Annotated in this window: 49 protein-coding genes and 2 tRNA genes (1 of these 51 running past the window's edge); 29 read left to right on the top strand and 22 right to left on the bottom strand. The window is 62.2% G+C overall.

What is annotated here, in order from left to right; translation table 11 throughout:
- On the bottom strand, positions 1–511 hold the 5' end (the start) of the coding sequence (locus tag PCS43_RS14095; protein ID WP_135000451.1) for a peptide chain release factor 3. The gene continues 1094 nt to the left of window position 1, outside the view; only the first 511 of its 1605 coding nucleotides appear in the window; the start codon lies at positions 509–511; its stop codon lies beyond the left edge, outside the window.
- Positions 512–863: 352 nt separating this feature from the next.
- On the opposite strand from PCS43_RS14095, the gene PCS43_RS14090 reads away from it, so the two are divergent.
- Complete coding sequence (locus PCS43_RS14090; protein WP_209909546.1) at positions 864–2498, top strand: fatty acyl-AMP ligase; 1635 nt, start codon at positions 864–866, stop codon at positions 2496–2498.
- Between the two features lie 3 nt (positions 2499–2501).
- On the opposite strand, the gene pth is transcribed toward PCS43_RS14090, so the two are convergent.
- Together pth and PCS43_RS14080 are read right to left on the bottom strand one after the other, a co-directional pair.
- Positions 2502–3074 (bottom strand): aminoacyl-tRNA hydrolase, encoded by a 573-nt coding sequence (pth, locus tag PCS43_RS14085; RefSeq protein WP_003946229.1) that lies wholly within the window; start codon positions 3072–3074, stop codon positions 2502–2504.
- A 106-nt stretch (positions 3075–3180) separates the two neighbouring features.
- The gene (locus PCS43_RS14080) at positions 3181–3789 is read right to left on the bottom strand and encodes a 50S ribosomal protein L25/general stress protein Ctc (protein WP_003946242.1); all 609 of its coding nucleotides are present in this window, start codon (positions 3787–3789) and stop codon (positions 3181–3183) included.
- Positions 3790–4079: 290 nt separating this feature from the next.
- On the opposite strand from PCS43_RS14080, the gene PCS43_RS14075 reads away from it, so the two are divergent.
- A complete protein-coding gene (locus tag PCS43_RS14075) occupies positions 4080–5285 on the top strand; it encodes a GAF domain-containing protein (RefSeq protein WP_042448934.1) in 1206 nt (401 codons plus the stop codon).
- On the opposite strand, the gene PCS43_RS14070 is transcribed toward PCS43_RS14075, so the two are convergent.
- Both PCS43_RS14070 and PCS43_RS14065 read right to left on the bottom strand, forming a co-directional pair.
- Positions 5282–6742 carry an FAD-dependent oxidoreductase gene (locus PCS43_RS14070; RefSeq protein ID WP_209909543.1) on the bottom strand — a complete coding sequence of 487 codons (1461 nt, stop codon included), beginning with the start codon at positions 6740–6742 and terminating at the stop codon, positions 5282–5284. The two genes, PCS43_RS14075 and PCS43_RS14070, sit on opposite strands and share 4 nt — an antisense overlap.
- A gap of 82 nt (positions 6743–6824) precedes the next feature.
- Positions 6825–8006: an aminotransferase class V-fold PLP-dependent enzyme gene (locus PCS43_RS14065; protein WP_050654520.1), complete on the bottom strand. Its 1182-nt coding sequence runs from the start codon at positions 8004–8006 to the stop codon at positions 6825–6827.
- 14 nt (positions 8007–8020) lie between these two features.
- Between PCS43_RS14065 and PCS43_RS14060 the strand changes: the two genes are divergently transcribed.
- From PCS43_RS14060 to PCS43_RS14035, 6 genes are all read left to right on the top strand, one after another.
- Positions 8021–9295 (top strand): APC family permease, encoded by a 1275-nt coding sequence (locus PCS43_RS14060; protein ID WP_042448927.1) that lies wholly within the window; start codon positions 8021–8023, stop codon positions 9293–9295.
- 78 nt (positions 9296–9373) lie between these two features.
- Complete coding sequence (gene egtA, locus PCS43_RS14055; protein WP_050654522.1) at positions 9374–10597, top strand: ergothioneine biosynthesis glutamate--cysteine ligase EgtA; 1224 nt, start codon at positions 9374–9376, stop codon at positions 10595–10597.
- Positions 10594–11901 carry an ergothioneine biosynthesis protein EgtB gene (gene egtB / locus PCS43_RS14050; protein WP_054782048.1) on the top strand — a complete coding sequence of 436 codons (1308 nt, stop codon included), beginning with the start codon at positions 10594–10596 and terminating at the stop codon, positions 11899–11901. The genes egtA and egtB overlap by 4 nt, the downstream gene beginning before the upstream one ends.
- A 1-nt stretch (position 11902) precedes the next feature.
- Entirely contained in the window at positions 11903–12649 is a 747-nt protein-coding gene (gene egtC, locus PCS43_RS14045) for an ergothioneine biosynthesis protein EgtC (RefSeq protein WP_209909540.1), read from the top strand.
- A complete protein-coding gene (gene egtD / locus PCS43_RS14040) occupies positions 12646–13617 on the top strand; it encodes an L-histidine N(alpha)-methyltransferase (RefSeq protein ID WP_054188783.1) in 972 nt (323 codons plus the stop codon). Before egtC ends, egtD begins: the two co-directional genes overlap by 4 nt.
- 132 nt (positions 13618–13749) lie before the next feature.
- Positions 13750–14955, top strand: a complete 1206-nt coding sequence (locus PCS43_RS14035) for a PQQ-dependent sugar dehydrogenase (RefSeq protein ID WP_047270295.1) — start codon at positions 13750–13752, stop codon at positions 14953–14955.
- A 3-nt stretch (positions 14956–14958) separates the two neighbouring features.
- Here PCS43_RS14035 and PCS43_RS14030 read toward each other — a convergent pair whose 3' ends face one another.
- The 6 genes from PCS43_RS14030 to PCS43_RS14005 all read right to left on the bottom strand — a co-directional run bounded on the left by PCS43_RS14030 (position 14959) and on the right by PCS43_RS14005 (position 21052).
- Positions 14959–15846, bottom strand: a complete 888-nt coding sequence (locus PCS43_RS14030; protein WP_081558201.1) for a cyclase family protein — start codon at positions 15844–15846, stop codon at positions 14959–14961.
- Positions 15846–17426, bottom strand: a complete 1581-nt coding sequence (locus PCS43_RS14025; protein WP_007728891.1) for an SLC13 family permease — start codon at positions 17424–17426, stop codon at positions 15846–15848. The genes PCS43_RS14030 and PCS43_RS14025 overlap by 1 nt, the downstream gene beginning before the upstream one ends.
- A 79-nt stretch (positions 17427–17505) precedes the next feature.
- Positions 17506–18162 (bottom strand): hypothetical protein, encoded by a 657-nt coding sequence (locus PCS43_RS14020; protein WP_030536285.1) that lies wholly within the window; start codon positions 18160–18162, stop codon positions 17506–17508.
- A gap of 239 nt (positions 18163–18401) precedes the next feature.
- Positions 18402–19382 (bottom strand): ribose-phosphate diphosphokinase, encoded by a 981-nt coding sequence (locus PCS43_RS14015; RefSeq protein ID WP_003946284.1) that lies wholly within the window; start codon positions 19380–19382, stop codon positions 18402–18404.
- A 71-nt stretch (positions 19383–19453) separates the two neighbouring features.
- Positions 19454–20905 (bottom strand): bifunctional UDP-N-acetylglucosamine diphosphorylase/glucosamine-1-phosphate N-acetyltransferase GlmU, encoded by a 1452-nt coding sequence (gene glmU, locus PCS43_RS14010; RefSeq protein ID WP_007728886.1) that lies wholly within the window; start codon positions 20903–20905, stop codon positions 19454–19456.
- Between the two features lie 76 nt (positions 20906–20981).
- Positions 20982–21052, bottom strand: a tRNA-Gln gene (locus PCS43_RS14005).
- A gap of 154 nt (positions 21053–21206) precedes the next feature.
- On the opposite strand from PCS43_RS14005, the gene PCS43_RS14000 reads away from it, so the two are divergent.
- The 11 genes from PCS43_RS14000 (at position 21207) to PCS43_RS13950 (ending at position 35773) form a co-directional block, all read left to right on the top strand.
- Positions 21207–21860, top strand: coding sequence for a TetR/AcrR family transcriptional regulator (locus PCS43_RS14000; RefSeq protein ID WP_003946303.1), 654 nt, complete (start codon positions 21207–21209; stop codon positions 21858–21860).
- A gap of 189 nt (positions 21861–22049) precedes the next feature.
- Positions 22050–22691, top strand: a complete 642-nt coding sequence (locus PCS43_RS13995; protein WP_003946317.1) for a ScbR family autoregulator-binding transcription factor — start codon at positions 22050–22052, stop codon at positions 22689–22691.
- A gap of 286 nt (positions 22692–22977) precedes the next feature.
- The gene (locus PCS43_RS13990) at positions 22978–23424 is read left to right on the top strand and encodes a holo-ACP synthase (protein WP_003946314.1); all 447 of its coding nucleotides are present in this window, start codon (positions 22978–22980) and stop codon (positions 23422–23424) included.
- Entirely contained in the window at positions 23417–23659 is a 243-nt protein-coding gene (locus PCS43_RS13985; protein ID WP_003946296.1) for an acyl carrier protein, read from the top strand. The genes PCS43_RS13990 and PCS43_RS13985 overlap by 8 nt, the downstream gene beginning before the upstream one ends.
- Positions 23656–24846 carry an acyl-CoA dehydrogenase family protein gene (locus tag PCS43_RS13980; RefSeq protein ID WP_042448906.1) on the top strand — a complete coding sequence of 397 codons (1191 nt, stop codon included), beginning with the start codon at positions 23656–23658 and terminating at the stop codon, positions 24844–24846. Before PCS43_RS13985 ends, PCS43_RS13980 begins: the two co-directional genes overlap by 4 nt.
- Positions 24843–25799, top strand: coding sequence for an amino acid--[acyl-carrier-protein] ligase (locus PCS43_RS13975; RefSeq protein ID WP_209909536.1), 957 nt, complete (start codon positions 24843–24845; stop codon positions 25797–25799). Before PCS43_RS13980 ends, PCS43_RS13975 begins: the two co-directional genes overlap by 4 nt.
- Positions 25799–26785: a DUF1839 family protein gene (locus PCS43_RS13970; protein ID WP_209909533.1), complete on the top strand. Its 987-nt coding sequence runs from the start codon at positions 25799–25801 to the stop codon at positions 26783–26785. The genes PCS43_RS13975 and PCS43_RS13970 overlap by 1 nt, the downstream gene beginning before the upstream one ends.
- Before the next feature lie 2 nt (positions 26786–26787).
- Positions 26788–29373, top strand: a complete 2586-nt coding sequence (locus PCS43_RS13965; protein ID WP_193595085.1) for a glycosyl hydrolase 2 galactose-binding domain-containing protein — start codon at positions 26788–26790, stop codon at positions 29371–29373.
- Between the two features lie 128 nt (positions 29374–29501).
- The gene (mfd, locus tag PCS43_RS13960) at positions 29502–33128 is read left to right on the top strand and encodes a transcription-repair coupling factor (RefSeq protein WP_030536282.1); all 3627 of its coding nucleotides are present in this window, start codon (positions 29502–29504) and stop codon (positions 33126–33128) included.
- Between the two features lie 7 nt (positions 33129–33135).
- Positions 33136–33972 carry a MazG family protein gene (locus PCS43_RS13955; RefSeq protein WP_030536281.1) on the top strand — a complete coding sequence of 279 codons (837 nt, stop codon included), beginning with the start codon at positions 33136–33138 and terminating at the stop codon, positions 33970–33972.
- A 319-nt stretch (positions 33973–34291) separates the two neighbouring features.
- Positions 34292–35773 carry a sugar transferase gene (locus PCS43_RS13950; RefSeq protein WP_054826093.1) on the top strand — a complete coding sequence of 494 codons (1482 nt, stop codon included), beginning with the start codon at positions 34292–34294 and terminating at the stop codon, positions 35771–35773.
- Between the two features lie 60 nt (positions 35774–35833).
- Here PCS43_RS13950 and PCS43_RS13945 read toward each other — a convergent pair whose 3' ends face one another.
- On the bottom strand, positions 35834–36355 hold the full coding sequence (locus PCS43_RS13945; RefSeq protein ID WP_233272324.1) for a YdcF family protein: 522 nt from the start codon (positions 36353–36355) through the stop codon (positions 35834–35836).
- Positions 36356–36408: 53 nt separating this feature from the next.
- On the opposite strand from PCS43_RS13945, the gene PCS43_RS13940 reads away from it, so the two are divergent.
- The 3 genes from PCS43_RS13940 (at position 36409) to PCS43_RS13930 (ending at position 39043) form a co-directional block, all read left to right on the top strand.
- Positions 36409–37188 (top strand): N-acetyltransferase, encoded by a 780-nt coding sequence (locus tag PCS43_RS13940; protein WP_125051698.1) that lies wholly within the window; start codon positions 36409–36411, stop codon positions 37186–37188.
- A gap of 92 nt (positions 37189–37280) precedes the next feature.
- Positions 37281–38627, top strand: a complete 1347-nt coding sequence (locus tag PCS43_RS13935; RefSeq protein WP_209909530.1) for a hypothetical protein — start codon at positions 37281–37283, stop codon at positions 38625–38627.
- Between the two features lie 74 nt (positions 38628–38701).
- The gene (locus PCS43_RS13930) at positions 38702–39043 is read left to right on the top strand and encodes a hypothetical protein (RefSeq protein ID WP_270923059.1); all 342 of its coding nucleotides are present in this window, start codon (positions 38702–38704) and stop codon (positions 39041–39043) included.
- 15 nt (positions 39044–39058) lie between these two features.
- On the opposite strand, the gene PCS43_RS13925 is transcribed toward PCS43_RS13930, so the two are convergent.
- The 7 genes from PCS43_RS13925 to PCS43_RS13895 form a co-directional block, all read right to left on the bottom strand.
- Positions 39059–40147 carry a cellulase family glycosylhydrolase gene (locus PCS43_RS13925; protein ID WP_054826105.1) on the bottom strand — a complete coding sequence of 363 codons (1089 nt, stop codon included), beginning with the start codon at positions 40145–40147 and terminating at the stop codon, positions 39059–39061.
- Positions 40148–40376: 229 nt separating this feature from the next.
- Positions 40377–41462 (bottom strand): beta-xylosidase, encoded by a 1086-nt coding sequence (locus tag PCS43_RS13920; RefSeq protein WP_054827664.1) that lies wholly within the window; start codon positions 41460–41462, stop codon positions 40377–40379.
- Positions 41455–42543: a glycosyltransferase family 4 protein gene (locus PCS43_RS13915; RefSeq protein ID WP_235867847.1), complete on the bottom strand. Its 1089-nt coding sequence runs from the start codon at positions 42541–42543 to the stop codon at positions 41455–41457. Before PCS43_RS13915 ends, PCS43_RS13920 begins: the two co-directional genes overlap by 8 nt.
- On the bottom strand, positions 42540–44129 hold the full coding sequence (locus tag PCS43_RS13910) for a flippase (protein WP_158170048.1): 1590 nt from the start codon (positions 44127–44129) through the stop codon (positions 42540–42542). The genes PCS43_RS13915 and PCS43_RS13910 overlap by 4 nt, the downstream gene beginning before the upstream one ends.
- Before the next feature lie 7 nt (positions 44130–44136).
- Positions 44137–45159 carry a glycosyltransferase family 4 protein gene (locus PCS43_RS13905; RefSeq protein ID WP_245361474.1) on the bottom strand — a complete coding sequence of 341 codons (1023 nt, stop codon included), beginning with the start codon at positions 45157–45159 and terminating at the stop codon, positions 44137–44139.
- Positions 45087–46493, bottom strand: coding sequence for an O-antigen ligase family protein (locus PCS43_RS13900; RefSeq protein ID WP_245361473.1), 1407 nt, complete (start codon positions 46491–46493; stop codon positions 45087–45089). The genes PCS43_RS13905 and PCS43_RS13900 overlap by 73 nt, the downstream gene beginning before the upstream one ends.
- 11 nt (positions 46494–46504) lie before the next feature.
- On the bottom strand, positions 46505–48271 hold the full coding sequence (locus PCS43_RS13895) for an alpha/beta fold hydrolase (RefSeq protein WP_209909524.1): 1767 nt from the start codon (positions 48269–48271) through the stop codon (positions 46505–46507).
- 116 nt (positions 48272–48387) lie between these two features.
- Between PCS43_RS13895 and PCS43_RS13890 the strand changes: the two genes are divergently transcribed.
- Complete coding sequence (locus tag PCS43_RS13890; RefSeq protein WP_020908547.1) at positions 48388–49524, top strand: glycosyltransferase; 1137 nt, start codon at positions 48388–48390, stop codon at positions 49522–49524.
- Here PCS43_RS13890 and efeB read toward each other — a convergent pair.
- The 3 genes from efeB to efeU are packed head-to-tail and all read right to left on the bottom strand — an operon-like array spanning position 49497 to position 52825.
- Positions 49497–50777, bottom strand: a complete 1281-nt coding sequence (gene efeB / locus PCS43_RS13885) for an iron uptake transporter deferrochelatase/peroxidase subunit (RefSeq protein ID WP_158170047.1) — start codon at positions 50775–50777, stop codon at positions 49497–49499. The genes PCS43_RS13890 and efeB overlap by 28 nt on opposite strands.
- Complete coding sequence (efeO, locus tag PCS43_RS13880) at positions 50778–51908, bottom strand: iron uptake system protein EfeO (RefSeq protein ID WP_193595087.1); 1131 nt, start codon at positions 51906–51908, stop codon at positions 50778–50780.
- A gap of 14 nt (positions 51909–51922) precedes the next feature.
- A complete protein-coding gene (gene efeU / locus PCS43_RS13875; protein ID WP_003946279.1) occupies positions 51923–52825 on the bottom strand; it encodes an iron uptake transporter permease EfeU in 903 nt (300 codons plus the stop codon).
- Positions 52826–52965: 140 nt separating this feature from the next.
- Here efeU and PCS43_RS13870 point away from each other — a divergent pair, with 140 nt between their 5' ends.
- The 6 genes from PCS43_RS13870 to PCS43_RS13845 all read left to right on the top strand — a co-directional run bounded on the left by PCS43_RS13870 (position 52966) and on the right by PCS43_RS13845 (position 57640).
- Positions 52966–53778, top strand: a complete 813-nt coding sequence (locus PCS43_RS13870) for a lytic transglycosylase domain-containing protein (protein ID WP_116058051.1) — start codon at positions 52966–52968, stop codon at positions 53776–53778.
- Between the two features lie 214 nt (positions 53779–53992).
- On the top strand, positions 53993–55279 hold the full coding sequence (eno, locus tag PCS43_RS13865) for a phosphopyruvate hydratase (RefSeq protein WP_003946309.1): 1287 nt from the start codon (positions 53993–53995) through the stop codon (positions 55277–55279).
- 20 nt (positions 55280–55299) lie between these two features.
- Positions 55300–56025: an FtsB family cell division protein gene (locus tag PCS43_RS13860; protein ID WP_075833969.1), complete on the top strand. Its 726-nt coding sequence runs from the start codon at positions 55300–55302 to the stop codon at positions 56023–56025.
- Positions 56022–56567 (top strand): DUF501 domain-containing protein, encoded by a 546-nt coding sequence (locus tag PCS43_RS13855; RefSeq protein ID WP_003946286.1) that lies wholly within the window; start codon positions 56022–56024, stop codon positions 56565–56567. The genes PCS43_RS13860 and PCS43_RS13855 overlap by 4 nt, the downstream gene beginning before the upstream one ends.
- Positions 56564–57529: a Ppx/GppA phosphatase family protein gene (locus PCS43_RS13850; protein WP_209909520.1), complete on the top strand. Its 966-nt coding sequence runs from the start codon at positions 56564–56566 to the stop codon at positions 57527–57529. Before PCS43_RS13855 ends, PCS43_RS13850 begins: the two co-directional genes overlap by 4 nt.
- 34 nt (positions 57530–57563) lie before the next feature.
- Positions 57564–57640 (top strand) — tRNA-Leu (locus PCS43_RS13845).
- Positions 57641–57671 lie beyond the last annotated feature (31 nt).

Raw genomic sequence — 57671 nt, 5'->3', positions numbered from 1 at the left:
GGGTGGGTGTGAGGCCGATCCGTTCGCTGATCTCGTCGAGCAGTTCGAGAGGAGTCTGACCGGGACGGTCCCACTTGTTGATGACGGTGATGACCGGAATGCCGCGGTGACGACACACCTGAAACAGCTTGAGCGTCTGCGGTTCGAGGCCCTTGGCAGCGTCGATGAGCATGACCGCCGCGTCGACGGCGGTCAGGACGCGGTACGTGTCCTCGGAGAAGTCGGAGTGACCGGGGGTGTCGACGAGGTTGATGACGTTGATCTGCTCGTCCGGGGTCTCGGACGAGTGGTAGTTGAACTGCAGTGCGGTGGAACTGACGGAAATGCCGCGGGCCTTCTCCATCTCCATCCAGTCCGAGACCGTCGACTTGCGGCCTGCCTTGCCGTGGACGGCTCCTGCCTCCGAGATCTTCTTCGCGTGCAGTGCCAGCGCTTCGGTCAGCGTCGACTTTCCGGCGTCGGGATGCGAGATGACGGCGAAGGTGCGGCGACGCTCTGCCTCGGCGGACAGGCCCTTGGTCGTCGTCGTGACCGCGACCGACCCGCTCTCGGTTGAATCGGGGCCTTCGGTGTCGGACTGGACAGTCGAGTCGGAAGGGACGGTCGAGTCGGACGGGGTAGTCAACGAAGAACCTCTCGAAGTGGGCGTCGGTGCCGGCGACGTGCCGGTGCGCGGACAGGTGGAGAGTGCGGCAGCACAACAGAGAAAGGATACTCGCAGACCACGATGCAATAGCCACTGCGGCGTAACACTCGGCGAACGATCGCTGATTATCCATGTATGTGTGTGTTCGAACACACAGCCATTTGTGTCCTGCGAAGAGTTGCACTGATCGAAGAGTGACACTGACCGAGGAGTTGCGTTGAGCAAGTTCACCGAAGAGATGTATGCGACCGCCGCAGTCACCGACCGCGGCCTGGTGACGGGAGAGCCGGACAACGCTTTCCGTCAGACCTGGGGCGACATCCACCAGGAGGCTAGGCGCATGGCCGGCGGCCTGGCCGAGGTCGGTATCGATCGCGGCGTCGCGATCGGCATTCTCGCCGGACAGCCCGTCGACATCGCACCTGCCTGCCAGGCGACGTGGATGCGCGGTGCGTCGGTGACGATGCTGCATCAGCCGACCCCCCGAACGGATCTGGGCGTCTGGGCTCAGGACACCGAGACTGTGATCGACATGATCTCCGCGAAAGCCGTCATTCTTGGTGCGCCCTTCGACGCGGCCAAGCCGCTCCTCGAAGAGCGTGGCATCACCGTCGTGACGGTGGACGAGCTTCGCAGCGGAACGTCGATCGATCCCGTGGAGACGGCCGAATCGGATATCGCACTCCAGCAGTTGACGTCCGGTTCCACCGGTTCGCCCAAGGCCGTGCAGATCACGCACGAGAACTTCTACACAAATGCCTACGCCATGATCAACCGCATCAAGTTCTCCATCGAAGACGACGTGATGGTGAGCTGGCTTCCGCTCTTCCACGACATGGGCATGGTCGGTTTTCTCACGGTTCCGATGCAGGTGGGCGCAGAGGTCATCAGCATCACGCCGATGGATTTCCTGCGCACCCCGGTGCTGTGGGCCGAACTGATGGGCAAGTACGGCGGAACCGTCACCGCCGCACCGAACTTCGCGTACTCGCTCTTGGCTCGTCGACTCGCACAGGCGGAAGACGGGGCAGTCGACCTGTCCAGCGTCCGATACATGTGGAACGGCGCCGAGCCGGTGGATCCCGACACGATGGATGCACTCGCCGAGGCAGGTGCGCGTTTCGGTTTGAACCCGACTGCGCTGGCGCCCGTGTACGGAATGGCGGAAACCACGCTCGCCGTGTCGATTCCGGATCCCGATCAAGGTCAGGTCCTCGACTACGTCGATCCAGACTTTCTCGAGTCGATGTCTCGAGCGGTGCCGTCCAATCGCCCCAACGCTCGTGCCCTCGCCACACTCGGCAAGATGGTGCCTGACCTCGAGGGACGCATCGTCGACCGTGACGGTCAGGTGCTTCCGGCCCGCGGTGTCGGAATCATCGAGGTTCGCGGCAAGGCAGTCACCCCCGGGTACGTCACGGTCGACGGACACAAGCCGGCCCAGGACGCCGACGGTTGGCTCGACACCGGTGACGTCGGGTACTTCACCGAGGAAGGACTGGTCGTGGTGTGCGGGCGAGTCAAGGACGTCATCATCATGGGCGGCCGGAACGTGTACCCCACAGACATCGAGCGGGCGGCCGGAACCGTTGCCGGTGTGCGTCCCGGAAATGCCGTCGCGATTCGTCTCGACGCCGGCCAGAAGCGTGAGAGCTTTGCAGTCGCCGTCGAGACCAACGCTTTCGAAGATCCGGAAGAGGTCAAGCGTATCGAACGCGAAGTGGTCCACGCCGTGGTTGCCGACGTCGGTGTCCGACCTCGCACCGTTGCGGTCCTGGGTCCCGGCAGTATCCCGAAGACGTCGTCGGGGAAGCTCCGCCGCGCCAATTCGGCTGCACTGCTGGGTAACTGACCGTCAGTGCAGGCGGTTCTGTGCGGCTTCCAACCCGAGTTCGAGCAGTAGCTCCACTGCATCCGCAGCCTCTTCGCATACGAGATCGAGTTCTTTTCGCTCCGTGGACGAGAACGGCTTGAGAACGTAGTCCGCCGGGTCCATGCGGCCCGGCGGACGACCGATCCCGACGCGCGTGCGCAGGTAGTCCTTGGTGGTCAACGAACTCGAAATGGACCGCAGGCCGTTGTGGCCGCCTTCGCCGCCGCCGAGTTTGAGTCTGATCGTCCCGAAATCGAGATCCAGTTCGTCGTGGACGACGATGATGTTCGCGGCGTCGACCGAGAAGAACCGCGCGAGACCGGCGACAGCGCCACCCGAGAGATTCATGTACGAGCGTGGTTTTCCGAGAATCACGCGTCGGCCGGCGAGGCGACCTTCGACGATTTCGGCACCACTCTTCTTGTGTACGTTGAACTTTCCGCCCATGCGCCCGGCAAGGGTGCCGGCGACCATGAAGCCGACGTTGTGCCGGGTCTTCTCGTACTGGGGGCCGGGATTACCCAGGCCGATGACGAGGGCGGTATCTGTGCTCAACGGACGCTACTTTCTGGCTTGATTTTTCCTGCTACGCACGAACGGCGCGTCACTCCGAATCGGAATGACGCGCCGCGCGCAGTGAGTTCTGTTGGAACCGAGAGGATCAGGCCTCTTCTGCAGCCTCGTCGGCGGCGGGAGCTTCTGCGCCCTCTTCGAGGTCTGCCTCGGTGGGTGCAGCAACGACGTTGACGATCAGGGTGTCGGCGTCAGCCTGCAGGGTCGAGCCCTTGGGCAGTTCGAGCTGGCTGGCCAGGATCTGGGTGCCGATCTCGAGACCCTCGACCGAAACCTCGATCTGCTCGGGGATGTGAAGCGCGTCGGCCTCGATGGAGATCGTGGATGCGTCCTGCGCGACCATCGTGCCTGCAGCAGCATCGCCGACGACGATGACGTTCACGTCGATCGTGACCTTCTCGCCCTTCTTGATGACGAGGAGGTCGGCGTGCTCGATGTAGTTGCGGATGGGGTGCACGACGACCGACTTGGTCAGTGCAACCTGCTCCGTGCCCTCGATGTCGAGGGTGAGGATGGCGTTGGTGCCGTGTGCACGGAGGATGGCGGCGAAGTCGCGAGCCGGCACGTTGAGGTGGCGGGGATCTTCACCGTGGCCGTACAGAACCGTGGGGACCTGGCCGTCACGACGTGCGCGGCGAGCTGCGCCCTTGCCGAATTCGGTGCGGACGACGGCGACGAGGTTGTTTTCTTCAGACATGATGAAACGGCTCCTACAACTCACGGGGTTCGTGCTCGGTTTACTGACGTGTGGTTTTGCCTGCGGCAAGGCGGACAGGCGCGCACACGGCCAGGAGCGAAACGCTCGAGCTGAGCCGTAGCCGCGTCGATCACGGTAAACCTGCAACGTGTGGAACTGCTGCGATTCACCCTCGCCGAGACAACTTTGGATACGTTACCGGAGTTTGCTCCCGGCCGCTAATCGCAGGTGGTGGGGACCTGGCCGTGTGGACGTGGTTCGCGTCACATCGAAAGCGGTAGCCTGACGGAGTGACCACCGTGGGGAACGCTCCCGAAGGCAGTCGGCTCGGTGCCGTCGTGCCGGGTACCGACCTGTCGCAGCATGCTCGCCTACTCAGTCGGGTGCACGACGCAGTTCTCTCCGGGCAGGAACCACCGGCGCAGCCGCGGACCGTCGTGGCGCGGTCGTGGTCGAGGGTGGCCGCCGGCGGGCTCACGCCGGATCACTGCGGTGCGTCTACTGTTGCCGATTTCTCCGAGTTGGAGGCGAGGCGTTCGCGTACCGCGCTGCGAAGCGTTCTGCCCGAACTGCGAACCACGCTCACCGAGGTCGCCGAGGACGCGGGCTTCATCGTGGTCGTTGCCGACGCCGACGGTGTCCTGCTCTGGCGCGAAGGGGCGAAGACCGTCAAACGTGCGGCGGACGCTCTCGGGTTCGCGGAAGGCGCACGCTGGTCGGAGCAGTCGGTGGGGACCAACGCGATAGGTACCGCGCTGATCGAAGACTCTGCGGTGCAACTCTTCTCGGCCGAGCACTATGCGCCCACGCATCACAATTGGTCGTGTACCGGCTCGCCCGTGCACGACCCACGGACGGGCGAGATCCTGGGCGTGGTGGACATCAGTGGATCCGCAGCTTCGGTTCATCCCACCACCGTCGCGCTGGTGCGCACCGCGGTTCGCCTCGCGGAGGCGACGCTGTGGCGCGAGCACGCAGCTTCGCTCGAGCGCCTGCGCTCGCGCGCGGCGCCGTTGTTCGCGGCAGGCACAGGTCCGGCATTGGTGGTCGACGAGTTCGGCTGGGTAGCCGGCGCCAGCGGGATTGCCGCGCCCGACCGTGTGGCAGCACCCAGTGCGGGAAAGCCCGTCATCGTGCCAGGTCTGGGGATGTGTCTGCCTGAGCCGCTCGGAGACGGCTGGCTGTTGCGCACCGGCGTCGGCGGGCCGTTGATCGAGCTGGAGCTGGCCCTCGGCGCATCGCCGCAGGTGACGGTGCGTGGTGACGCCAACTGGACGCGCGCGCTTTCGCCGCGTCACGCCCAGATCTTGCGGGCACTGGCAGCCGTCGGTTCGGCAGGTGTGGATGCCGCAGGCCTGAGCGAAGTGCTCTTCGGTGATCGCGAGCATGTCGTGGCAGTGCGCGCCGAGGTGTCCAGACTGAGGAAACACCTCGGCGCAGTCCTGCAGACTCAGCCGTACCGCTTTGCCGAGGGCGTGCGAGTTGTGGTGATCTAGCGCGCCGCGCTGATTCCGGCACGACGTCCGAAGAAGCTGCCGTCGCCGAGACTTGTCCCGCTGGCGTAACCGCCCGCACAGACACCGGACGTGCAGCGACCCGCTGCGAAAAGTCCGGGGATCGGCGCACCCGAGACGTGCAGAACCTCGGAATCGACGGTGGTCTTCAATCCTCCCAGCGTGAATCCGCCTGTGCGGCCACGGAGATCGATTGCCGCGAACGGGCCGACGATCGGCTTCACCCACTCGGACTTCTTGCCGAGCACCGGATCCGAACCTTCAGCCGCGTGCCGGTTGTAGAGGTCGACGGTGGATTGCAGCGATCCGGCGGGCAATCCCATCTCGCCTTCGAGTTCCTCGACGGTCTCCGCCACCCAGCTCGGCTGCGCCCGCAACTGTGCACTGGACGATTCGGCATTCATGCCTTCCTCGTACGCAGCTTCGTCGATCACGAGGAATGCCTGGTTGTCCTGCTGGAACAGCGTTGCCTGGCCGATGCGGCCGGGGTAGGTGTCCTCGGGGATGTATCGCTGACCGCGGCCGTTGACAAGAATGCCGCGCACCATCAACTGTGGGTCGCAGAAGAACGCGACCGCGGTGGCGTCCATGTGTGCGGTGTCGGCGCCGAGTGCCTGACCGATCTGGATTGCGCGGCCGTCGTGCGCCTCGATGGAGGCCGCCGGGTGGCCGAAGATACGCGGTGCGTTCGAGCGCACCATCTCGTTGTTGTACGCGAAGCTGCCCATCGCCAGCACGACGCCCTTGCGTGCGCGAATCGCGACGTCCTTGCCGTAACGCTTGGCGACGACGCCGACAACCCGATCGCCGTCTACCACCAGAGTTTGGACGCGCAGATCGTATTCTGCTCGGACACCGAGCTTCTCGGCCGTCTCGACGAGTGGCTTCATCAGCATGTAGCCGCCGCCCTTCTCGCCGGTGTTCTTCTCGGACATCTGCGGAACGTGTCCGCGGGGCGCGGGATCGACGAGGGTGTTGAACGGCGCGGCGTTCTCGCCTCCCGAGTACATGAGGCCGTCGTCGTACGGCGGTTCCCAGCCGGGCTGACCCCAGAACGATTCCTTGAACGGGACCCCGGCGTCGACGAGCCAGTTGTAGTGATCGACGCTGCCCTCGCAGTACGCGTCGATCTTCGTATCGTCGGTTCCGGGGCCGAGCGCTGCCTTCATGAACGTCTTCATGTTCTCGACCGAGTCCTCGAACCCGCACGCCTTCTGCAACGGCGTTCCACCGCCCAGGTAGATGAATCCACCAGCCAGTGACGCGGCTCCGCCCCAACCGCCCGTCCGCTCCAGGACGAGCACCTCGGCGCCGGCACGAGCTGCTTCGATCGCAGCGGTGACGCCGGCGATGCCGTATCCCGCGACGACGACGTCGGCCTCGTAGTCCCAGGTGGTGATGTCGGCAGCGGAGATCGGTCTGACGGTGGGGTCGGCCATGCGAATAGTCCTCTCGGAAGGCGAAACTGCTGATCACCCCACAGTTGCAGTTTCGACTTCCGCAGATCAGGCATGGTCCCGGTCAACGGGAGGTTTGCAAACTCCTCACCGCGCCCAGAAATGTGTCCAGGTCGGCTTCGTCGACGAAGTAGTGCGGCGATGCGCGAACCACGGCATCGAGCCCGCGGGCATCCATGTCGAGGAGGGTGGACCCGCGACCACTGACGGTGACGGTGATGTTCTGTGCTGCAAGCTGATCCCGAACCAGGTGCTCGGAAATACCGTCGACGGTGAAGGAAACGATGCCGCTCAGATGGGTTCCTCGATCGCGGACTTCGACTCCGGAAATCGCTGCCAGACCTTCCCTCAGCGTGACTGCTCGGGATTCGATCTGCTCCCACGCCGTGTCGGTGCCGATCGAGAGCAGATAGTCGGCGGCGACGCCGAGACCCAGGCGCGCCGCGACACTCGTTTCCCAGAGCTCGAATCGTGTTGCGTCCGGTGCGGGTACGAAGCTGTTCTCGCCGGTCCATTCCGCTCCGTGCAGGTCCATCGCAGCGGGTTCGAGTGCGTCGACGAGTCCGGGGCGGACGTACAGGAATCCGGTTCCGCGTGGCCCGCGGAGCCACTTGCGGCCGGTTGCGCTGAGGGCGTCGACGCCGAGTTCGGTGACGTCGATGGGCAATTGGCCGACGGACTGGCATGCGTCGAGCAGAACGAGCGAGCCGTGGGCCCTCGCGAGTTCGACGACCTCGCGGACGGGGTTGATCAGGCCGCCGTTGGTGGGGACGTGGACGACGGAGACGACGCGAACACGATCGTCGAGCATGTTCTCGAGTGCGTCGAGGTCGATGCGTCCGTACTGATCGCTCGGGATGATCTCGACGTGGGCACCGGTCGAACGCGCCCGCCCCAGTGCAGCGATGGCGTTGCTCGCGTATTCGACTCCGCTGATGAGAATTCGATCACCGGGTCCGAGCGGAACGGCAGCGAGGAAGTCGTTCCACGCGCGGGTCGCGCTGTCCGTCAAAGCGATATCGGTTGCCTGAGCACCGATGACCCGGGCCAGCGAATGGGGAACAGCAGCGAGGGCGCCGCTCTGACGAGCAGCTGCGACGTATCCGCCGACGTCGGCTTCACGTCGCAGGTGCTCGATCATCGTGGCCGGCACCGGCTCGGGCGGGAGCGAGGATCCCGCGCTGTCGAGGAACACCTTGTCAAGGCATCCGGGAGTGTCGCGGCGGATCGTGTCGAGATCGAACATGGCACCTTCCGTTCATGTCGGTGTGGTTCAAACTACCTGTGAACGAAGCTGTCCCGATGGAGCGAAGACTGGGCACGGCCGATGCCGTGGTGATCGGCCTCGGCGCGATGATCGGCGCCGGAGTCTTCGTGGTGTTCGCGCCCGCTGCCGCAGTAGCCGGTACCGGGTTGCTTGTGGGCCTGGCGATTGCAGCGTTCATCGCATTCTGCAACGCGACGTCGTCGGCGCAGCTTGCGGCCAGATACCCCACTTCAGGTGGGACCTACGTCTACGGACGTGAGCAGCTCGGACCCTGGTGGGGGTTTGCCGCCGGCTGGTCGTTCGTGATCGGGAAGACCGCGAGCTGCGCGGCAATGGCTCTGACTTTCGCGACGTATGTTGCGCCTACGGCCTGGCGTGTCCCCGTCGCGGTATTGGTGGTGGCAGCGCTGGTTGCAGTCAACTACCGCGGAGTCACGCGGACGGCGCACATGGCCAGGGTGATCGTCGCCGTGTCGACGACGGCGCTGTGTGTAGCGCTGGTGGTTGCCGTCGTCGGTCCTGGTGCGGTGCGCGAGTTCCCGGATCTCGCATTCGGGTCGTGGTACGGAATTCTGCAATCGGCGGGACTGCTGTTCTTTGCCTTCGCCGGGTACGCCAGGATCGCGACGCTGGGGGAGGAAGTGCGTGATCCGCGTCGAACGATTCCGCGGGCGATCCTGATCGCACTCACCGTCGCCGTCATCCTCTATGCGCTGGTAGCGGTGGTGCTGTTGGTGACGCTGGGACCTGATCGGCTGGCGAATTCGGCGCGACCACTGGCAGATGCGGTGGGCGCAGTCGGGTGGAGTTGGGCCGTTCCCGTAGTGGTGATCGGTGCCGCGGCGGCGTCGGCGGGGGCGCTGCTGGCTCTGATCGCCGGCGTGAGTCGTACGGCGATGGCGATGGCCCGCGAGCGCGATCTGCCAGTGGCCCTCGCTGCAGTCCATCCACGGTTCGGGGTCCCTCACCATGCGGAACTTGTGGTCGGTGCCGTTGTGATCGCCTTGGTCTCGACAACCGATCTTCGTGGGGTGATCGGCTTTTCGTCGTTCGGAGTGCTGCTCTACTACTTCGTCGCGAACGTGAGTGCGTACAGCCAACGCGGTGTGGACCGGATGTATCCGAAGTGGCTGCAAGCGGTCGGCGCGGCTGGTTGTGTCGTTCTGGTGGTCACACTTCCGTGGATCGCGGTTGTTTCCGGCGCAGGTGTGGTTCTGGCCGGTTGTGGGTACCGGTGGATACGACTGAAGAAATTCAACGACACGTAACACCACAAAGGGTGCATCTCGGACGTTGGCGTTCTATCGTCGGTAGCGACCGCGAAGACCGCCCGAAGGGGAAGTCGAATGGTGACAGCAGCGTTGACAGCAGCACAGACCACGCAGGTGGATTCACGTCCTGCGGCCGAGGCCTACGTCGGTGGTGTGTGCTTCAAACAGGGGCCACCCCGTTTGGTCGGAGCTGAGCTCGAATGGCTGACCAGCCAGGTTCCCGGTGGGGAGCGGCCGTCAGCAGCGACTCTGGCAAAGGCACTCGGGCGATACGCGCCCACCAGTATCGACCCGGATTCACCAGCGGTTCCGCTTCCTCGTGGCAGCCTCGTCACCGTAGAACCTGGCGGACAGATCGAACTCTCGTCAGCGCCGCGGACGTCCGCCCGAGAACTGTGTGACTGTCTCGACGAAGACCGTCGTACTCTCGAAACACTCCTCGCGTCGTACTCCATCGAAATCAGTTCTGCCGCGGCCGACGTCGCCCGCCCACCTTCCCGGATTCTCCGGTTGCCACGTTATTGCGCAATGGAATCCCGCTTCGCCGGGATAGGACCGTATGGCACCTTGATGATGTGCAATACAGCAGCAGTGCAGGTCAGTGTCGATGCCGGCGGCAGCCCGGAGTCCATTGCCCAGCGTTGGCGGCTCCTCGGGGACATGGGGCCGGCGCTCATCGCTGCGTTTGCGTGTTCTCCACGCTTGCAAGGGGTTCCGAGAGGGGATTGGGCGTCCCAACGCATGCGGACGTGGCTCGAACTCGATTCCTGGCGAACGGTCGCAGTCCCGGAAGTGCAGGACTACGCCGGCTGGGCGCTCGATGTTCCGCTGATGTGTGTGCGAAACGAGGGCGACGATTGGACGGCTCCGCGGGGTGCCACTTTCGGGGACTGGATAGACGGCGCTTTGGATGCCGAGATCGGACGCCGACCCGTCTGGGCGGACTTGGACTATCACCTGTCCACGCTGTTCCCGCCGGTTCGCGCTGTCGGCCATCTGGAGGTTCGCTACATCGATGCGCAGCCGGGGGATCTGTGGCGAGTACCGGTAGCAGCGATCGACGCGTTGCTGTCCGGGCCTGCCGTGATGCGTGAGGCGAGTGATGCCGCAGCGTCGACGGCCGGGAGATGGCGGGATGCGGCAGAGTACGGTTTGGACGACGTCGAACTGCGTTCGGCGGCAACCTCTCTGATGTCGCTTGCCGCGTCGTACGCGCCGGAGCCGCAGTTTGTCCGTCTTCTCGACGCGGCTGCCGAACGGTGTTGTCGCGCAATCGTGCCCGGTGAGAGCGACACATGACGGGGGAGATCACCAAGGAAGCGGTCGAGGCCGTACTTCTGCGAGCGCGTGAACGGTCGACGCTGCTCACCGACTGCGTCGACGATACCGAATTGGTCGCTCAGCATTCCCCGTTGATGAGTCCACTCGTGTGGGACCTGGCGCATATCGGCAATCAAGAGGAACTCTGGCTGGTGCGAGATGTCGGTGGCCGCGATCCGGTGCGTAGCGACATAGACGAGCTGTACGACGCGTTCAAGCATTCGAGATCGTCGAGACCCACACTTCCCCTGCTCAACCCGGCCGAGGCGCGCGAATACGTACGTACGGTTCGCGGGAAGGTCTGGGATGTGCTCGAAGCCAGCACCTTCGGGCGCACAGAACTCGACATGGACGGTTTTGCCTTCGGGATGATCGCGCAGCACGAGCAGCAACACGCCGAAACCATGCTCGCAACACACCAATTGCGTTCGGGACCCACGGCACTCGTTGCGACTCCCGCTCCGCAAGCGGCCCGCATGCCGGAACTCGACGAGGTCACCATCGCGGCCGGCCCCTTCGTCATGGGGACCGACGACGAACCGTGGGCACTCGACAACGAGCGCACTGCGCATCAGGTCTATCTCACCGACTTCGCGATCGACAGATTCCCGGTCACCAATGGGCAGTTCGTCGAATTCATCGAGGACGGCGGCTATTCCCGACCGGAACTGTGGTCCCGTGACGGTTGGCGGCATCGCGTCGACGCGAAACTCCGTGCACCGCTGTTCTGGGAACGCGACAGTTCGGGTTGGTGGCACGAGACTTTCGGCGTCGAGGCTCCGGTCCCACCGGACAAGCCCGTCGTGCATGTGAGCTTCTACGAAGCCGAGGCCTACGCGAGTTGGGCAGGCAAACGGCTTCCCACCGAGGCGGAATGGGAAAAGGCCGCGCGGTGGGATCCGGAATCCGGAAGATCGCGACGATTCCCGTGGGGGGACGTGTCCGCAGACGAGAATCATGCCAATCTCGGTCAGCGCCATCTCGGTCCCGCCGGCGTCGGCTCGTACCCGGCGGGTGCGTCGGCAGCGGGTGTCGAGCAGTTGATCGGTGACGTGTGGGAGTGGACGTCTTCGGGTTTCCATCCGTATCCGGGTTTCCGGGCCTTCCCGTATCGGGAGTATTCGGAGGTGTTCTTCGGCGGCGACTACAAAGTGTTGCGAGGGGGATCGTTCGGGACCGACAGCGTTGCCTGCCGGGGGACGTTCCGCAACTGGGACCACCCGATCAGGCGCCAAATCTTCTCGGGTTTTCGCTGCGCCAGAACGATTTCGGGTAGATCCTGACATGTGTCGGCACCTCGGGTATCTCGGGCCGCCGCGTTCGGTTCGTGAACTCCTCCACGACGGCGAGAACTCACTGATGCGACAGTCGTGGGCACCTCGCGAGATGCGTGGCGGCGGGACCATCAATGCCGACGGATTCGGCGCGGTGTGGTGGAACGGTGGAAGGCAGGGACGGTACCGCAGTATCTCGCCGATCTGGTCGGACCCGACAGTCGACGAGACGTTGTCCCACATCATTTCCGGATCCGTTCTCGCCGCCGTACGTTCCGCGACGGAGGGGATGGCCGTCGAGATCGGTGCCTGCGCACCGTTCGTCGACGGAACCTACGCTTTCAGCCACAACGGAGCGGTATCCGGTTGGCCTGGCTCACTCGCCGACTTGGCAGCAGAAGTTCCGGCCGTCGAATTGCTGAAGATGCCCGCGCCGACGGATGCTGCCTTGTTGTGGACAGTGCTTCGGCATCGGTTGAAGTCGAGGCCCGCGGAAGCCGCCGTGACGAGCCTGGTTCACGATGTGGCTGCGGCGGCACCGGATTCACGATTGAACCTCCTGTTCGGCGACGGGCAGGAACTGTGGGCCACGGCGTGGGGCCACACGTTGTACACGCGGGTCGACGAGTCGCGGGCACTGATCGTTTCCGAACCGTCCGATCGTTCGCCGGACTGGGAGCAGGTGCCGGACCGGCACATCGTCTGCGCGCGTCCCGGCCATTTGATCATCACCCCGATACCGATGGGAGAACAATGAAAACCCCTACGCTCGAGGTTTATCTGACACCGGCCGAATCGGTCGACGCATTGCGAGCCGAGGCCAGGGAGGGCTTGACCGCTACGCCGAAGTGGCTCTCGCCCAAATGGTTCTACGACGCGCGTGGAAGTGAACTGTTCGAGGAGATCACGGCCTTACCCGAGTATTACCCCACCCGTACCGAACGCGGCCTGCTAGCTCGGTACGCCGACGAGATCGCGGCGTTGACCGAACCCGAGATCCTGATCGAACTGGGTTCAGGTTCCTCTGAGAAGACGCGGTTACTCCTCGACGCGATGACGGCTCGCGGAACTCTGCGAACGTATGTACCACAGGATGTTTCGGTGACTGCCCTCGAAGGTGCGGCGCAGCAAGTCGGTGCCGAGTTTCCCGGAATCGACGTGGTAGGGGTGGTCAGTGACTTCACCGGTTCGCTGCATCATCTACCCGGGGGTGGACGGCGCGCGGTCGCTTTTCTCGGTGGAACTCTCGGCAATCTCATTCCGGCAGAACGCGCCGAGTTCCTCTCGGGCATTGCAGCGGTGCTCGATCCCGGTGAGAACCTGATCCTGGGCGTGGGATTGGTGATCGATCCCGCAGTCCTCGTGCCCGCCTACGACGACGCTGCCGGTGTGACTGCTCAGTTCAATCTCAATGTTCTCTCGGTCCTGAACAAGCAACTGGGAGCGAACTTTCCCTTGGAGGACTTCCGTCACGTCGCGCTCTGGGATGCCGAGAACGAGTGGATCGAGATGCGCCTGGAAGCACTTCGTGAAGTCTCGGTGCACATCGACGACCTGGATCTGGAGATCACCTTCGCAGCGGGCGAGCAGCTGCGCACCGAGATCTCGGCGAAGTTCACCGAGGAGGGGATTGCCGCGGAACTCGCGTCCGCGGGCTTCGGGGTACGGAAGGTGTGGACGGATCAGGATCAGCGCTTCGCGTTGTTGTGCGCGCAGCGGGCGTGAGCGTTCACTAATCGACTCGAAACGCGGGTTTCCGCGTCTGGGAACGACTTCTGTGCGCTCGGTTCCGGCAGCGCAGACCGATTTGTCTGTTTATAGTGAGGCGCAGAACGGTTTCCGACCCGAGGAGAACGCGTGCGTCATCCGAAGCTCGCCGCATTGACCGTGGCCCTGACTGCAGTACTGGTGATGCCGGTAACGCAGAGCGTGGCTCAACCATTCCCCTTCGACCCCGGCAGTTTCGGCAACGGAAGCACCGGATCGTTGGGGAGCGACGACCCGGACATACCCATCGAGGACACCCTCCCGCAGTTGTCGGTCACCACACTGGTCGACGGACTCGACCACCCCTGGGACGTGGTGGCGGCCCCGGACGGTGCAATCCTGACCGGACAACGATCCGGCGGATTCTTCGTTCGCCGAGGCGACAACACGACAGGTCCAGTCGCTGCTGACCTTTCGGATCTCTACGCGCAGTCCGAAACCGGCCTCATGGGTATCGCGCTTGCCCGCGACTTCGCTCAGTCGCGCACCCTCTACACCTGCCAGGGATTCAGCGCTGGGGGAGTCACGGACGTTCGAGTGATCGCGTGGACCGTCGACGCCGGATGGACCGCACTCACGCGAACCGGAACTGTATTGCCAGGAATCCCGGTCTCGTCCGGGCGTCACGGGGGTTGCCGAATTCTTGCGGCGCAGGACGGAACGCTGTTCGTCGGGACGGGTGACACCGCGACGCCGAGCGTCCCCCAGGATCCGAATTCGCTGGGCGGCAAGGTCTTGCACATCAACGCCGACGGAACTCCGGCGGCGGGGAATCCGAATGCTTCCAGCCCGGTCTACACGCTCGGGCACCGCAACGTCCAAGGCTTGGCCGTGCAACCCGGAACCGGCCGGGTGTACTCGGTTGAACAGGGCACAAGCGTCGACGACGAAGTCAACCTGCTTACCCCCGGCGGAAATTACGGCTACCGCCCGGATCGGCTTCCCGGAACGTACGACGAATCCGTGCCGATGACCGATCCCGTGCGAGTGCCGGGAGCGATTGCGGCGGTGTGGCGTTCGGGTAGCTCGACGTTGGCTACCGCCAGCGCTGCCTTCACCGGTGGAGCTGCATGGGGTGCCTGGGACGGTGCGCTCGTAATGGGTGGCCTCAAGAGCAAGGAACTGATCTTCCTCCGCCTGAGTGCCGACGGACGCTCGGTCGACGCGCAGACCTTCGGGTTGGAGAACCAGTTCGGTCGCTTGCGGTCGGTGACCCCGACGCCCGACGGCTCGCTCCTGGTGACCACCGACAACGGCGCCGGCGACAAGGTGCTGCGGGTGACGCCTACGCCCTGATCTTCAGTACCAGGCGATGACCCGGCACGGACCACCCGAACCACCCGCATGCGTCGGCGCTCCCACCATCACCGTGGCGCCGACGGCCGGAAGTGCGGACAGATTTGCGAGGGCTTCGACTGCGTACTTTCCTGAGCCCAAAGCGCTTCGGTGAGCCCCGTGGGTGGTGCTTCGGCCCGCGTCGATGCTGAGGGTGTCCGAGCCCACGGCGACGATGTTGCGCTCGCGGACGAGAAAGTCGATCGCCTCGGGGTTGAATCCCGGTGTGTGTTGCACGCCGAGTGCATCTCGATTCGTGAAGGCGCCACCGGCACCGGCCCGGGTATCCCAACCCGAGTTCATCGCAACCAGGCTGCGGGGAGCGATGGTCCCGTGGAGGGACTCCCAATCGAGGATGTCCTGGCGGGTGAGCAGTGTGTCGGGGTCGACGGAGGCTCGGGCACTGATGTCGACGACCGCAATCGGCACGACGAGGTCGGCGACGGGAATCTTCTCGACGGTGATTCCGTCCGCACTGGCGTGTGCGGGAGCGTCGATGTGAGTACCAGTGTGTTCTTCGAGGCGGAGTTCGTTGAGGTAGAAGTTTCCACCTGACCCGGCGGAGCCGAGCGAGCCCAGAGATCCGGCGGCGTCGGCGATCTTCGCCAGGTTCCTCATCTCGAACGAGCGCGCGCCCGGCCACACCGGGAACTCCGGCGTCAGTACGTGGGTCAGATCGACGATGGTCCGACCCGATGGCGTTGCCGACGCAGTGGGCTGTACAGCGCCGGCCATGACGGTCGCGCCGAGGGCACCGGTGCCCAGCGCCGCGAACATCGATCGACGGCTGATCTTCCTGCCTTCGCGTCCTATCGATTCGTAGACCTCCGACAAGACCTTCGGTGAGCACATCAGAAACTCCAGATCACTGGGATCAACACCGTTGCAACTATCAGGAACCACAACAACATCGGGAGTCCGAGCTTCCAGTAGTCGCCGAACTTGTAACCACCAGGGCCCATCACCATCATGTTCGCGGGAGTGGCTACAGGCGTCAGGAAGGAGGCCGCGGCAGCGACGGTGACCGTCATCAGAAGGGGCAGCACCGAGATGTCGAGTTCGATGGCGACCGAGATCGCGATCGGCGTGATGATCAACGCGGTTGCAGTGTTGCTGATCAGCTGGCCCAGAGTCGCCGTCACGACGAAGAGTCCAGCGACGACGACATACGGGCTTGCCCCACCGACGACGTCGACAAACGCATGCGCGAGCTTTTCGGCCGCGCCGGTCTGCTGGATTGCGGTCGACAGCGGGATCATTCCGCCGACGAGAATCAACGTGGTCCACGAGATGGACCGATGCGCCTGCTCGACGCTGATGACTCGTAGCAGCACCATCGCACATGCCGCGAGGAGTCCGGCTATCGCGGACGGCACCAATCCGAACGTCAGCATCACTACCATCGCCGCAACGACGACGAGAGCGATGACCGCGCGGGTTCCCAACGGGGCTGCCTGCTTACGGATCTGGGCAGGCGCGTCGACCACGAGGACGTTCGGATCGACGGCGGTGTGGGTGTCGAGATCGTCCCAGCTTCCTTGCAGGAGAAGCGTGTCACCGGCCGCCAACTTGACGCCCTTGGGGCCGCAGTCCTCACCGGCGCGCTGGACTGCGAGTATCACCAGATCTCCACTGTCGGTCACCATGCCCGGAAAAGCCCTGTCGCCGATCATTTCCGAGCGCGGCGGGATGATCACTTCGACCACGCCGTCGTGCTTGGTGATCAAGGGCTCTGCGGACGGCGCATCCTTTCCCATGAGCTGATACTGCTTCGCGAGGGTCTTGGCATGCCGGCTCAGGTCAGGCGACATCGACGTCCCCGCACGATGGGGGAGGACGTGAGGACCGAGAAGTACGGCGATCGCAATCGTTCCCAATACGAGCGGCGCACCGACCAAGGTGAAACTGAAGAACCCGAAAGCACCGGCCCCGGATTCCTCGGCGGCTTCGGAAACGATGATGTTGACCGGTGTTCCGGTCAAGGTGAGCATCGATCCGGCATGGGCGGCAAATGCCAACGGCAGAAGCAGTTGTGACGTCGATTTACCGAGACGTACCGCCAAGACGACCACCATCGGTACCAACGCGGCTACGGCCCCGTTGACGCTGATCAATGCGGTCAACGCGGCAACCAGCAACATGATCGCACTCACGAGACGGACTCGGGATTCGCCGACTTTCGCCAGCAGTTTCTCGCCCGCCCACGTGGTGACACCGGTGGCGTCGAGGGCTTCGCTGACGACAAAAAGCGCGGCGATGAACACCACCGTGGGATCGCCGAATCCGGCGAGCGCCTGCTCCATCGTGATCACACCGGTGGCGTACAGCGCCAGGGCAGTGCCGATCGCGATGATGCCGACCGGGATTCGGCCGATCACGAACAGCGCCACGACCAGTGCAAGCACGACGAAAGTGATGGTGATGTCATTCACGATTCGTAAAGGTACCTGCTCAAACAGAACGGCCCCGTCTCGCAAGTGAGACGGGGCCGTGGGACGGACGCGAGGGGAATTAGTTGGAGGCGGCGATGCGGGCCTTCTCGAGAGCGGCCAGCGTGCGAAGAACCGTGGCCTTCTGCTTGTTCAGATCGCTCAGTCGTGCGCGAGCCGGCAACCCTTGTGCGAGTTCGGCGACCTTGATCTGCTCGTCGATCGAACCGAGCTGATCGAGAAGCCCTAGGACGCGCGTCTGGAGCGTGTCGATGTCCACGGTGTCGGTCTTGACCGGAGCGGCAACGCGCGTCGCTGTGCCCGTGCTGGCGGGGCGGGAAGCGCGTGCGGGTGACGTGTCGGCGACAACCGTTGCGGCGCGGGGCCGAATTGCCTTGCGAACAGCGGCCGCATCAGGAAGGACGTCCATACGGATCTCGTTCAGGACTCGGCGTGCCTCGCGTGCGTTGACGCGGTACTCGCGCTCTTCGTCGTCGTCGGACTGCAGCGTGCCGCCGAGCGGGCGCAGACCGTACATGCCGAGGAAGCGCTTGGCGTCGTCGATGATGCCTTCGTTTTCACGGCATTTTCCGCAGCGGGGTTCGTTGCGGAACATGTCCACGGAGTTGTCGTCTCCGCACCAGACACAAGATCCTGGGCGCCACCGCCGGATCGTCGGAACTGATGAATTCAGGGAATGAGATTCGGGCCGGGATTCCAGGGTTTGCGCGTCGATCACGACGAGCCACACTAGGCGAAGATTGCGGCGCGGTGAACACCGCCCCAACATCGACCTGGGTTTCTCGACGGGAGCGTGATCAAGATCATGTCAATCGTCGCATTCGGTGGTATTCGTGTGTCCCACAGGTGGTTTCATGATGACCGGGTGGTCTGTTTCTGAGAGGTTCACGAAGACGACGACGGGCGCGTACCGGTGACCGTGAAGTCACAGGTACGCGCCCGTAGTGCGGCGTGAGACTAGGCGCTGCCGTTGAACAGCGAAGTCACAGAACCGTTCTCGAAAACTTCCTTGATGGTGCGAGCGAGCAGCGGTGCGATGGACAGCACCGTCAGCGTCGGGAACTTCTTCGACTCGTCGATCGGAAGTGTGTTGGTGACAACAACTTCCTTCGCGCCACACGTCGACAGACGCTCGGCCGCAGGGTCGGAGAGGACGCCGTGGGTTGCAGCGATGACGACGTCACCTGCACCGGCCTCCTTGAGCACCTTGACCGCGCCGGCGATGGTTCCGCCGGTGTCGATCATGTCGTCGATCAGGATGCAGGTGCGACCTTCGACCTCACCGACGACGCGGTTGGACTTGACCTGGTTGGGTACCAACGGGTCGCGCGTCTTGTGAATGAATGCCAGCGGTGCTCCGCCGAGCGAGTCGGCCCACTTCTCGGCGACACGAACGCGGCCCGAGTCGGGGGACACCACCGTGATGTTCTCGAGGTTGTAGCCCGCGCGAATGTGGTTGGCCAACTGGCTGTGTGCGTGCATGTGATCGACGGGGCCGTCGAAAAAGCCCTGGATCTGATCGGTATGCAGGTCGACCGTGATTATGCGATCGGCGCCGGCGGTCTTGAGCAGGTCGGCAATCAGGCGAGCGGAGATCGGCTCGCGTCCGCGATGCTTCTTGTCCTGGCGGGCGTACGGGTAGAACGGAAGAACGGCGGTGATGCGCTTTGCCGATCCACGCTTGAGAGCGTCGATCATGATGAGCTGCTCCATCACCCACGTGTTCAGCGGTGCCGGATGACTCTGCAGGACGAACGCATCGGAGCCGCGAACCGACTCTTCGAATCGAACGAAGATCTCACCGTTCGCGAAGTCGCGCGCGGTCTGCGGGGTGACGCGGATGTCGAGTTCCTTCGCCACCTGCTCCGCCAACTCGGGATGTGCGCGACCCGAGAACAACATCAGGTTCTTCTGGTTGTCGATCCAATTCGCAGTCACTGGTTCATGCCGTCCTTTTGTACTTGCCGGTCGATCTGGTGGTGATCTGTGCTGTCTGTTGTGCAGGGCTGTCAGGTTGTTGCAGGGCCGTCAGGTTGTGCAGCTGCTGCAGCGGCATCGGCCGCGGGTGTGCCGGGACGATTCTTCTGGACCCAGCCCTCGATGTTGCGCTGCACCCCACCCGAGACGGCGAGCGCCCCGGGCGGTACGTCGTTCTTCAAGACTGTGCCCGCACCCGTGTATGCGCCGTCTCCCACGACGAGAGGGGCGACGAACATGGTGTCGGAGCCTGTTCGGACATGCGACCCCACCACAGTACGGCTCTTGTTCACCCCGTCGTAATTGACGAAGACGCTCGAAGCTCCGATATTGCTGTGATGGCCGATGGTGGCGTCGCCGACGTAGGTAAGATGCGGAATCTTCGAATGCTCGCCGATATCCGCGTTCTTGGTTTCCACGTAGGCGCCGATCTTGCTGTGTGCCCCGAGGCGGGTACCAGGCCGGAGATAGGCGAAGGGGCCCACAGTCGCGTCCGCGCCGACAACGGAGTCGGTCCCGTGCGAGCGGACGACTACTGCGCGCTCACCGACGGTCACGTTGTCCAAGGTGGTATCCGGGCCGATCACGGCGTCTTCGCCCACCGAGGTCGTGCCGGTCAACTGAACTCCGGGCAGGAGCGTCACGTCCTGTGCGATGTGCACGTCGCAATCTATCCATGTGCTCGCAGGATCGACGACGGTGACGCCGGCACGCATCCACTTCTCGAGGATCCGACGGTTCATCTCGCGGGCGAGAGTCGAGAGCTGCACGCGATCGTTGGCGCCCGCGACGAGAACCGAATCCGCGATGTGCTGAGCACGAACACGCTTGCCCGCGCGACGGGCGATCATGATCACATCGGTGAGATAGAACTCGTGTTGTGCGTTGTTGGAGTCGAGGGACGCCAGCGCGTCGCGCAGAGTTTCGAAGTCGAAGGCGTAGACCCCTGAATTGACCTCGGTGATCGAGCGCTGCGAATCGGTGGCTTCCTTCTCCTCGACTATGGCGTTCACCTCGCCGTCCGTCGTACGAAGGATTCGCCCGTAGCCGGTGGGGTCGACGGCCGTCGACGTCAACACCGTCACCGCGGCCGCGGGAGCAGCCGTGTGCTGGGCGAGGAGGTCTGCGATGGTCTTTCCGTCGAGCAGAGGCACGTCGGCGGCTGTGACGAGTACGGTCCCGGAGAAGTCGGCCGGCAACCCCTCGAGCCCACAACTGACAGCGTGCCCGGTGCCCTTCTGCTCGTCCTGAACAGCGACGGTGACGGAACGGTCCAGTTCCCCGGCGACTGCGTTCACGGCTTCGGTGACACGCTCACGATCGTGACCGACGACGGTCACCAGGTGCGTGGGATTCAGTGAGGTTGCCGCGTGAAGCGAATGTGCCAGCATGCTGCGTCCGGCGAGAGTGTGGAGGACCTTGGGAGTCTTCGACTTCATTCGTGTACCGGCACCCGCTGCGAGAACGATCACGGCGGTCTGCACTGGTTTGAGCTCCCTCTGTCGATCAAACTGTCGATCAAGACATACATTCCGCTCGGGAAAGCATGTTGTTCACCAGCTCCGCCGCCAGGACTCGAACCTGAACTATCTGAACCAAAATCAGAGGTGCTGCCATTACACCACGGCGGATTGCCACGCATTGCCGAGCCTTGCGGCCGAACGCGCGAAAGAATAATCGCATGCCGACCCGCCGTAGGTCGAACCGCTCCTCCGATCGGGCCCCTGAAGTCCCGATAGGCTGAGCGTCCACAGCAGTAATTTGTGTGTCGGCGAGAGGAAGACAATGGCGACGGTGTCCGGTTCGGGTGGCGGGGATCCAGTTCCCGAACGAGTGACACGGATCCGGATGACCGGTACCCAACGTCGGCAACAGCTGATCGAGATCGGGCGGGCATTGTTCGCCGAACGGGGATACGAAGCGACCTCGATCGAGGAGATCGCCCAGCGCGCGAACGTGTCCAAGCCTGTCGTGTACGAGCACTTCGGCGGCAAGGAGGGGCTGTACGCCGTCGTAGTGGACCGGGAGATGTCGCGACTCCTCGAGATGATCACGTCTTCGCTCTCACAAAATCGCTCGAGAGTTCGAGTCGAGCGGGTTGCGTTGGCTTTGCTCACCTACGTGGAAGAGCACACCGACGGATTTCGGATACTCGTGCGCGATTCGTCCGTTGTCGCGCCCAGTGGGACATATTCGAGCCTCCTCAACGACGCGATCAGTCAGGTGGGCTACCTGTTGGCGGGGGACTTCTCCAGACGCGGTTTCGACCCCGGACTAGCAACGATGTACGCACAGGCGCTTGTCGGCATGGTGTCCACTACGGCTACTTGGTGGCTCGACGAACGGACTCCGTCGAAGGAAGTTGTCGCCGCTCACCTCGTGAATTTGTGTTGGAATGGGCTGACGAATCTGGAAGCCGATCCACAATTGGAGGGTTAACCAGGCGCGCCTGCCGCGCAGAGATGGATCGCGGTCTAAGCTGTGTTCGCTGTATCACGATCGTTTGATGGGCAAATGTCTCATTTGTTTGCAGGGTGGGTTGAATGCCGAACCGTGCCATCCATTTTGACGCTGTGAACGGGTAAGACCAAGAATTCGTTCGATGTGTGGTGATTGGAGGCCGGATCGATGGTGAGGCAAGAGCGGGCAGAAGCCACCCGTGATTCGGTGCTGCGCGGAGCAGCGGGTGTGTTCTTGCGCCTGGGCTATGCCAATGCCAGCTTGAGCGAGATCATCGCCGAGTCGCAGGTGACGAAAGGCGCCCTGTACTTCCATTTCGGGTCCAAGGAAGAACTCGCGCGGGCGGTGATAGACGAGGGTTCGGCACGTTTCGACGCAAAATGTGAGCTCTGGTTGGACCGTCGAACTCCCGCACTCGAGTCACTGATCGGTATTTCGTCGGTCATCGTCGACATCGGTGCGCATGACGCCATGGTTAGAGCGACGTTCCGCTTGTTGGTCGAGATCGGGGACTACCGGGGCTCCGGGCCGGCGACTCTGGACGTGTGGCTCGACATTTACCGTGAACTTGCCAGCCGTGCCGCCGACGAGGGTGATCTGCGTTCGGACGCGGATTCTGCTGACATTGCTCGTTTCCTGTTGGAAGTTGCGTCGGGAGTTCGGCTGATGGCAGCCGCGACCGGGACCGTTCGTGAGCTTTCGGACTCCATGAAGGCATCGTGGAATCTGATACTTCCGATCGTGGTCCCGGAATCGAAAGTGGAGTACTTCAGGCAATTCGCGGCCCGTCGCCTTGCCAGTGATCACTGAAATCACTGGCTCTCCGCACTGCTCCTTTGGTCAATTTGCTGCAAATGTCCTGGTAGGGACATTGTTCTCTTTGTTCTGCATTCGAAACAAACTGAGAGTATGTTTATAGTGTTGATGGGAATCTGGAAGTCCGATCTTGCCGTCAATCTTCGGATTGCGGTATGTTCTATCGGTAGCTGAAGAATTGCTGAGAATGAAGGTTTGTCAGGGCAGGGTGACGGCGTCGGCGCACCGGGCAGCATAGGGGGCTGCCCGGCGTGTACGACCCCAGATGGGGAGTCGACAGATGGGTGACACTGCGCCGACGCCGATGCTCGACATCGGCCCGCGGATCGGCTGTGACGTAGTGAACGTCGTGGATGTCACTCGAAGTATAGAACTCTTCGGGCGGAGGTATCTCGATCGGACCTTCACCCCGCACGAATTGCAGACGTGCGCCGGGCCGGCGCGGGATCAACGATTGGCTGCACGTTTCGCCGCCAAAGAGGCTGTGGTGAAGGTACTGCGGCCTGGTGACGTTCCCGTTCCTTGGAGTTCCATCGAAATCACTCGGGCCGAGTGGGGTGGCTGTGGGGTGACACTGTCCGGTAATGCCGCGGAACTCGCGCGGGCCCAGGATCTGCACGATTTTCAAGTATCTATCTCGCACGAAGCGGACGTGGCCATCGCAATGGTGATCGCAACACGCTCGGGCGCTCGCATCGAAAAGAAGGACGACATCGCTGATGATTGATCAGGCAATTCGGAAAGTGCTCGTCGAGCACGGTCGGCTGGCAGTCGACGTGAGCACGATCGACGGAGAGGCCGATCTTTACGAGTTGGGTTTGACGTCGCACGCGAGCGTGAATGTCATGTTGGCGCTGGAGGATTCGTTCGACATCGAGTTCCCTGACGAGTTGTTGCGGAAGAGTACTTTCGCAAGCGTCAAGGCGATCGAGGGTGCGTTGACGGAGTTGGGTGCTGCATGAACGCTCCGCAATCGCAGTGCTCCACCGGAACGGCCCTCGAGCGGGCCGCACGGTTGGCCGACGAAGTTGCAGCGGTGTGGGCCGACGAAGTCGATGCAGAAGCAAGGTTTCCGCGTGAAGCTGTCGACGCCATGCGAAGCGAACGGCTGCTGTCCGTAGCTGTGCCGAGGGAACTAGGCGGCGAAGGGCTCTCGCTGCAGGAAGTGTCGCAGATCGCCCGTGTGATCGGAACACGCTGTGCAGCAAGCGGAATGATTTTCGCGATGCATCAGACGCAGATATACTCGTTGGTCAAGCACGGCAACACCGAAGCACTACGCGAGTTTGTCGAAGAAACGGTCGACAAGCAATTGCTGTTGGCATCGGCAACCACTGAGCTGGGAATCGGTGGTGACGTCAGCCGGAGTTACTGCGCGGTGGAAGACTTGGGCGGTCACCTGCTGTTGATCAAGAACGCGCCTGTCATTTCGTACGGTGAACACTCCGACGCGATAGTCGTGACGGCTCGGCGAACACCGGAGAGTCAGCCGAACGATCAGGTTCTCGTGGTGTGTCGTACCCCAGACCTGACGCTCGAACGCACCACCGAGTGGAACACACTGGGGCTGAGGGGAACTTGCAGTCTCGGTTACATCCTTCGGGCCACCTCGACGCCGGAGATGGTCGCCGACGTACCGTATTCCGATATCTCCACCCACACGATGCTTCCGGTCTCGCACGTCGTCTGGAGTTCGGTGTGGTTGGGAATTGCCGACGCTGCAGTCGAGAAGGCGCGCAAGTACGTGCGTGCCGCCGCCCGCAAGCAGCCCGGGGTCACTTCCCCCGGAGCGCTGCGGCTCGCCGAAGTTGCCGCTTCGGCACAACAATTCGCCGATCTCGTCGGCGCCTCTGCACGCAGGTACGACCGCGCAGTCCACGCGGAGGAAGGCGTTGCCGATTTCGAGGCGACGGGAGCGGTGGGATTTTCGCTCGCAATGAACAACCTGAAAGTCACAGCGTCGACAGCGGTGGTGGAAATCGTGGGGCAGACAATGTTGATCTGTGGAATCTCGGGATATCGCGAGGACACCGAATTTTCGCTCGGTCGGCACCTTCGTGACGCGCACGGCGCAGCGGTGATGGTGAACAACGATCGAATCATGGCAGGTTCAGCGCACATGGCTATCGGATACCGGGGAACGCTATGACGAACGAGACTGTGACGACCGAGACTGTGACAGGCGAGACCGATCTGGATCGGGCCCGGGCTGCATTTCAACGTGAACTGCTCGTCGAACGACTTCTCGTCGAGACGGAGGTGCCGGGACTCTACGGGCGTTCCGGCGTGTTCGAGGACATCGTCGACGGTATCGACCGAGTGGTGATTGCAGCGGGGCCAGGCGACGCCGCGACTCGGCTGCGGTTCCCGCCGGTGTTCCCGCGGAGCAGTTTCGAGCGCACCGACTACATCGCTTCGTTTCCCAACCTCACCGGCGCCATCAACACCTTCGCCGGTTCCAATCGCGATCACGCGCGACTGCTGGCCGATCGCGCCGAGGGACAATCGTGGGACCGCCACCTCGAGCCGACCGAGACCATGCTCGTGTCCGCAGCGTGCCATCCTGCCTATGCGCGGTACACCGGAGTTCTGCCCGAAGGCGGCGTGCTGCTGGACATCTACGGTTTTTGCTTCCGGCACGAACCGGCCATCGATCCGGCTCGCATGCAAGCGTTTCGGATGCACGAGTTCGTGACGATCGGTGACGCCGCGGCAGCGCGAGCGCATCGCGAGCACTGGATCGAGCGGGGGCTCGAGGTGCTCGGCCGGCTCGAACTCGACGCTACCCCGGTGATCGCCAATGATCCTTTCTTCGGGCGCGCCGGAAAGATGCTTGCAGCCAACCAGCGTGAAGAGAATCTCAAGACGGAACTGACAGTTCGGCTCTACGGAGATCTCGACGAGGGCACGGCGATCGTGTCCTCGAACAACCATCTCGACCATTTCGGTGTCAACTTCGACATCCGAACGGCGGAGGGGGAGGTGGCACACAGCTCGTGCGTCGGCTTCGGGATGGAGCGAATCGCGTTGTCCTTGTTGCGGACTCATGGTCTTGACGTGGCTGCATGGCCAACCTCCGTTCGTGAACGAATGGGCATCTGATGTCACGGCTCATCGACATTTCACCTGATCGCTACCGGCCCCATTCGTTGCACCAGGACGACCGCGTGTGGGCGCAGACCAACTGCTACACGGATCTGTGGATCGAAGTGTTGCATTCGCTGGGGTTGGACCCCGTCCCGGCATTGGCATGTGCCTTCTCGTCGCGGTTCGACGGGACTCAGTGGACGTTCCTCAAGCTCAAGGCCGAGGACATCTACGCGCTGTACGGAATCGAAGTCGCCGAGATGAACGTCTGGCGGGCACCGCTGATCCATGTCGAGGACAACCTCGCGGTTGGGATGCTGTCGACGGTTGAAGTGGACGGATACTGGCTTCCCGACACTCTTGGAACGAGCTATCACGAGGGGCACACCAAGACCACGATCGTGCCCAATCGGATCGATCGCGTTGCCGGCGAGCTCGAGTACTTTCACAACAGCGGGTACTACTTGCTGCGAGGCGACGATTTCTCCGGCGTCTTCGATCTCGATCGTTCCTCACTTCCTTCGTTCGTGCCCTATGTCGAACAGATCAGGTTGAATCCGGTTCACGCGACCAACGCCGGAAACATCGCCGAAGTGGCTCGGCGGAATGTAGCGGTTCGAGCGGTGGGTAATCCCGTGCGAGAGCTGGGACGCAAGGTGATCGAAGACCTCGAATGGGTGCAGGGGGCGGGTATGGATGCCTTTCACCTCTGGTCCTTCGGGCTACTTCGTCAGTGCGGGGCCAGCGCGGAGCTGGCTGCCGACGCCAGCGAGTTCTTGGACACTGCAGGTTTCTCCGGGACAGGCGAAGCTGCGCCAGATTTCCGCAAAGTGGCATCCGGTGCCAAGAGCGTGCAGTTTCAGATGGCGCGTGCCTCCAGGGGTCGCGCGGTGGACCCGCGTGAGCAACTCGACGAGATGGCCGTGTCGTGGAAGAGGGCGATGGAAATCGTTGCCGACACAGTCGGCGTCGACTCGCATCGACACCTGAGGATGGTCTGACAGTGCCTCGTTCGTCAGCAGACCTGCTGGCCGGCGCGATATGGCGATGCGCTGCAACCGAACCCGGATCCATATCTGACCCGGATGCCCTCGAAGCCGTGACCGAGTGGGTCGCAGCGTCCGTGCCTGGAACAGTCGTCGGTGCGTTACGTGTGGCGCAAACGGACGCCGGACGCACAAAGTCCGTTTCGTCGTCGTCTGTTTCAGAATCATCCGTTTCATCGTCGGACTGGTGGTTCGTGACTACCGTGGCCACGACTGGTGAGGGGTCGTGGCTGCTCCAGTTCGACGGTATGACGGCGTTTGCGGATGTCTGGATCGGCGGTGTCCGTGTCGCGTCCACTGAATCCATGTTCGCACCTGGGGAAGTGAGCATTCCGGCCGGAGTCGGCGCTGGTAAACGTGTCCAGGTGGCTGTTCATTTTCATTCTCTCTCCGCGATTTTGAGATCGAGGCGTCCTCGAGGACGTTGGCGCTCGTCGATGGTCCGTGAGCAGGGCCTTCGGTGGATCCGAACCACGATGCTCGGTATGGCTCCCGTGTTCAGTGGTGTGCCGGTACCGGTGGGTCCGTGGCGGGGTATCCGCTTGTTGGACAAGGGGATTGCCGCCGTAGTCTCTGCTGTCAAGCATGCGAGTGTTGACGGCACAACCGGTCGCGTTGCCGTCAGTGCTCGGCTCACCGGATTGCCGGCCTCGCTGGAGTACGTGACCGTGCGTGTCGGCGAACACTCGCGGCAATTGGCTGTATCCGCCGGACCGGATGGATTTCTCGAGGTGTCCGGCGTCGTCGAAGTGCCGGAAGCGAAGTTGTGGTGGCCGCACACTCATGGCACCCCGCGCACTTATCCGGTGACGATGGAAGCGGTCGGAGTCTCCGAGCATCTCGGTTCAGTTGGCTTCCGGACGGTGGAGGTCGACAGATCCGATGGTGGGTTCCGTTTGTATGTCAACGGCATCCGGGTGTACTGCCGTGGTTCGGTGTGGGTGCCGACCGACCCGATCTCGCTTCAAGGCGACGCCGGCACCACTCGCGTCTTGGAACGCCTGGCAGAGGCCGGCCTGAACATGATTCGAATCCCGGGGACGATGGTCTACGAGAGCGACCACTTCTGGGAGGAATGCGCGCGACTGGGCATTCTCGTGTGGCAGGACATGATGTTGGCGACGCTCGATCCGCCCGACACCGACGAATTCTTCGAACTCGTTGCCTCCGAGGTCACCGAGTTCTTGCACAGAGTGCGCGGAAATCCCGCTTTGGCAGTCTTCTGCGGCGGCAGCGAGACCGAACAGCAGCCGACCATGCTGGGCTTGGTCGATCAACACATCCCGCTCATTCATTCGAGACTGCCGGAGTTGATCTCGACGGTGGCACCCGAACTCGAGTACGTGACGTCGTCCCCCTCGGCGCCTCGCGGGGGCGAGCAATTGGCAACGCATGTCGGAAGCGGGGTCGCTCACTACTTCGGGGTGGGTGCCTATCGTCGTCCACTGGCCGACGTACTCAGCGCGCGAGTACGTTTTGCGACCGAATCATTGGCATTTTCGATTCCACCGTCGAATGCCGTGATCGAGAACGAATTCGGTTCACTCGCCGTCGCGGGGCACCACCCGGCATGGAAAGCCGCGGTGCCTAGGGACAACGGATCGTCGTGGGATTTCGAGGATGTTCGGGACCACTACGTCCACGCGCTTTTCGGCGAAGACGCTCGTGAAGTCCGGTGGTCCGACCCGGAACGCTATCTCGACCTGGGGCGAGCAGCTGTATGTGAGGCGTTCGCATCGACGCTCGGATACTGGCGTCGCCCGGACTCTCGGTGCGACGGCGCCTTGACACTCGCACTGCGAGACATGGAGCCCGGACCGGGATGGGGGGTCCTCGATTGGAGCGGCAGCCCCAAAGCTCCGTGGTTCGTGCTCCGTAGGAGCGCCAAACCGATCGCGCTCCTCGTCACGGACGACGGTATGGACGGATTGAGGCTCGACGCGATCAACGAGACCGCCGAACCTGTCGTCGGCGAGATCAGGTTTCGAGCGCACAGTCGGTCAGGTGTCGTCCCGGTCGACGTCGCGCTACCGGTCAAGGTGGAAGCGCATTCAAGTCTGACCTGGTCCGTGGACAGCCTTGTCGGCCGTTTCACCGACCTCACTCACGTGTTTCGGTTCGGGGCGCGGACATACGACGCCGTCACCGTCACACTCGAAGACGAAGACGGCGAGATGGTGGACGAAGTGGTCCACCTCCTGGGTGGCTCGGCGCGGCCTCGCGAGCGATCGGTCGGACTTGTTGCCACAGCGCGCAACGTCGGTGACGAAGAGTGGGTAGTCGACGTCTCGACGGATGCTTCCGCCCAATACGTTGCCCTCGAACTGCAGGGCTTCGAGCCCGAAGACTCCTGGTTCCACCTCGCGCCGAACGGTCGCAGGACTGTACGCCTACGGAGAACCGGTCAGGCGACGAAGGTGATCGGTCGCGTTCGGGCGCTCAACTCGCACGTGAGTGTGGCCGTGGCGCCGCCGATCACTCCGGTCACACAATCCTCGCCGTCCAAGCGGACGTCGAAGAAGACGAGTGCTACGGGAAACTGAACGGATCGGACTGCGCTGCGAGATCGCACACCGATAGAATCGAACCGGCGCACAACTCTGCCTCGGTGGGGATATTGCGCTCGGGCTGTGCGTCCGCAACCCGTCATCACTGTTCAGGAGCGCGTTCGTTGACTTCCTTGTCCTCTGCCCAGACTGCGCTCGCTGGACTCGCCGAGGTCGCCCTCGCAGATGCCGCGTTCACTCCGGTGATCGAATCCATCGGCTCGGCCGCCTTGGACATCGTGGCTCCGAAGCCGGCTCGACCGTTCATCGCCGCTGCACTCGCCGCTCGCACGCCGGTGCTGCTGGTGACGGCCACCGGTCGTGAAGCCGACGATCTCACTTCGGAACTCACCGAGATGCTCGGTGGAGGCGTGGCGCAGTTCCCGTCGTGGGAAACATTGCCGCACGAGCGACTGTCGCCGAGCGCGGATACCGTTGGGCGACGGGTGGAGGTACTGCGCAGACTCGCCAGACCAGACGACGCCTCGTACGGATCGCCACTTCGGGTGATCGTCACCACGGTGCGCTCTCTCGTTCAGCCGATGGCGCCAGGCCTGGGCGAGATAGAACCGATCACGTTGCGCGTCGGCACCGAGATCGATTTCGATTCCGTTCTGGTTCGTCTGGTGGAGATGGCGTACAGCCGCGTCGACATGGTGGGAAAGCGTGGTGAGTTCGCGGTCCGTGGTGGCATTCTCGACCTGTTCTCGCCGACGGCGGATCATCCGGTCCGTATCGAATTCTGGGGTGACGAGGTATCGGAGCTTCGCTACTTCTCAGTTGCCGATCAGCGTTCGCTAGCGGACGTCGACGTCGATTCCGTGATCGCGCCGCCGTGTCGTGAACTGATTTTGACAGCTGATGTTCGTGATCGAGCTGCCGCACTCGCTGCTGAGAACCAGGCTGACGCGTCGTTGGTCGAGATGCTGGACAAGATCTCGGCAGGTATCCCCGTCGAGGGGATGGAAGCTCTGCTCCCGGTTCTCAAACCCGGTGAACTGCAGCTACTTTCCGATGTACTTCCTGAAGGGGCGCACATTCTTCTGTGTGATCCGGAAAAGGTGCGCACCCGCGCCACCGACCTGGTGCGCACCGGCCAGGAATTCTTGGAAGCATCGTGGACGGCGGCGTCGATCGGCGGCGCTGCACCGCTCGACACGTCGATCCTCAACGGCGGAGGAGTCGATCTCGGTGCCTCCGCGTACCGGTCGCTTCGTCATGTTCGCGAATCTGCCGAAGCTGCCGGCCGACCCTGGTGGACAGTCAGCCCGCTGGCGTCGGGAAACGGTGAAGAACTCGAACTCCCGGTGCATGCGGCACCGCAGGTGCGCGGTTCCGACGACCTGTTGGCCGAGCTGTTCGTCAGCCTTCGGGCGCACGTGAGCACGGGCGGTCGCGCGGCGATCGTGGTGGCAGGTGCCGGAACCGCAAGCCGCGTCGTGGAGCGACTCGGTGAAGCCGAAGTGCCCGCCAAGATGCTCGATGCCGGCGCTACCCCCGCCCGTGGACAGGTCGCGGTGCTCCGCGGATCACTGCATGACGGACTGGTACTCGCCGGCGACGACTCGACGCCTGGGATGGTGATCGTCACCGAGTCCGATCTGACCGGCAACCGCGTTGCTGCGGTCGGCGACGGAAAGCGCTTGCCGGCCAAGCGCCGCAATCAGGTTGATCCCCTCGCGCTGTCGGCAGGGGACATGGTCGTGCATGATCAGCACGGTATCGGCCGGTTCGTCGAAATGGTCGAACGCACCATCGGTGGGGCGCGTCGTGAATACCTGGTCATCGAATACGCGCCGAGCAAGCGCGGTCACCCGGGCGATCGTCTGTTCGTCCCGATGGAATCGCTCGATCAACTCTCCCGATACGTCGGTGGGGAGTTGCCGGCGCTGAGCAAGCTCGGTGGATCCGACTGGGCAAACACCAAGCGTAAGGCCCGCAAGGCAGTTCGTGAGATCGCGGGCGAGCTGGTTCAGCTCTACGCAGCGCGTCAGGCTGCTCCCGGGCATGCGTTCGGCCCGGACACACCGTGGCAGAAGGAACTCGAAGACGCATTCGCGTTCACCGAGACGATCGACCAGTTGACCGTTATCAGTGAGGTCAAGGCCGACATGGAGAAGCCGGTTCCGATGGACCGGGTGGTCATCGGTGACGTCGGGTACGGCAAGACGGAGATCGCCGTCCGCGCCGCGTTCAAGGCAGTGCAGGACGGCAAGCAAGTGGCGGTGCTGGTGCCGACGACTCTGCTTGCACAGCAACATCTTCAGACCTTCACCGAACGAATGTCGTCGTTCCCGGTGAAGGTGCGAGGGCTGTCCCGGTTCACCGACGCCAAGGACTCGAAGGAAATCATCGCCGGCATGGCGGAAGGTGAGATCGACATCGTCGTCGGTACTCACAGGTTGCTGCAGACCGGTATTCGCTGGAAGGACCTCGGGCTTGTGATCGTCGACGAGGAACAGCGATTCGGAGTCGAGCACAAGGAACACATCAAGGCGCTACGCACCCACGTCGACGTCCTGACGATGTCGGCTACCCCGATTCCTCGTACTCTCGAGATGAGCATGGCCGGGATCCGTGAAATGTCCACGATCCTCACACCGCCGGAAGAACGTCATCCTATCCTCACGTACGTCGGCGCGTATGCGGACAAGCAGGTTGCCGCGGCCATCCGGCGTGAACTTCTGCGCGACGGTCAGGTCTTCTACGTTCACAACCGTGTCAGCTCGATCGACAAGGCAGCCAAGAAGATCCGCGAACTCGTCCCGGAGGCTCGCGTCGTCGTCGCGCACGGTCAGATGAACGAGGACACTCTCGAAAAGACTGTGCAAGGATTCTGGGAACGCGACTTCGACGTGTTGGTCTGTACCACGATCATCGAAACCGGTCTGGACATCTCGAACGCGAACACACTGATCGTCGAACGCGCGGATTCGCTGGGCCTCTCGCAGTTGCATCAGCTTCGCGGACGCGTCGGGCGTAGTCGTGAACGTGGATACGCCTATTTCCTGTACCCGGCCGAAAAGCCTTTGACGGAAACGGCATACGACCGACTGGCAACGATTTCGCAGAATTCGGACCTCGGCGCGGGTATGGCCGTCGCGATGAAGGACCTCGAAATCCGTGGAGCCGGAAATGTTCTGGGCGCAGAGCAGTCCGGCCACGTCGCGGGGGTCGGGTTCGATCTGTACGTCAGGCTGGTCGGTGAGGCGGTCGAAGCCTTCCGGGCTGCAGCCGACGGCAAACCGATCACAATGGACGAGGGCACGAAGGAAGTCCGGATCGACCTACCGGTGGACGCGCACATCCCGCCCGACTACGTCACCAGTGACAGGCTCAGGTTGGAGGGGTACCGCAAGCTCGCTGCGGCAACTGATTCCGACGGCATCGCTGCCGTAGTCGAAGAACTGGTCGATCGCTACGGCCCACTGCCCGAAGAGGTTCGACGGCTGATCTCGGTGGCCAAGCTTCGACTGCTCTGCCGCGAGTATCAACTGGAGGAAGTCGCCGTCACCGGAACTCAGCTCAAGATCTCGCCTATGTCACTGCCCGATTCCAAACAGATCAGGCTCAAGAGGATCTATCCGAGCGCGCAGTACCGGGCAACGACCGGGCTCGTGCAACTCCCGCTGCCTCGCACCGGCGGAGTCGGCTCGGATCGCCTGCGGGACGTCGAATTGCTCCAGTACATCGCGGACTTCATCCTGGCGATTGACGGGCGCGCCGCCGGTGCCGTCCTGGTCGAGGCGTGAGCACACGGTGAACGAATCGCCCGTCGTCGTACTGCTCGATCCTTTGCGGCCGCATGTCTTTCCGCTGGAGGCGCTCCCGTTCCTGTCCGGCGCGATCGATATCGACCCGGACGTCCCCGACTCGGTACGCGGCGCACTGCCGGCCACGACACCCGGCGCCGCGGTGACTGTGATGATGGACACCGCCGAGCCGAAGATCGCGGCGTTGTCTGCCGCTGGGGTAAAGATGATTCGCGCCGAACCCATTCACGGCGATCGACTGGTGGAAGCGGCGTCGATCATGGACCGGTTGTGGAATCGCGGCGGTTGGGAGTCGACCCAGACGCACGAGAGCCTCTCCGTTTACCTCGTCGAGGAGACCTACGAGGTACTCGACGCGATTCGAAGCGACGACGAGAGCGATCTTCGGGAGGAACTCGGAGACCTGTTGCTTCAGGTGTTGTTCCACTCGCGGATCGCTCAAGCACACGGTGTTTTCGAATTGGACGACGTGGCCGGTGCATTGATCGCGAAACTCGTGCACCGCAGCCCGCACCTGGTCAGTTCCGGGGCGGTCGACATCGCTGAGCAAGAGCGGGCGTGGGACGCTTTGAAGGCTGCCGAGAAGGCTCGCGCGTCATCCATGGACGGCATCGCTCGGTCGCAGCCGCCGTTGCTCCTCGCCGAAAAAGTACTGAGCAGGGCCGCCAAAGCTGGTGTGATCGAAAGCGCCGATGAAGCTGATCTGGAAGCTCTGATCGAGCAGTGCCGACGCGCCGACACTGCACTCCTGGGCGCCCTGGACATGCTGATCGCCGACATTCGGATTCGTGAGGGAAGACGTCTCGAAGACGTGGAGGATTAGCCCACTTTGACGTAATTGCCCGGTAATCACCTGGCAATCGGAAAATAGCTTGGGCTTGGTGAGTGCAGTTGAAACAAACCTAAGGTATGTTTACGTACGAAATGAGCAACACTGGGTCGTTTTCTTGCATGAATTGGCCTTTGATCGGCGGTTATGTAGGGGGGTCCGATGACGGTTCATTTCTGCACTGCGAGCAGCGAGGTACGGCAACCGGCGGGGTGTTGCCGTACCTGGACGCTCGCGGTGGCTACCGATCAGCGATCCCCCAAGCCGTTCGATCCGCTGACGCCGTTCGTATGACAAGAAAGACTGATGGCAAATGAGCGTTCATGCTGAGGTGGAGAGCCGGTCGGCGGTATCGCAGGATTCCGCTCATGTCGGAACAGACTGGCGCCGGGCATACCGGAAGCGGATCGCAGTGAGCGATTCGATCACGGTCCTGTTCGTGATCGCACTCGCTCAGATCGGCAGTATGTGGCCGCATCCCATCGAGTGGCTGACACCACTTAAAGTGATCGCGTCTGCAGCGTTGGGCGGACTGTGGATGATCGCCCTCGCACGGGGGCGTAGCCGTCATCAGGCGATGCTGGGCGAGGGCAGTGACGAGTACGAGAAGGTACTGCTCGCTACCGGCCAGGTCTTCGGAGTAGGCGCATTGGCCGGGATCATTCTGGGCGTGGGAATTGCGCGAAGCTACCTCATGATCGCACTGCCCGTCGGACTCGCTGCGCTGCTTCTCGGACGCTACCTCTGGCGACGCGACATTCGAAAGAAGCGTGCGATCGGGGATTGCCGTAACTCGGTGCTGTTGGTTGGTGGACATGCGTCCGTCGTTGCTACTACGCGTGCCTTCGTGCGGGAATCCTCGGCAGGCTACGACGTTGTGGGAGCGTGCATTCCGCGTCGGGCGACCGCGTTGGACGATCACATCGTTGTCGACGGAGCAGCAGTCCCGGTAATGGGCAACGAGTTCGAGGTAGTCGAGGCGATGCGCGCAAGTGGCGCAGACACCGTCATCGTAACCGGGACCGAAGACCTCGGACAGGTGGGCATTCGCAAACTGATGTGGGACCTCGAAGCCGAGGGCGTCGACATGGTGGTTTCACCGGTCGTGGCCGATGTGTCGAAGGCTCGCTTGATGTTTCGCCCTGCGGCGGGACTCCCGTTGATTCACGTTGCGCGGCCGCGCTACCAGGGCGCGAACCGGCTTGCGCCCGCTGTTTTCGACGCGGTGTTCTCGATGCTGATGATCCTCCTCGTGGCGCCGGTCATGCTCGCCGCTGCCGCTGCAGTCAAGTTCACGTCCAAAGGCCCGGTGTTCTACAAGGCGGAACGCATCGGCCTCAACGGGAAACCGTTCCCCATGTTCAAGTTTCGTACCATGGTGGAAGGCGCCGATCAGCAGGTTGTCGATCTGATGGGGGACAACGAAGGCGCCGGGGGTGTGTTGTTCAAGATGCGTGAGGATCCACGAATCACGTCCGTCGGCAAGATCCTTCGTCGATTGAGTATCGACGAGCTACCGCAGTTCTTCAACGTCATTCGCGGAGAGATGAGCGTTGTCGGCCCGCGGCCGCCATTGCGTCGCGAGGTCGAGATGTACGACGACGAGGTTGCCCGGCGCCTGCTGGTCAAGCCTGGCATCACCGGTCTCTGGCAGGTAAGTGGTCGCAGTGATCTCTCGTGGGAAGAATCTGTTCGACTGGACTCTTCCTACGTGGAGAATTGGTCTATCCTGCAAAATCTTTCGATCATTACTCGTACCGTCTCAGCGGTCGCGAAAAGCGACGGAGCGTACTGACTACGCGGTTGGTGCCGGCGCGGATATCCGCGCCGGGCACCCTCCTGTCAGCTGTCGAGCTCAACAATGCGAGAACAGATTCTTGACGTAGCCGGCAGTTTGGTAAACGTAGTTGAATGCCCACGTCCCGATCGAGAGTTCCGGACGGCTTGCGACCATGACCAGTTCTCCTTGATAACACTGCGAAATGATGTGCCGCGCCCGCGAGATATGAGGAACGAACGTCACGACGATGACAGTCTTCCATCCGTTGGCATTAGCCATTCTCTCGATTTCGAACCCCTCGCCCTCGGTGGTGGACGGTGACGGGACGAAACAGTCGACAGGGAAGTCGAACGTACCCTCGCAGATCGACCGCATCTTCTTGTCGTTGTCGCCGTAAGGATTCGAGAAGATCAGGCGTGGTGCGTAACCGTCTTTCATCAGTTGGATTCCGACCTCCTCGCGTCCGTCGTGTGCTCCGCCGAGGACAACGATAGCGTCAGCACTTCGTGGTGCATCGATCTTGGGTGAGACGAAGACGGGCCAACCCGTTGCCGCACCAAGGGCGAGGAGTGATAGAGGTATGCCCGCAATCTTCAAGGCCGATTTGATCTGTTTGATGGCCCCACAATACCTGGACTCAGGAGACGACGATGACCGGATGGCAACCACTTCGGACGGTGGCGGGGTTGACCGCCTTACGGGATGCCTATGGGCAGAACATGTCTGGACTCGTACCTGAGACCGGTGTGTATCTCGCCGACGACGGTTGGTGGATCGCTCTCACGGGTGCACCCGATCCCAGCTACAACCTTGCATTGGTCCATGGGGGTGATGTGCGGAAAAACACGGTCGCCGTTGTGGAACGAGTGCTCGCAGAGCGACTGCGCACCGTTGTCATGCTCGCCGGGGCGGGTCTGGATGCCGCGACCGTCCTCGCGGATGCAGGGTGGGTGTGCGTAGGTTCGAGTTCGCTGCGCGCGCTACCGAATTCTCCGTCAGCGCCGGATGCCGCGGTGCGGATCCTGGAAGATGGCGACCTGCGTTCAGCACGACAACTTGCGGAGGATGTTTTCGGTATCGATCGCGAATCTGCGACTCTGGTGTATCAGGAGGCGGCCCCCGACCGACCAAGTGAGCGTTCAGTCGTCGGCCTGTTCGAACTCGACACGCTGCAGACCGCAGCGATGCTGTCGTTCGGTAAGCCCATCAGCACTGTGTGGGCGGCCGGAACCAGGGCGCAAGGACAGCGGCGCGGACATGGGTTACGGGTCCTTCGGCAAGTGTCGGCAGCCGCATTCGAGGCTGTCGGCGACGGCGCCGTGTGTGGTCTCGCCAGCGCTGCCGGCAATGCTCTGTACGACGCGAGCGGAGCCGAAATCGTCGAGTACTGGCAGATGTGGTCGCGACCGCGATGGCTACTTGGTAGCTGACATCAGCCGTCAGGTATGTTTGTGTGCGTTCGGCAAACTTTTGGTTTCTTTCAGCTACGCTTCAACGCGCGATCCAATCGGGGGTACTCAAGATGGCAGATTCGAGTACCAGGGATGCGGTGATACGTCGCGAACTCGGCGTTCCGCCCACTTTCGACCTGGTGAGGCATGCACGAAACCTTGCAAGAGTGTTCTTCCCCGCTCTTGTCATCGCATTGCTCGTCGGTGGGATTGTCTACGCTGTGCGGGGAAGCGCGACACCGGTGTATCAATCCGACATCGTCGCGGAGGTTCAGTCTGCCTCTCAGATCGTCGTGACGGACGCGAACCTCGGCCAGTTGGTTGCCCCCTATGTCGCACTGGCCACCGATAGCGATGTGGTTGCCGCCATCCACGACCAGTTGAATAACGGGTGGACGACAGCGGATGTCTCGAGCCACATCTCGGTGACGCCGGGTACTTCTCCGGCATTGGTATTCGTCAAGGCGACTGCCTTCAGTCAGGCTGACGCGGACGCGCTGGCACGAATAGTCGTCGCCACCTTGAGCGACGCGCAGGCGCGACGCAATGCAGACACGCTGGATCGTCGTACCCGAGTTCTCACCGACGACATCGCTCGATTGAACGGGGACTTGGACGCAGCGCGGCGAGAAAGCTTGGACGAATACGAGACGCCCGCCGACGATCCGACTATCAAGGCGGATCTCGACGCGAGGCTGGAGCAGTTGCGCCAGTTGAGATCGACCGTATCCGGTTCCGACCGACTGCAGTTGCTTTCCGCCCCCGCGGGAACGGGTCTGCCGGTTGCGCCGAAGCCACTCGTCGAGTCGGCGGTTGCGTTCTTGGTGGTCCTCATTCTCGCTGCCGAAATCCTCTCTGCCTGCCGGGGTCGATTCAGTTCGCGAGTGACCGACGCGTGGGCACGTCGAACGGCCCGGAAATACGGAGCCTCACTACTCCTGCAGCACTCCGAAGCCGCTGAGTTTCCGCCGAACCTCGCGCTGACGATATGCCAGCGTGCAAGTCTCGGTGATCATGTCCTGGTGCTTTCGGGTGACGGCGTTCCCTCCACATCATGGGATGTTCCTGCGCACGTGCGATCCGGGGTCTCCCGATATTCGCTGAAGTCGGACTGGTGGCGCCGATTTGACTCCAATGGAACCGGGTTTGCCCTGGTTGTTGTCTCCGCACAGCACGCCAACCAACGGGAGATCGTCGAATGCCTCAGGGCTTTGGCCGAAGTCGATGTTGCGCGAACACTGGTACTCGTGGGTCCGTCTGCTCCCGAGCCTCTCCTCGACGTACTTACCCTCGCGGTGCTGCGTCGCAGACGCAGGCCCGCAAGTTCAGTGAAACTGGCGGCCGAGCCGACCAACTCGGCCACGAACTCACAGGCCCCGTCCGACAGCGCCTGGGTGAGTCCGGTGCGCCGCGGCTGAACGAGCCTTCCGTTGCCGTGCCGTACGGAATGGATACTTCCGCCCTGGATTCGAGAAGGGATCGCGCCAGCCTGGTGGATGCGAAAACGGTCAGTATTGCGAAGAAGAACCTGCCGAAGGCTACGCCCAAGCCGAGCGCAGGGGTCGAGATCGAAGAGCCGCAGATCGTGCAGGCTGTTGATGTCGAGGGCGCCGGAGTCGAGGCGTCCGCAGTGGAGATTTCCGGAGCGGAGTCGACCAGCAATGATGCAACTGGTGTCAAGGCGTCCGGGGAAGCCGACGGCATCGACTCCGAAGCCTCGACCGAACGAATTATGTTGACCTCCAAAGATATAGCGGAAATTCGAAAGAGGAGGCAAAGAACTCGCGTGAGCCTTATACGTTCGGATTCAGCAGACGGACAGTCGGAATCCTGAAGGACCGGGCTTTCACTAGATCTTGGGTGTGCTGCACCCTCCAACTGCCTGTTTCACCGCTGCGAGTGCGGGTTTCGGAGTGTAATTGATCGTGACCAGACCGAAGTTCTGTTCGATATCCGAAGTGTTGGTTCCGCGATCACGCATGCTGTAGATGAAAATGCGCTCGATGTAACCGAGCACCTTTGCTTGCGCGAATCCATCCGAGATGATGTTGGCCTGTAATTGCGGGCTGACGGCGGTCGGGCCTGTACCTGTCGGAGCTCCGAATTCGGTTGCCCAGACTTTCTTTCCGCTGTCCCCGTTCTGCACCATCGATTCTCGCATCAGTCGGATCCTGTAGAAAGTGTTCCAATTCTGGGTGGACGAATCCGAAGGTAGCGCAGGCCAACTGTACGGATGGATCGAAAAGACATCGAATGAAGACTTTGCTCCTGCCGCGTACATACCCTTGAGATATGTGACCGGTGAGATGTCGGATCCGTTGTCGACGGCCGGTGCCAAACCGCCGTTGAGAATCTTTGCACCCGGTTGTACCGCACGGATACTTTCAGATGCGGCTTTCAGGAGTGCAGTGTATGTGTTCACATTCGGCTTGGGGCGGAAGAATTGTGTCAGGTTCGGTTCGTTCCAAATCTCCCAAGTGCTGATTCTGTTCGAGTACCGTTGTGCTGCTTGTTGTGCAAACTTGGCAAACGCGGCCGGATCGGATGGATACCCGTGGGTATCGTTGACCCCGGCGACGCGAGCCCAAGCCGGCGTGTACGTAACGATTCCCAAGACGCTCAATCCTTGGAGACGTGCTCGATCGACGACGCGGTCCGTTGCGCTCCAATTCTGTTGGCCCTTGGTTGATTCAACGGCGGACCAATCGACGTCGAACCTGAGCCAGGTCGCGCCGGCATTCTTCATTGCGGTCAGTTCTGCATCGAGATCATTCTGAGAGAGACCGTTGAGTGGGGCGCCCGCGGCGATCCCTAAACCAACGGAACTGCACGTCGAGTTCGGGGTTGGGGTTGTTGTTGGAACTGGACTCGGTGCACACGCGCTCAATGACCCGACAGTCAACAGGGCGCAGGCGAGGGACAATCGAAGTCGACTCACGCCGACCACCTTCTTTCCACAGTGACTCGAAACCGGTGCGGGACAGACAAGTTGGAAGCCGAACTAGATGACCAATCCGACAAATCAAAGAATTGCATGAATTGGGTCACTTGGCACCAGTCTCGAAGTCGGTTCTGCAGTACTTCCGTCCGGTTGGGTGCTACTGCGAAATGCGCCGGTTGGTATTGTCCGATTTTCTCGGTGACTGTGGTCGAAAATGATCAATAGTTCAGAGGCATCCTCCAGTTTCGTTTGCATCTTGCAACACGGCCATTGCGGGCTTCGGTTCGAAGTCGAGATCCAGAAGGCCAAAGTTTTGTTCGCGATCACCGGGATCGGAGCCGCGGTCCTGGAGACTGTAAACGAAGACCTTCTGAACGAACCCGAGGCTACGCGCTTCGTTGAATCCGTCACGCAGTATCTCGGCTTGCATCGACTCGGTCACAGCGTCGAGACCAGTTCCTGTTGGTGCCCCGAATTCGGTCGCCCAAATAGATTTGGTCGAGTCGCCGTTTGCAACCATTGTGTCGTGCATCAGCCGCATTCGATAGAAAGAGTTCCAGTTTCGAGTCAACGGGTCCGAGGGCAGTGCCGGGTAGGTGTACGGATGCATTCCGACAACGTCGAAGTGTTGTCCAGCTCCATATTCGTAGATGTTCGCGAGGAACGTCGTGGGGCTTATGTCAGCGCCGTTGTCAGTTGCGGGGGACAAGCCACCGGAGACAATTGTTGCGCCCGGTTGCACTGCCTCGATTGCTACGCTCGATGCGGCGAGCAGCTTCGAGTAATACTCAGGATCCGGCGTCGGATTGAAGAATGTTTGGAGATTGGGCTCGTTCCAGATCTCCCATGACGAAATGGAATTCGAGTAGCGGGCAGCGGCAAGCGCCGCGAACCTACCGAACGCGTCCGGGTCGGCCGGACGGGTATGCGTGTCAGGACTCGTCGCTGCCGGATCTCTTGCCCAGGCAGGCGTGTAGGTGATGAGACCGAGAATCTCGAGCCCGGAAGATTTCGCGATGTCCACGAGGCGATCGGTTCCGGACCAATCGAAGGTGCCCTCGGTACTTTCGATGGCGGACCAGTCGATGTCGAATCTGACCCAGTGCGAACCCGATGATCGAATAGCTTCCACCGTTCGATCCATTTCGGCGTCACTCATTGCGGTATAGCCGGAACCAAGTGCGATGCCAGTATTGTCTGACGAAGGTTGAACTGCGCAAGGTTCGCCGGTTGCGGTAATCGAAGAATGGACTACCAATCCGACAATCAACAAGACCACTGCGACTGCGGCGACTCGACGTGCCTTAGCCATCGATGAGCTCCTTCAGCAGAGCCGGAAGATTCTTCTGGATGTCATATCGGTCCTCTACCTTCCGCCGGCCGATGCGTGACAATTCGGATCGTGCACTCCCGTCCTCCAACAGTCTCGTTATCTCGGCTGCGAGTTCTACTGAATCAGATGGCTCGACGAGCGATCCGGCGCCGTCCCCCAGCAGCTCGCTGGTGCCGCCGAGATCGGTTCCGACGACTGGCACTCCGATGCTCATTGCTTCGAGTGCCACGAGTGGGCCGGCTTCGGGAGAGGTGCTCGCAGAAATCGCGATGTCCCATCCTTTGATAGTTGCCAGTGAATCGACATATCCGAGAAATGTGACGCGACCCGCCAGATCCGGCTGCTGTGCGCGTTCACGAAGTACTTGTGCGTACATTTCATCGCCCGGGAACGGAAGTCCGGCGATTTCGAGTTGGACGTCTACTGTGCGGGCGATGGCATCCATCAACACCAAGTGGCCTTTCCACGGCGTCAGTGACCCGATGATTCCGACAACTCGGCGTGCCGGTGATCGAACTTCCGTTACCTCAGGGGGAACTACAACACCAAGTCGTGACACCGAGGTGGGAATTCCCAGCGAAAGAACAGGAAGCGATGTCGGTCCGGAGACGGCGACTGCTCGTCGGATCCCGGGTTTTGCAATCCGTACGACGATTCGTTGTTTTGTGCTCGAGAGAGTGTCGTGGACAAGCCACGTTGCACGTTGCGGTACGCGGCCGAGCCTGATCACCGGCAATGCGAACAGTGAGTTGACTATCACGGTCGAGCTGGCCGACTGAGCCCGAGACGCAATGATGCGCCCGGCAATTCGCCAATTCTTTGCAACTTCGAGAATCGCCAGGACGCGTGCCAGACCCCCTTCGCCTCTGAGCGACAGGGTTGGTAGCGTGACCGTTTCGAAGTCGACTGACGCGCGTGCGCGATCCCTCAGCGGCCCTTCCGGACAAGCCAACATTACCGTGAAACCCTGCTCGTGTGCCAAACGCATCAGCTGGAGCATGACCAGTTCGGCGCCGGAGATCTCTCCAGTGTGGCTGACGAAAATGATCGTTCGTGTCATTTTACTTCCCTGTCGGGTTTTACCATTGCGAGTGGCGACTTCCCGCCCGCGAGCGATACAAGTGCATAGATTCCGACTGTCCCAAGTGGAGCGAGAACCGAAACGACTGGCCATGGCACGCCCAACCTTTCGACGCAGATCGTTCCTGCTACTGTGACCACCGCGCAGAGGGCGACGGCCGCTCCGAGCGGGAGCATCGGAAACATTCTGTGAACCGGCAGACTTTGCCGCACTACAACCCAAATTGCAACGAAAAGAAGCAGTTCGGTCGATACGGTCGCAACTGCCGCTCCGTTGAATGACATTCGAGGAATCAACACGATGTTGACCACGATATTGAAGAGTAAGCCGCCCAATGCAATCCACGGATATATTCGATGCCGGCCGCTCGCAACCAGGATCATCAACCCCAACTGGGTGAGCATCGAGAAGCATGCGCCAAGCACCAACAGTCGCGTCGAGGTCCCTGCAATTGCGAACCGCTCTCCGTACAGAAAGGCGAGCACTCCGGTGGCAGCAGGCCAGAACGCGGCGATCGATGCGCTCCCGAGAACTGTCAGGACGATGAATGTTTCGCGGCTTCGTTCGCGGAACACTGCCACGCTGTCGGGCCAATAGGACACGAGAAGTGTTGTTACCGGGGTGACTACGGTGATTGCGACGATTTGCAGAAGGTCCGCGAATTTGTACCCGATGGTGTACAAGCCGACCGAATCGAAAGTATCGAGCTTGCCCAAGAGCAGCACATCCACTTTGGACAGAAGCGTGACCAAAGCGAAGCCGATGCTCAAAGGGATTGCTTCGATCAGCATTTCCCGCCACCTACGAAACTGCGCTCGTGACGACGGCCTAGGCCCGGCGACGCCCTTTCGGACACCGCGCACTTTCACGACGGCCGCGACCACTTCGTTGATAACCGCAGGGATGACGAGAACGAGGAGGATCGGCTGCCACAAAACCGCGACGATGGTCGCGACAAGCTGGGCGAGTTGCCCGACGCCCTCGGCGATCGCGACATACGTCATGCGCAGGCGGCTCTGGTACATGACGGAAAGTGCATGGCTGGGAGTGGCAACGACAACGACCAAACCAGCGACCGCCGTTGCTTCGACCACTTCTGCGGGGTAGCGGAGAATCCAGACATAACCCACCGCGACGATGTATCCGAAAAGACCAAGGGCGACCCGTAGGGATATGAACGCGGTGGTGACCAGCGAAACTTCCCACGGATTGCACTCGACCAACTTCGCGAGCACCACTCGGCCGACGCCGAGATCGGTGACGACGGACAACAATCCGAGCAATCCGAAGATGAGGGAGAACTGACCGAATTCGTCAGGGCTGATCGAACGCGCGATCAGAACCGAGCCGGTCCACCCCATCGCTGCCACTGCGATCCGGCTTCCGAGCATGATCGCAGTGCTTCGGCGTGCATCGTTCGCAGTCAAATCCGGAGCGGCCGGCCCGTGGATTTTCGTCTCTCGCTCGCGACGTTCCTTCTCGAACTTGTCGATAGCGGCCTGGCGCAATTCGGCGAACTCTCGCGGCGATACGGGCTCGGTGCCCGTCGAATTGCGATTCGTCATGAGCAACTCACACGCTCAGCCCTGCAGTGCGGTACGCGTCAACCGTGTATTCGGCTGTTCGGGTCCACGTCGATCGGGCCGCGACACGTGGCGCAGATATACGGAGTGCGGTGTTGACATCGTCGTCCAGGACGACTGAGCGAAGAGCGGCCAACCAGGAAGCCTTGTCGTGCTTGCGGACAAGCACGGCGGCGTTGTCGGCGAATTCGGTCAGTGCTCCGACCGCACTCGCAACCACTGCCGCGCCGCACGCCATGGCTTCGAGTGGCGGCAGACCGAACCCCTCGTAGTGGGAGGAGTAAGCGACAGCAGTTGCGGCGGAATAGAGTGCCGGAAGGTCTTCTGTCGCGACGTAACCCAATCCTCGGGCGGGACGGGGCGCGTCGGGGCCAGTCGAGCCGGAGCCCGCCAGCAGAAAAGGAATCGACAGCTCCGTGCACGCTTCGGCGACCAGAGCGACATCTTTTCGAGGTTCGATCGTTCCGACCTGCAGCACGAATCGCTCCGGTAGTTTCAATCGCCGCCGAACTTCGGTCACTGCAGCTTCGGTGGGGATCGTGGCCCAGGATGCGGGTGCCAGCGGCGTGACAACGGCATGCCGACCGCTCAGTGCGAGTATTCGTTCGGCGGTGAAGTCCGATACTGCAATGACGACGTCGGCCTTGCGTAGCGCCGCGGACAGGAGTCGGCGTTCGCCAGCTGCTCGATATCGACTGAAGGCCCACGGAACGTCGAATACCGACATGTCGTGAAACGTCGAGATCTTCAGGCCGCCTTGCCCGATCGGGAGGTCGACGTCGAGGCTGTGGAACAAGTCGCTGCCCGCGACCGGCACCATCGCCCACGCGGCTCTGCGTGCTCCGGAGGCAACAGGGCGCGTCACGGCGCGCACTCCGGTTGGAATCTCATCGACAGCGTCGATTTGCACTGTTGCGCTGAGGTTCGTCGATTCGCTGATCAGTGGGGAGAGTTCTCGGAGTAGTTCGCGTGCATAGGTTTGGACGCCGCCCCCACCAGGTCGGAGTGCCATGGCTCCGAGAGTGATTCGTGATCGGATATCGCTTCTTTCTCCGAGTGGTGTTGAGTCAGTGCGCATCCCACGGTTCCAATCAGTAGCCAAAAGTAGAGGTCGAGGGGAAATATCTCGAAATATGTCGAGACGACAGAAGCGACCGCGGCCGCGACGATCGAGGCGCTGACACCGAGAGCCAAAGCGCCGTCCGAGCCGGGAAGCACACGCGATGCCCTCAGCGCGGACGCTCCGGAAGATATGAGGACCAGGACAAAAATCCACAAGCCGATCGGTCCGAGCTCGACTGCGACTTTCATGTAGTAGTTGTCGGGCTGATAGGGGATCAGCCCAAGTGTTGTCGCGGCCTTGATCGTCATCGTGTTGAGCATCGGTTGCGCTGCTTCCGCCGCCTTTGCTGCCGCGGATCCTGTTGCGCCCAGACCTTGCCCGAGTGGATGCACGAACAGCGAGCTGATTGTCGACGACCATCCGCTACCGCGTTCTTCGAGACTGTACGACGAGAACAGTGGTTTGACGATTGATGGTGGTGCCAACAGAAGTACAAAGGGAACGGCAGCGGCAGCCGCGCCGAACAACATCAAGATAGACCGATACTTGTATACGGCAATCCAGAGAAGCCCGACAGCCAACCCGATGTAGCTGGCCCGCACAATCGAGACTCCCATGCCTACGACCATGATCGGAGTTGCGGCTAGAAAGATAATGTTGCGCAGCCGTTTCGGATCCGCGAGCGCGACCGAAATACCGACGATCAAACTCAGCATCACGAAGAGACCGAACGCAAACGGACCGGTGAAAGTGCTGAAGCTTCGCAAGATCGAGCCGGTGATTCGAATCTGTTCGGTGTAGCTGTAGCCGAGATCCACCAGGTATGCAGGCCCTACTGCTTGCTGAAGGAGTCCGATGACTGCTGTCAGTATCCCCATACCCATCAGGACGGACACGAGATGATCTCGGTCGTCCCGCGAGAACGGTGCGCGCCAGAGAATGACGGGTATCAAGATGTAGAAGTAGGTGATCTTTATCGATGTCACCCCGGCGATACCGGACAGAAGCAGTGCTGACGCGGAACCGAAAGCTACCCAGGCCGCGGCAGCCGGCCACCAAGGCATCGAGGGGCGCACTACCCGAAGGCGATTGGGGCTGACGAAGGTGCATCCCAACGTGAGCAGGAGCAACCCCTCCTTCCAACCGGCCATCGATGTCCCGCCGGGAATGATCGCCAACAGACCGTGGAGCGGAGCGAACAGTGCAACAAGCAGCAAGCCGCGTTGTGGTCGCTGGTAGATCGCAACGACGATGGGTACTGCGAAGATTGCAGCAACAAACATGAATGATGTGTTCACGCGATGAACCGGTTCGCATTCGCCGTGTCGGCCCGAGGGACCGTCGTAATTCCGAATGCTTTCGCAATCGAAGAAATCGCCTTTGTTTGCACGATATTTCGGAGGTCACGATGGTAGGACGGGTGATCGCCGACCTGTGGCATGATCGCGTCGAACGTTTGTCCTCGGTGAGTCATCCGGGCAACGCCTTCGGGTCCGCGTTGCTGATTGAACCATGCGGCGTCCGCGGGGGAGAGGATGACGGTGGTATCCACCCCACGCTTGCAGAGTGCCTCCAGCATTACCTCAGGAACCTGCGTGATTCCCCTGATTCCCAGAAGCTTCCACGCTGGATAGGGGAGACGGGACTGCAGTACGCCTTTCACCCGTCCGCGGAGGGGAAGTTTCGTGGTTTCGGCACCTGGATCGATTCGAGGAGCCTCCGGCAAGACAGCATCCATCAGGGACTTCTTGCGCCTCACCGACCACAAGATCATGTTTACGAGTATTGTCGATCTCGCACCCATCTGGAGCGCCATGGACGCTGAGGTCCATGCCCCCGAACACAATCCGGTCATCACGAGGTTTCTCGGATCTGCGCCGAGTGCGGCAACGGCAGTGCGTGCGTCCTCGTCTGCCGCGTGTGAATAGACCGACGTCGGATTGTCGGCGTCGATCGGACCCGAGTCGCCGACCCCTCGTCGGTCGAATCGGAGACTCGTGACCGAGAGAGCCGCGGCCTCACGAGCGATGGTCACCCACGAGCGGCCAGGCCCGACTCGATGCTCGATTGCAGTAGTGAAGAACAGTAGTCCGCGCTCGGGAGGCGCATCGGTGGTCGATATGTTGCCTGCCTCGGATTCGGGAGAAGTTGCGGGATGCGTGCGGATCGCGAAGAGCTCCTGAGCGCCGAATCGTTCCAACGTCTCGAACACCTCCTCGCCGACTTCGGTGACCGCGACGCGAGCTGTGGTGGTGATCGCGGGAGTGAACGCGGAGGAACTCGTGGGCGCGTGGCGATCCAACCACTGTGCGATTTCGCTGATGTGTGTGTAGGGGATGTCGACGTAGAAACTGGGAGGCGACGTGAACGCGTCGTGGTTCTCCAAGATCATCATCTCGGGATCAAGAGTTGCTGCGAGCCCGGCGACAGCTCTGCTGTCCAGTACCGAAGACTTCACGGCCAGAAGGGTGCGTGGACGTCCGAGAAATGGTCCGGTGATGCGGAGACGTGACAGTTGGTCGGCGCATTCGGGAGCCAGCACGCCACCCATGATCGACACACGTGAGTCGGCGGGATCGTCCTCTCCGACGCTGATCGCGTAGAACGCACGTTGTTCCCTGAGGTAGTTGCGGCCGGTCAGAATTGGGTCCCACAGGACTATCGAGTTGACGTGTCCGCACTCCTGCAATGCCGACGCTGCCAGGAGGGCACCAACTCTCAGTCCGACGATGCTGACGGATTCCGCGCCCGCTTGTCGGACATAGTCCACAGCGCTGACGATGCTCTTCAGCCAGAGGGTGAGAGCGTCAGGATCGTCTTCGGCACCGGCCGAGTCGCCGACTCCCGCGTACTCGAAACGAAAAGCGGCCATACCCTGTGCCGCGAGTTTTTCGCCGAGAAGTCGCATGCCGCGATAGGTGTCGATGTGCTCCTTGCCCAGCGGGGGACACATGACCACGGCTTCTCGGACAGTTCCTGAAGAGGGCACGTGAACGAATCCGAGCAACGGCCTGTCTGCCGACCCGAACCACGTGGCCAGTTGAGTCTCGATGGTGATCACTCCGGTCAAGATCGGTTGCCTGTATGTTGCTAGTAAACATACCAGTAGTCTGTTTGATGCCGATCCAGCAATCTCTAGGTTTGTGAAGCGCCAAAAAAGCGCATAGGAGTCCGAAAATGTCAGGTGTACTCGTCCATGAATGGATAGAGCGTTCGGGCGGCGCAGAGAAGGTGCTGGACGAGTTCGTCAACTGTTATCCGGACGCTGACCTCTATTGTCTGTGGAACGATGCTCCCGGGCGTTACTCGACAACCGATGTCAACGAAAGTGTGCTCGCTGCAACGCCATTGCGTCGTAGCAAAGCGCTCTCATTGCCTGTCATGCCGTTCACCTGGCGAGGGTTGGAGAACCGCGGCTATGACTTCGCGCTGATCAGCTCCCACGTGTTTGCCCATCACGCAACATTCAGGGAGCAGTCTGCGCGATTCCGGAAATTCGTCTACGTGCACACCCCCGCCAGGTACGTGTGGAATCCCGAACTGGACGAGCGTGGAAACTCGCCACTCGCGAGGCTGGGATCACCCATTCTGCGCAAGATCGACCGCAAAAGAGCGTCGGAGGGAGCCTCGTTCGCAGCGAACAGTGTGTTCGTCAGTCGACGGGTTGAGCGAGCCTGGGGCGTGCAATCACGGGTCATCCACCCTCCGGTGGACGTCGACCGGATCTCCGCCGTCGAGGATTGGCGGTCCCGATTGAGCGAAAACGAAATTCAGCTACTATCCAGTTTGCCCTCGCCATTCGTTCTCGGTGCCTCGAGGTTCATTCCGTACAAGCGTTTGGACTGGGTGATCCGGGCAGCCGAGCGGGCCGGAACGGCTGCTGTCATCGCAGGGTCGGGCCCGGAAGAGGATCGGCTCCGCGCGATGGCTGACTCTGCGTCGGTTCCCGTTCGAATTGTTCGGCGCCCCTCGGATGCGTTGCTTTTTGCGCTGTATCAGCAGGCACTCGCATACGTCTTTCCGGCGATCGAAGACTTCGGAATCATGCCGGTGGAGGCAATGGCTGCGGGTGCGCGCGTGATTACGAACAGCATCGGGGGAGCTTCGGAAACCGTGACACCTGGTGTCGACGGACTCCATTTCCACGACGACAGTTGGGAATCGGTGGCCGAGTGCATCCGAGATGTCGCCGCAGTGGACGTGAATGGTGCACGCTCGTACGAGAAGTACTCCGTGCGCAGATTTCGTTCCGAGATCGCAACCTGGACCGGTGTCCCGGTGTTCGGCTACGCGAACAGCGCGGAGCCCCAGTAGCTCCCGTCGGCGAGACCGCCGGGGCAAGCGAAGACCGCAGAACCGACGTGCTGGATGTATTCGTTCAGCGCATCGTGTCGTGAAAGGTTTTGCTGCATCGGAACAAACTGCTCGACCGGATTCCGGCAGTACGCAACGAAAAACAGTCCCGCGTCCAGGTGGCCGAAGCCATCGGAGCCGTCCGTGAAGTTGTATCCGCGGCGCAAGATCTGAATCCCACCGAGTTCCTCGGCAGAGGCCAGGCGCACGTGTGAATCCTCCGGGATGACGAAGTCGTGTCCCATTTTGGAATCGAGATCGAGCTCGTCGAACTCGTCCTTGCCACCGAGCGGCGCTCCGCTCCGTTTGGAGCGGCCGATGACAGCTTCCTGTTCCTTGAGTACTGCGCGATCCCACTGCTCGATCAGCATGCGGATTCGTCTGGCGACGAGGAATGATCCGCCTGCCATCCAGGCCTGATCGTCAGTGGGATCAACCCAGACGTGCTGGGCGAGTGCGTCCGGATCTTCCGCCTTGATGTTGGCTGTTCCGTCCTTGAACCCGAACAGATTTCGTGGCGTCGCCTGCGTCGTCGAGGTCGAGGATGTTCGTCCGAACCCGAGTTGCGACCATTTGACCGACGCGGTCCCGAACGCGACTCGCGCGAGGTTGCGGATCGCATGGACGGCAACCTGGGGGTCGTTGGCGCACGCTTGGATGGCGATGTCGCCCCCGCTCCGATTCGGGTCGAGGTTGTCCGCCCGGAAGTGGGGGAGATCGAGCAGGGCAGCAGGTTTCTTGTCTGCGAGCCCGAAACGGTCGTCGAAAAGTGACGGTCCGAATCCGATGGTCAGGGTGAGTTGCGACGGCGCGAGATCGAGTGCCTCACCCGTATCGCTCGGTGGTGCATACGGACCGTCGCCGGTCGCTCCGTCTTCGGTTGCTTCCTGACCCGCCGTCATTCGTTCGGCCATCGCCGTCCACGTCTGCAGCAGCGTGATCAGTTCGTCGCGCGACTTCGTCGTCACATCGAAAGCGACGAAGTGCATACGATCCTGGGCCGGCGTCGTGATGCCTGCCTGATGCTCGCCGCGAAAGGCGACCACGTCTGCGTGATCGGCGCCGGAACTCTCGTCGGCGGTCACCCGCCCGATGACGGCACCGGCACCGGCCAGAACGGCGCCGGCCCCCACGGCGCCGAACAGTCGGCGTCGTGAGACTGCGTGCGGTGCTGCGTTTTCCGCAGCGGGTGTGCCTTCTGGTGAATCAGTCATCTACTGTCCCGCGACTACTTCCTGGACCTGGCTGACCTCGGCGGACAGTGCATCGATTTTACGCGAGAGTTCCTGACGCTGCGCCTCGGTGACGGTGTCGTAGTACACGAATCCGTCGCCGACCCGGAACTGCGCCAGCGCAGCGTCGAGGTCGGCGAATCGGTCAGCGATGCGCTGGGCGAGCTCGGGATTACGTTCCTGCAGGATCGGGTTCAGTGCCGCGATCGCCGCTTGCGAGCCGTCGACGTTGGCCTGGAAATCCCACAGGTCGGTGTGCGAGAAGATGTCTTCCTCACCGGTGATCTTGGAAGTCGAGATCTCGTCGAGCAGTCCTTGGGCGTCGCCGGCGATCTTGGTTGGATCGATCGTGTAATCCTCGGCATTCACCTGGTCGGCAAGATACTGAATGTCTTCGAGCAGTTGATCGGCGACCGCGTTGGTATCCGGCTGAAGCCCGGTCACCCACAAATCCTTCTCGAGGCGGTGGAATCCCGTCCAGACCTGACCGGGCTCCAGATCCGCTTCGCGCAGGTCCAGCTTGGGATCGAGTTCGCCGAAGCTCTCGGCTTCGGGTTCGATGCGCTCGTAGTAGGTACGTGCGATCGGGAAGAGTGCCTTCGCCTGGTCGACGTTGCCGGACTGGACGGCGGCGACGAACTGAGCTGCGGTGTCCTGCAGCGCGACGATCTGGCTGCGGATGTAGCGACGGTAACCGTCGGCAGCTTCGGCGAGCTGGCCGCTCTCGTCGGTGGCCGCCTGCGAATCGCCCGTGACGACGAAGTCCTGACGGATGCCGGTTCCGACCATGCCCGGCTTGCACGCGAGTTGATAGGTCGCAGCCTCGGGGAGGGAGACGATCAGCTGCCGGGTAAGGCCGGGGCCGATGTTCTCGACTTCGCCCATCGCTCGATCGCCCTCGGCGAAGACGTAGAACTCGGTGACCTTCGAGCCGTTGTTCGTCACCTGGAACGTCGCACTGCCAGTGGTTCCAGTGGTGGCACTGACGTCACACGAATCGTCGGTGGCCGTGACGACGATGTCGCCGTCGCTCGCGGTCGTCTTCTCGGTGCATGCGGCGAGGGAGAAGGGAAGTACCGCGGCCGTGGCCAGTACGAGGGTGGATTTACGCATGTCGGCAATGCCTCTCAGGATTTTTCGGGAACGTGTGTGTCGTGCGCAGGCGGGGTTGTCGGTTCCGATGGGCTCGACGGAAGGGGACGCAGGAAGAGCGCGAGGACGACTACGAGGTAGACGACCCATGCGACGGCTTGCAGGACGGTCGGGTCCGGGCGGAAGTTGAAGATTCCGGCGAGGACGGTGCCGTACCAGGTCGACGGGTCGTAGCCGGGTGTCAGGTTGAACGCGAGATTCGAACCGCCCGGCAGGACGTTTCCGGTCTGCAGAGCGCGAACACCGTACGAGAGGATTCCGGCGGCTACGACGATGAGGAAGATCGCCGTGTACCGGAAGAAGGTCGTCAGGTTGAGACGGAGGGCGCCGAAGTACATGGCGACGGTCAAGACGGCGGCCAGGAGAATTCCGAGGAGCAGTCCGACCAACGGCCAGGAGCTGCCTGCGGTGTTCTCGGCGTAACCGACCATGAGCAATGCAGTCTCGACGCCTTCACGACCGACCGCGAAGAACGACAGCGACAAGATGGCGACGGGTCCGGCGATCAACGCCTTCTCCATCCCCGCTTTCAGATCTCCGGAAATGTTTTTGGCGGCCGTGCGCATCCACAGGACCATGATCGTGACGATGACGACGGCGATCAGGGAGGCAACGCCCGCGATGATCTCTGCGGTCAGGCCGTCGACCGTCGACGTTCCGTAGTGGATCGCGAAGAAGATGATCGCCACCATCGCGACGGCGATCGCGACGCCGAGCCACACCCATTTCAGTGCGTCCTTGCGCTGCGCCTTCACGAGGTAGGCGGCGAGAATCATCACCACGATGCCCGCTTCGAGGCCTTCGCGCAGACCGATCAGGCCACTGCCGAATAACTGGGTGGCAACTGATGGTGTGCTCGCGGCAGCGAGTACCGACACGGGCACGGGCGACTCCTGACTGAGTGAGTGCAACAGCTTCTGACGAACGCATGAGGCTAGGCCAGCCTTAACTCAGAAGAAGATACTCCATCATCGACGGCGAACCATGCTCTCACCTGTACTTTTGCTGTTCTTTACCAATGGATTCGGGAGTAGTTCACTCGCATGTGGATGATGGAGGGGTGTACCGAACTCCCGCAGCCCGCAGAAGTCCCCGGCGTCTCTCGCGAGCCGTAGCAGCAGTAGCTGCCGGAACAGCTTTGCTGGGCGCAGGCGTCGTGGCTTGCGGATCGAACGAACCGAAAGTAGCCATTCCGGAGGGCATACCCCCAGGTACCGGCTCTCCGACGCCGCCGATCGACATCAATGCTCCCGGCCGCAGTGCTGATCAACTCGCCGACTGGGCAGCGGGATTGTCGGACGACATCGGGATCGGGACGACGGCACTCGAGGCCTACGGGTACGCCGCCGCGGTGATGGCCGAGACGCTTCCCGGCTGCGGAATCGGGTGGACAACTTTGGCCGGTATCGGCAGCGTCGAGAGCCGCCACGGGACCTACGACGGCTCGTCGGTCGACGCGTTCGGCCAGGTTGCTCCGATCATTCGGGGAATCCCTCTCGACGGTGGCCCGGGAGTTGCCGAGATCCCCGACACCGACGGCGGGGCGATGGACGGCGATCCAGTGCACGACCGTGCGATGGGGCCCATGCAGTTCATCCCCGAGACGTGGCTCAAGTGGGGAGTCGACGCCAACGGCGACGGCCGGGTGGACCCCGACAACATCGACGACGCTGCCCTCACGGCCGCCCGCTACCTGTGTGCACGCGGGGGAGACCTCACTTCCGCTGCCGGATGGCAGCAGGCACTGATGGCGTACAACCTCTCGGGCGACTATCTCGCGCTCGTTCGTGATCGTGCGTCGGCGTATTCAGTCGGGGTACGGCCGGACTGACGGTGATCGATCCGCAGGTCGGACCCGTGACCGCGCGTCGATAAAGAAGCCTTCGGCCCGTGCGGTTAGGCTGTGTGCTGGCACTACAGAGGTGCTGGCACTGCAGAGGCCCAGCCGCGATCGTGGTCCTCTTTCGACCGGAGGGGTCGGAGCCCAAGTGTCAAGCACGCAGAGCGTGCCCCAATGCGAAGCCCATTCGAAGGAGAACCACACAGTGGCCAGTATTGAGCAGGTCGGAGCTCGCGAGATCCTTGATTCCCGTGGTAACCCCACGGTTGAGGTCGAGGTTCTGCTCGAAGACGGAAGTTTCGCCAGGGCTGCGGTGCCGTCCGGCGCTTCGACGGGTGAGCACGAAGCCGTCGAACTGCGCGACGGTGGCGCACGCTACGGCGGAAAGGGCGTCGAGAAGGCCGTGGAGGCTGTGCTCGGCGAGATCGCTCCTGCCATCATCGGCATCGACGCAACCGAGCAGCGCACGGTCGACCAGGCGCTGCTCGACGCGGACGGCACCCCGGACAAGTCGCGTCTCGGCGCAAACGCTCTGCTCGGTGCCTCGCTTGCCGTGGCTCGCGCCGCCGCCGAGTCCTCGGGCCTCGAGCTGTTCCGCTACGTCGGTGGCCCCAACGCTCACGTTCTCCCTGTCCCGATGATGAACATCCTCAACGGTGGCGCGCACGCAGACACCGGCGTCGACGTCCAGGAGTTCATGGTTGCTCCCATCGGCGCACCGAGCTTCAAGGAATCGCTGCGCTGGGGCGCCGAGGTCTACCACTCTCTGAAGTCGGTTCTCAAGGAGAAGGGCCTCTCCACCGGTCTCGGCGACGAAGGCGGATTCGCGCCCGACGTCGCAGGCACCAAGGAAGCACTCGACCTCATCACGATCGCCGTGAACAAGACCGGCCTCAAGCTGGGTACCGACGTCGCGCTCGCTCTCGACGTCGCTGCCACCGAGTTCTACACCGACGGCACCGGCTACAAGTTCGAGGGCAAGAACCGTACCGCGGCCGAGATGGCGGCGTTCTACGCCGAGCTCATCGACGCCTACCCGCTCGTTTCCATCGAGGATCCGCTCGACGAAGACGACTGGGACGGCTGGGTCGCACTCACCGATCAGATCGGCAACAAGATCCAGCTCGTCGGCGACGACCTCTTCGTCACCAACCCCGAGCGCCTCGAAGAAGGCATCGTCAAGGGTGCGGCCAACGCACTCCTGGTGAAGGTCAACCAGATCGGCACCCTGACCGAGACCCTCGACGCCGTCGATCTCGCTCACCGCAACGGCTACAAGACGATGATGAGCCACCGTTCCGGCGAGACCGAGGACACCACCATCGCCGACCTCGCGGTTGCCGTCGGCAGCGGCCAGATCAAGACCGGTGCTCCGGCACGCAGCGAGCGCGTTGCCAAGTACAACCAGCTGCTGCGCATCGAGGAAAACCTCGGCGACGCAGCACGTTACGCCGGCGAGGTTGCGTTCCCGCGCTTCGCTTTCGAGGCCTGACGGAAATCTAAGATTCAGTAGTGTCTGCACAGCGCGGTAAGCCACGATCCCCCGGCGGAAGTCCGGGGGGTCGTGGTTCCCGTCGTGGGGACACACCGTCGCGTGCGCGTCGGGACAGTGCCCGACGCCCACGCGTGTCGGAACCTTCGGTAGATCCGGAAGCAGTCGATTCCGCTGTGACAGGCCCCGCGCAACCGGGGGTCTCCGCCGAGAAAGCGTCGGCGCGAGGGTCGAAGTCGGCCCGGGGGAAGAGCGGAACCAACAAGTTCTGGTCTCGGCTTCCGAAGTCGGACAACACCATTTTCGGCTTGTCCACCAGTCGGGCAGTTGTGCTCGCGATGGTTGTGCTCATGCTGGCGCTGACACTGGCAGTGCCGCTCCGTACTTACATCAGCCAGCGTTCGGATGCCGCGCAGGTGGCGGCGGAACGTCAGGTACTCGAGGAAGAACTGCGAAAGCTGCAAGGGCAGAACGCGCGCTTCGACGACCCTGCGTACATCGAAGCTCTTGCACGAGAACGCCTTCGGTACGTCAAACCGGGCGAGACCCCGTTCCAGGTTCAGCTTCCCGGTGACTACAAGGAACCCGAGAAGAAGCAGGAAAAGGAAACACCGCTCACAGGTCCGTGGTATCGCGATCTGTGGCAAACGATTTCGGAACCGCCAGTGGTTCCCGAGACGACGACACCGGCCCCGATGCCGTTGGCGCCGATAGAGCCAGAAGAACAAGGAGTACCCACCGGGTGAGCAACACGTCCGAAAATTCCCCACAGGTTTCACAAGCGGATCTCGACGCCGTTGCCGCTCAATTGGGCCGTGAGCCACGCGGAGTGATCGAGATCGCGTACCGCAGCCCGGACGGTCAGCCGGGCGTGGTCAAGACCGCCCCCAAACTTCCGGACGGAACACCGTTCCCGACGTTGTACTACCTCACGGACCCGCGACTGACTGCCGAAGCGAGCCGTCAGGAATCCGCCGGCGTCATGCGTGAAATGACCGAACGCCTGACCCAGGATCCGGAACTTGCCGCGGCCTATCGACGGGCATACGAGTCGTACCTTGCCGAGCGGGACGCGATCGAATCTCTGGGAACCGACTTTGCCGGCGGTGGGATGCCGGATCGTGTCAAGTGCCTGCACGTGCTGATGGCACATTCGCTTGCCAAGGGACCCGGCGTCAATCCGCTCGGTGACGAGTCCGTCGCGTTGGCCGGTCACGGAAAGCTGCGCGGCACTGCAATTCCCGCGGACTGGCCTGGCATCGACGATGCCGACAACACCGACCGGTGACTCGCCGTGTCGCCGCAGTCGATTGCGGTACCAACTCCGTTCGACTGCTGATCGCCGACGTCGGCGCCGACGGTCGTCTGGTGGATGTCCGGCGCGAGATGCGCGTCGTGCGACTCGGTCAAGGTGTTGATGCGACAGGGACATTCGCGCCCGAGGCCATCGAACGCACCCGGGTCGCGCTGGTCGAGTACGCGTCGATGATCGCCGATGCCGGAGCAACCGCCGTTCGCATGGTCGCCACCTCGGCTACTCGCGACGCTGCGAATCGGGAAGAATTCTTCACGATGACGCGGGACGTGCTCGGCGCGGTGATTCCCGGATCCGGAGCAGAGGTCATCACCGGCGACGAAGAGGCGCGCCTCTCGTTCAGCGGTGCTGTGGGAGAACTCGATCCGTCCGAGGGCCCCTTCGTGGTGGTCGATCTCGGCGGCGGATCCACCGAAGTTGTCCTCGGCGACACGTCGGGCGTCCAGGCTGCGTACTCCACCGACATCGGCTGTGTGCGCGTCACGGAGCGTTGCTTACCGTCGGATCCGCCTACAGCAGAGCAGGTTTCCGAGGCGACGGCTTTCGCGACCGCGAAACTTGCCGAGGCGTTCGAGGCCGTACCCGTCGAGAAGGCGCACACGTGGGTGGGTGTCGCTGGAACCATGACGACGCTGGCCGCGATCGCGCAGGATCTTCCGGAGTACGACGCCGAGAAGGTGCACCTGTCGAGGATTTCGTTCAATCAACTGTTCGACGTGTGCGAGCGTCTCATTGCTATGCCTCGGGTTGATCGTGCTGCCTTCGGCCCGATGCATCCGGGGCGGGTGGACGTCATCGGCGGCGGAGCGATCATCACCACGGTGCTGGCTCAAGCGTTCGAAGCCAAAGCCGGGATCACCGAACTGGTTGTCAGCGAACACGACATACTCGACGGCATCGCGATGTCGGTAGCTCAGACCGACCCGATAGTCTGATCCCTGCCGCACCCGACCCGTCGGGTGCGGCAAGGCCCCCATAGCCCAATTGGCAGAGGCAACGGACTTAAAATCCGTCAAGTGTCGGTTCGAGTCCGACTGGGGGCACCATATCGGTGCAGCTCAACGCACGACATGCAAG

This window comes from Rhodococcus sp. C-2, from assembly GCF_027854095.1.
In the GTDB taxonomy this organism is placed as follows: domain Bacteria; phylum Actinomycetota; class Actinomycetes; order Mycobacteriales; family Mycobacteriaceae; genus Rhodococcus_F; species Rhodococcus_F qingshengii.
This window is presented reverse-complemented; position numbering and strand designations above follow the sequence as displayed.

What these genes read in the sequence shown, in the direction of transcription:
- PCS43_RS14080 (WP_003946242.1), bottom strand. Translation starts at nt 3,789, where the DNA reads ATGTCTGAAGAAAACAACCTCGTCGCCGTCGTCCGCACCGAATTCGGC.
- PCS43_RS14070 (WP_209909543.1), bottom strand. Translation starts at nt 6,742, where the DNA reads ATGGCCGACCCCACCGTCAGACCGATCTCCGCTGCCGACATCACCACC.
- PCS43_RS14065 (WP_050654520.1), bottom strand. Translation starts at nt 8,006, where the DNA reads ATGTTCGATCTCGACACGATCCGCCGCGACACTCCCGGATGCCTTGAC.
- PCS43_RS14060 (WP_042448927.1), top strand. Translation starts at nt 8,021, where the DNA reads ATGTCGGTGTGGTTCAAACTACCTGTGAACGAAGCTGTCCCGATGGAG.
- egtA (WP_050654522.1), top strand. Translation starts at nt 9,374, where the DNA reads ATGGTGACAGCAGCGTTGACAGCAGCACAGACCACGCAGGTGGATTCA.
- egtB (WP_054782048.1), top strand. Translation starts at nt 10,594, where the DNA reads ATGACGGGGGAGATCACCAAGGAAGCGGTCGAGGCCGTACTTCTGCGA.
- egtC (WP_209909540.1), top strand. Translation starts at nt 11,903, where the DNA reads ATGTGTCGGCACCTCGGGTATCTCGGGCCGCCGCGTTCGGTTCGTGAA.
- egtD (WP_054188783.1), top strand. Translation starts at nt 12,646, where the DNA reads ATGAAAACCCCTACGCTCGAGGTTTATCTGACACCGGCCGAATCGGTC.
- PCS43_RS14030 (WP_081558201.1), bottom strand. Translation starts at nt 15,846, where the DNA reads ATGTGCTCACCGAAGGTCTTGTCGGAGGTCTACGAATCGATAGGACGC.
- PCS43_RS14000 (WP_003946303.1), top strand. Translation starts at nt 21,207, where the DNA reads ATGGCGACGGTGTCCGGTTCGGGTGGCGGGGATCCAGTTCCCGAACGA.
- PCS43_RS13995 (WP_003946317.1), top strand. Translation starts at nt 22,050, where the DNA reads ATGGTGAGGCAAGAGCGGGCAGAAGCCACCCGTGATTCGGTGCTGCGC.
- PCS43_RS13990 (WP_003946314.1), top strand. Translation starts at nt 22,978, where the DNA reads ATGGGTGACACTGCGCCGACGCCGATGCTCGACATCGGCCCGCGGATC.
- PCS43_RS13985 (WP_003946296.1), top strand. Translation starts at nt 23,417, where the DNA reads ATGATTGATCAGGCAATTCGGAAAGTGCTCGTCGAGCACGGTCGGCTG.
- PCS43_RS13980 (WP_042448906.1), top strand. Translation starts at nt 23,656, where the DNA reads ATGAACGCTCCGCAATCGCAGTGCTCCACCGGAACGGCCCTCGAGCGG.
- PCS43_RS13975 (WP_209909536.1), top strand. Translation starts at nt 24,843, where the DNA reads ATGACGAACGAGACTGTGACGACCGAGACTGTGACAGGCGAGACCGAT.
- PCS43_RS13970 (WP_209909533.1), top strand. Translation starts at nt 25,799, where the DNA reads ATGTCACGGCTCATCGACATTTCACCTGATCGCTACCGGCCCCATTCG.
- PCS43_RS13950 (WP_054826093.1), top strand. Translation starts at nt 34,292, where the DNA reads ATGAGCGTTCATGCTGAGGTGGAGAGCCGGTCGGCGGTATCGCAGGAT.
- PCS43_RS13940 (WP_125051698.1), top strand. Translation starts at nt 36,409, where the DNA reads ATGACCGGATGGCAACCACTTCGGACGGTGGCGGGGTTGACCGCCTTA.
- PCS43_RS13935 (WP_209909530.1), top strand. Translation starts at nt 37,281, where the DNA reads ATGGCAGATTCGAGTACCAGGGATGCGGTGATACGTCGCGAACTCGGC.
- PCS43_RS13920 (WP_054827664.1), bottom strand. Translation starts at nt 41,462, where the DNA reads ATGGCTAAGGCACGTCGAGTCGCCGCAGTCGCAGTGGTCTTGTTGATT.
- PCS43_RS13915 (WP_235867847.1), bottom strand. Translation starts at nt 42,543, where the DNA reads ATGACACGAACGATCATTTTCGTCAGCCACACTGGAGAGATCTCCGGC.
- PCS43_RS13910 (WP_158170048.1), bottom strand. Translation starts at nt 44,129, where the DNA reads ATGACGAATCGCAATTCGACGGGCACCGAGCCCGTATCGCCGCGAGAG.
- PCS43_RS13905 (WP_245361474.1), bottom strand. Translation starts at nt 45,159, where the DNA reads ATGGCACTCCGACCTGGTGGGGGCGGCGTCCAAACCTATGCACGCGAA.
- PCS43_RS13900 (WP_245361473.1), bottom strand. Translation starts at nt 46,493, where the DNA reads ATGTTTGTTGCTGCAATCTTCGCAGTACCCATCGTCGTTGCGATCTAC.
- PCS43_RS13890 (WP_020908547.1), top strand. Translation starts at nt 48,388, where the DNA reads ATGTCAGGTGTACTCGTCCATGAATGGATAGAGCGTTCGGGCGGCGCA.
- efeB (WP_158170047.1), bottom strand. Translation starts at nt 50,777, where the DNA reads ATGACTGATTCACCAGAAGGCACACCCGCTGCGGAAAACGCAGCACCG.
- efeO (WP_193595087.1), bottom strand. Translation starts at nt 51,908, where the DNA reads ATGCGTAAATCCACCCTCGTACTGGCCACGGCCGCGGTACTTCCCTTC.
- PCS43_RS13870 (WP_116058051.1), top strand. Translation starts at nt 52,966, where the DNA reads ATGGATTCGGGAGTAGTTCACTCGCATGTGGATGATGGAGGGGTGTAC.